Source organism: Verrucomicrobium sp. BvORR106, from assembly GCF_000739655.1.
GTDB lineage: Bacteria > Verrucomicrobiota > Verrucomicrobiia > Verrucomicrobiales > Verrucomicrobiaceae > Verrucomicrobium.
The window spans coordinates 115,344-172,395 of sequence record NZ_BATR01000162.1 but is presented as its reverse complement, the minus strand read 5'-3'; the positions used below and the strand labels follow the sequence as shown (position 1 = coordinate 172,395).

Annotated in this window: 50 protein-coding genes and 2 tRNA genes (1 of these 52 running past the window's edge); 19 read left to right on the top strand and 33 right to left on the bottom strand. The window is 60.5% G+C overall.

Features of this window, described 5'->3' with window-relative positions; all coding sequences use genetic code 11:
- Positions 1–291: 291 nt before the first annotated feature.
- Positions 292–2,199 (bottom strand): ATP-binding cassette domain-containing protein, encoded by a 1,908-nt coding sequence (locus BV106_RS28535; protein ID WP_038170439.1) that lies wholly within the window; start codon positions 2,197–2,199, stop codon positions 292–294.
- Between the two features lie 104 nt (positions 2,200–2,303).
- Between BV106_RS28535 and BV106_RS28530 the strand changes: the two genes are divergently transcribed.
- The gene (locus BV106_RS28530) at positions 2,304–3,113 is read left to right on the top strand and encodes a glycerophosphodiester phosphodiesterase (RefSeq protein ID WP_038170438.1); all 810 of its coding nucleotides are present in this window, start codon (positions 2,304–2,306) and stop codon (positions 3,111–3,113) included.
- Positions 3,114–3,262: 149 nt separating this feature from the next.
- Here the strand turns inward: BV106_RS28530 and BV106_RS28525 are convergent, their stop codons facing one another.
- The 4 genes from BV106_RS28525 to BV106_RS28510 all read right to left on the bottom strand — a co-directional run bounded on the left by BV106_RS28525 (position 3,263) and on the right by BV106_RS28510 (position 8,655).
- Complete coding sequence (locus BV106_RS28525) at positions 3,263–3,862, bottom strand: sterol desaturase family protein (protein ID WP_038170607.1); 600 nt, start codon at positions 3,860–3,862, stop codon at positions 3,263–3,265.
- Positions 3,863–3,993: 131 nt separating this feature from the next.
- Entirely contained in the window at positions 3,994–5,667 is a 1,674-nt protein-coding gene (locus tag BV106_RS28520) for a hypothetical protein (RefSeq protein WP_038170437.1), read from the bottom strand.
- 58 nt (positions 5,668–5,725) lie between these two features.
- Complete coding sequence (locus tag BV106_RS28515; protein ID WP_038170434.1) at positions 5,726–6,817, bottom strand: class I SAM-dependent methyltransferase; 1,092 nt, start codon at positions 6,815–6,817, stop codon at positions 5,726–5,728.
- An 80-nt stretch (positions 6,818–6,897) separates the two neighbouring features.
- The gene (locus tag BV106_RS28510) at positions 6,898–8,655 is read right to left on the bottom strand and encodes a hypothetical protein (RefSeq protein WP_265596170.1); all 1,758 of its coding nucleotides are present in this window, start codon (positions 8,653–8,655) and stop codon (positions 6,898–6,900) included.
- A gap of 186 nt (positions 8,656–8,841) precedes the next feature.
- Here BV106_RS28510 and BV106_RS38955 point away from each other — a divergent pair, with 186 nt between their 5' ends.
- Entirely contained in the window at positions 8,842–8,997 is a 156-nt protein-coding gene (locus tag BV106_RS38955) for a hypothetical protein (protein WP_265596169.1), read from the top strand.
- Positions 8,998–9,371: 374 nt separating this feature from the next.
- Here the strand turns inward: BV106_RS38955 and BV106_RS36385 are convergent, their stop codons facing one another.
- Both BV106_RS36385 and BV106_RS28500 read right to left on the bottom strand, forming a co-directional pair.
- Complete coding sequence (locus BV106_RS36385) at positions 9,372–9,899, bottom strand: hypothetical protein (RefSeq protein ID WP_051946443.1); 528 nt, start codon at positions 9,897–9,899, stop codon at positions 9,372–9,374.
- A gap of 136 nt (positions 9,900–10,035) precedes the next feature.
- Positions 10,036–10,488: a plastocyanin/azurin family copper-binding protein gene (locus BV106_RS28500; protein WP_038170430.1), complete on the bottom strand. Its 453-nt coding sequence runs from the start codon at positions 10,486–10,488 to the stop codon at positions 10,036–10,038.
- Positions 10,489–10,765: 277 nt separating this feature from the next.
- Here BV106_RS28500 and BV106_RS28495 point away from each other — a divergent pair, with 277 nt between their 5' ends.
- Entirely contained in the window at positions 10,766–12,109 is a 1,344-nt protein-coding gene (locus tag BV106_RS28495; RefSeq protein WP_038170429.1) for a DUF1552 domain-containing protein, read from the top strand.
- Between the two features lie 110 nt (positions 12,110–12,219).
- Here BV106_RS28495 and BV106_RS28490 read toward each other — a convergent pair whose 3' ends face one another.
- Together BV106_RS28490 and BV106_RS28485 are read right to left on the bottom strand one after the other, a co-directional pair.
- Positions 12,220–12,852, bottom strand: coding sequence for a LysE family translocator (locus BV106_RS28490; protein ID WP_038170428.1), 633 nt, complete (start codon positions 12,850–12,852; stop codon positions 12,220–12,222).
- Positions 12,853–13,021: 169 nt separating this feature from the next.
- Positions 13,022–13,705, bottom strand: a complete 684-nt coding sequence (locus tag BV106_RS28485) for a class I SAM-dependent methyltransferase (RefSeq protein ID WP_038170426.1) — start codon at positions 13,703–13,705, stop codon at positions 13,022–13,024.
- 158 nt (positions 13,706–13,863) lie between these two features.
- Between BV106_RS28485 and BV106_RS28480 the strand changes: the two genes are divergently transcribed.
- On the top strand, positions 13,864–14,193 hold the full coding sequence (locus BV106_RS28480; RefSeq protein ID WP_009963306.1) for an HU family DNA-binding protein: 330 nt from the start codon (positions 13,864–13,866) through the stop codon (positions 14,191–14,193).
- Between the two features lie 89 nt (positions 14,194–14,282).
- Here BV106_RS28480 and BV106_RS28475 read toward each other — a convergent pair whose 3' ends face one another.
- Together BV106_RS28475 and BV106_RS28470 are read right to left on the bottom strand one after the other, a co-directional pair.
- A complete protein-coding gene (locus BV106_RS28475) occupies positions 14,283–16,487 on the bottom strand; it encodes a sialidase (RefSeq protein ID WP_038170424.1) in 2,205 nt (734 codons plus the stop codon).
- A gap of 210 nt (positions 16,488–16,697) precedes the next feature.
- Positions 16,698–16,770: transfer RNA gene (locus BV106_RS28470), tRNA-Phe, on the bottom strand.
- Positions 16,771–16,875: 105 nt separating this feature from the next.
- On the opposite strand from BV106_RS28470, the gene BV106_RS28465 reads away from it, so the two are divergent.
- The 3 genes from BV106_RS28465 to BV106_RS36380 all read left to right on the top strand — a co-directional run bounded on the left by BV106_RS28465 (position 16,876) and on the right by BV106_RS36380 (position 19,902).
- Positions 16,876–17,604: a fibronectin type III domain-containing protein gene (locus BV106_RS28465; protein WP_081892383.1), complete on the top strand. Its 729-nt coding sequence runs from the start codon at positions 16,876–16,878 to the stop codon at positions 17,602–17,604.
- Between the two features lie 26 nt (positions 17,605–17,630).
- Positions 17,631–17,924: a hypothetical protein gene (locus BV106_RS28460; RefSeq protein WP_051946442.1), complete on the top strand. Its 294-nt coding sequence runs from the start codon at positions 17,631–17,633 to the stop codon at positions 17,922–17,924.
- 217 nt (positions 17,925–18,141) lie between these two features.
- Positions 18,142–19,902, top strand: a complete 1,761-nt coding sequence (locus BV106_RS36380; protein WP_265596168.1) for an endonuclease — start codon at positions 18,142–18,144, stop codon at positions 19,900–19,902.
- A 274-nt stretch (positions 19,903–20,176) separates the two neighbouring features.
- On the opposite strand, the gene BV106_RS28445 is transcribed toward BV106_RS36380, so the two are convergent.
- Positions 20,177–20,515, bottom strand: a complete 339-nt coding sequence (locus tag BV106_RS28445) for a hypothetical protein (protein ID WP_265596167.1) — start codon at positions 20,513–20,515, stop codon at positions 20,177–20,179.
- 183 nt (positions 20,516–20,698) lie between these two features.
- On the opposite strand from BV106_RS28445, the gene BV106_RS38950 reads away from it, so the two are divergent.
- From BV106_RS38950 to BV106_RS28395, 7 genes are all read left to right on the top strand, one after another.
- Positions 20,699–21,142: a hypothetical protein gene (locus tag BV106_RS38950; RefSeq protein ID WP_265596166.1), complete on the top strand. Its 444-nt coding sequence runs from the start codon at positions 20,699–20,701 to the stop codon at positions 21,140–21,142.
- Positions 21,143–21,949: 807 nt separating this feature from the next.
- Positions 21,950–22,147, top strand: coding sequence for a hypothetical protein (locus BV106_RS28425; protein WP_038170416.1), 198 nt, complete (start codon positions 21,950–21,952; stop codon positions 22,145–22,147).
- Between the two features lie 648 nt (positions 22,148–22,795).
- Positions 22,796–22,868 (top strand) — tRNA-Ile (locus BV106_RS28415).
- Positions 22,869–22,967: 99 nt separating this feature from the next.
- Positions 22,968–23,162 carry a hypothetical protein gene (locus BV106_RS28410; RefSeq protein WP_038170414.1) on the top strand — a complete coding sequence of 65 codons (195 nt, stop codon included), beginning with the start codon at positions 22,968–22,970 and terminating at the stop codon, positions 23,160–23,162.
- Between the two features lie 17 nt (positions 23,163–23,179).
- Positions 23,180–23,695 carry a hypothetical protein gene (locus BV106_RS28405; RefSeq protein ID WP_038170413.1) on the top strand — a complete coding sequence of 172 codons (516 nt, stop codon included), beginning with the start codon at positions 23,180–23,182 and terminating at the stop codon, positions 23,693–23,695.
- 155 nt (positions 23,696–23,850) lie between these two features.
- The gene (locus BV106_RS28400) at positions 23,851–25,383 is read left to right on the top strand and encodes a glycosyl hydrolase family 28 protein (RefSeq protein ID WP_081892381.1); all 1,533 of its coding nucleotides are present in this window, start codon (positions 23,851–23,853) and stop codon (positions 25,381–25,383) included.
- Between the two features lie 169 nt (positions 25,384–25,552).
- Positions 25,553–27,430: a lysophospholipid acyltransferase family protein gene (locus tag BV106_RS28395; RefSeq protein WP_038170411.1), complete on the top strand. Its 1,878-nt coding sequence runs from the start codon at positions 25,553–25,555 to the stop codon at positions 27,428–27,430.
- A gap of 397 nt (positions 27,431–27,827) precedes the next feature.
- On the opposite strand, the gene bioD is transcribed toward BV106_RS28395, so the two are convergent.
- The 7 genes from bioD to BV106_RS28365 form a co-directional block, all read right to left on the bottom strand.
- Entirely contained in the window at positions 27,828–28,475 is a 648-nt protein-coding gene (gene bioD / locus BV106_RS28390) for a dethiobiotin synthase (RefSeq protein ID WP_038170410.1), read from the bottom strand.
- 145 nt (positions 28,476–28,620) lie between these two features.
- Positions 28,621–31,842 carry an autotransporter-associated beta strand repeat-containing protein gene (locus BV106_RS28385; RefSeq protein WP_265596165.1) on the bottom strand — a complete coding sequence of 1,074 codons (3,222 nt, stop codon included), beginning with the start codon at positions 31,840–31,842 and terminating at the stop codon, positions 28,621–28,623.
- Between the two features lie 139 nt (positions 31,843–31,981).
- Positions 31,982–32,143, bottom strand: a complete 162-nt coding sequence (locus BV106_RS38945; RefSeq protein WP_265596164.1) for a hypothetical protein — start codon at positions 32,141–32,143, stop codon at positions 31,982–31,984.
- Positions 32,144–32,452: 309 nt separating this feature from the next.
- Positions 32,453–33,253, bottom strand: coding sequence for a succinate dehydrogenase/fumarate reductase iron-sulfur subunit (locus tag BV106_RS28380; RefSeq protein WP_038170408.1), 801 nt, complete (start codon positions 33,251–33,253; stop codon positions 32,453–32,455).
- Positions 33,254–33,316: 63 nt separating this feature from the next.
- Positions 33,317–35,335: a fumarate reductase/succinate dehydrogenase flavoprotein subunit gene (locus tag BV106_RS28375; protein ID WP_038170407.1), complete on the bottom strand. Its 2,019-nt coding sequence runs from the start codon at positions 35,333–35,335 to the stop codon at positions 33,317–33,319.
- Positions 35,336–35,408: 73 nt separating this feature from the next.
- Positions 35,409–36,104 carry a succinate dehydrogenase cytochrome b subunit gene (locus BV106_RS28370; protein ID WP_038170406.1) on the bottom strand — a complete coding sequence of 232 codons (696 nt, stop codon included), beginning with the start codon at positions 36,102–36,104 and terminating at the stop codon, positions 35,409–35,411.
- A 135-nt stretch (positions 36,105–36,239) separates the two neighbouring features.
- On the bottom strand, positions 36,240–37,481 hold the full coding sequence (locus BV106_RS28365; protein ID WP_038170405.1) for a Wadjet anti-phage system protein JetD domain-containing protein: 1,242 nt from the start codon (positions 37,479–37,481) through the stop codon (positions 36,240–36,242).
- A gap of 152 nt (positions 37,482–37,633) precedes the next feature.
- On the opposite strand from BV106_RS28365, the gene BV106_RS28360 reads away from it, so the two are divergent.
- Positions 37,634–38,179: a hypothetical protein gene (locus BV106_RS28360; protein WP_265596163.1), complete on the top strand. Its 546-nt coding sequence runs from the start codon at positions 37,634–37,636 to the stop codon at positions 38,177–38,179.
- A 22-nt stretch (positions 38,180–38,201) separates the two neighbouring features.
- Entirely contained in the window at positions 38,202–38,780 is a 579-nt protein-coding gene (locus BV106_RS28355; RefSeq protein WP_038170399.1) for a hypothetical protein, read from the top strand.
- An 8-nt stretch (positions 38,781–38,788) separates the two neighbouring features.
- Here BV106_RS28355 and BV106_RS28350 read toward each other — a convergent pair whose 3' ends face one another.
- The gene (locus BV106_RS28350) at positions 38,789–39,226 is read right to left on the bottom strand and encodes a hypothetical protein (RefSeq protein ID WP_265596162.1); all 438 of its coding nucleotides are present in this window, start codon (positions 39,224–39,226) and stop codon (positions 38,789–38,791) included.
- Between the two features lie 281 nt (positions 39,227–39,507).
- Between BV106_RS28350 and BV106_RS28345 the strand changes: the two genes are divergently transcribed.
- Positions 39,508–41,424: a hypothetical protein gene (locus BV106_RS28345; RefSeq protein ID WP_265596161.1), complete on the top strand. Its 1,917-nt coding sequence runs from the start codon at positions 39,508–39,510 to the stop codon at positions 41,422–41,424.
- Between the two features lie 97 nt (positions 41,425–41,521).
- The gene (locus tag BV106_RS28340) at positions 41,522–42,391 is read left to right on the top strand and encodes a tetratricopeptide repeat protein (protein WP_038170395.1); all 870 of its coding nucleotides are present in this window, start codon (positions 41,522–41,524) and stop codon (positions 42,389–42,391) included.
- Here the strand turns inward: BV106_RS28340 and BV106_RS37665 are convergent.
- The 8 genes from BV106_RS37665 to BV106_RS28300 all read right to left on the bottom strand — a co-directional run bounded on the left by BV106_RS37665 (position 42,299) and on the right by BV106_RS28300 (position 49,007).
- A complete protein-coding gene (locus BV106_RS37665; RefSeq protein WP_081892371.1) occupies positions 42,299–43,102 on the bottom strand; it encodes an XdhC/CoxI family protein in 804 nt (267 codons plus the stop codon). The two genes, BV106_RS28340 and BV106_RS37665, sit on opposite strands and share 93 nt — an antisense overlap.
- A gap of 20 nt (positions 43,103–43,122) precedes the next feature.
- Positions 43,123–43,962, bottom strand: coding sequence for a factor-independent urate hydroxylase (gene pucL, locus BV106_RS28330; RefSeq protein WP_038170391.1), 840 nt, complete (start codon positions 43,960–43,962; stop codon positions 43,123–43,125).
- On the bottom strand, positions 43,959–44,909 hold the full coding sequence (puuE, locus tag BV106_RS28325) for an allantoinase PuuE (RefSeq protein WP_038170390.1): 951 nt from the start codon (positions 44,907–44,909) through the stop codon (positions 43,959–43,961). The genes pucL and puuE overlap by 4 nt, the downstream gene beginning before the upstream one ends.
- Before the next feature lie 75 nt (positions 44,910–44,984).
- A complete protein-coding gene (gene uraH, locus BV106_RS28320) occupies positions 44,985–45,341 on the bottom strand; it encodes a hydroxyisourate hydrolase (RefSeq protein WP_038170388.1) in 357 nt (118 codons plus the stop codon).
- Positions 45,342–45,362: 21 nt separating this feature from the next.
- Positions 45,363–45,857, bottom strand: a complete 495-nt coding sequence (uraD, locus tag BV106_RS28315; RefSeq protein WP_038170383.1) for a 2-oxo-4-hydroxy-4-carboxy-5-ureidoimidazoline decarboxylase — start codon at positions 45,855–45,857, stop codon at positions 45,363–45,365.
- 25 nt (positions 45,858–45,882) lie between these two features.
- Positions 45,883–47,139, bottom strand: coding sequence for a PDDEXK nuclease domain-containing protein (locus BV106_RS28310; protein WP_265596160.1), 1,257 nt, complete (start codon positions 47,137–47,139; stop codon positions 45,883–45,885).
- Positions 47,140–47,168: 29 nt separating this feature from the next.
- Positions 47,169–48,146, bottom strand: a complete 978-nt coding sequence (locus BV106_RS36375; protein ID WP_051946439.1) for an antibiotic biosynthesis monooxygenase — start codon at positions 48,144–48,146, stop codon at positions 47,169–47,171.
- A 30-nt stretch (positions 48,147–48,176) separates the two neighbouring features.
- The gene (locus tag BV106_RS28300; RefSeq protein ID WP_038170593.1) at positions 48,177–49,007 is read right to left on the bottom strand and encodes an FAD binding domain-containing protein; all 831 of its coding nucleotides are present in this window, start codon (positions 49,005–49,007) and stop codon (positions 48,177–48,179) included.
- 70 nt (positions 49,008–49,077) lie between these two features.
- On the opposite strand from BV106_RS28300, the gene BV106_RS36370 reads away from it, so the two are divergent.
- Positions 49,078–49,707, top strand: a complete 630-nt coding sequence (locus tag BV106_RS36370) for a nucleotidyltransferase family protein (RefSeq protein WP_265596159.1) — start codon at positions 49,078–49,080, stop codon at positions 49,705–49,707.
- Between the two features lie 13 nt (positions 49,708–49,720).
- Here the strand turns inward: BV106_RS36370 and BV106_RS28290 are convergent, their stop codons facing one another.
- The 5 genes from BV106_RS28290 to BV106_RS28270 form a co-directional block, all read right to left on the bottom strand.
- Complete coding sequence (locus tag BV106_RS28290) at positions 49,721–51,109, bottom strand: 8-oxoguanine deaminase (protein WP_038170382.1); 1,389 nt, start codon at positions 51,107–51,109, stop codon at positions 49,721–49,723.
- 24 nt (positions 51,110–51,133) lie between these two features.
- A complete protein-coding gene (locus tag BV106_RS28285) occupies positions 51,134–52,570 on the bottom strand; it encodes an NCS2 family permease (RefSeq protein WP_038170381.1) in 1,437 nt (478 codons plus the stop codon).
- Positions 52,567–55,323 (bottom strand): molybdopterin-dependent oxidoreductase, encoded by a 2,757-nt coding sequence (locus BV106_RS28280; protein ID WP_038170379.1) that lies wholly within the window; start codon positions 55,321–55,323, stop codon positions 52,567–52,569. The genes BV106_RS28285 and BV106_RS28280 overlap by 4 nt, the downstream gene beginning before the upstream one ends.
- 128 nt (positions 55,324–55,451) lie before the next feature.
- Entirely contained in the window at positions 55,452–56,363 is a 912-nt protein-coding gene (locus BV106_RS28275; RefSeq protein ID WP_038170377.1) for an outer membrane protein OmpK, read from the bottom strand.
- 211 nt (positions 56,364–56,574) lie between these two features.
- Positions 56,575–57,052, bottom strand: partial view of a LysR family transcriptional regulator gene (locus BV106_RS28270; RefSeq protein WP_038170589.1) — the 3' portion only. 401 nt of this gene lie beyond the right edge of the window; only the last 478 of its 879 coding nucleotides appear in the window; the start codon falls outside the window, past its right edge — the gene reads right to left on this strand; its stop codon occupies positions 56,575–56,577.

The window sequence follows — 57,052 nt, the reverse complement described above, 5'->3', positions numbered from 1 at the left end:
ATGAGACGGCGACCGCGGGGTTTTTGTTCAACGCATGGTGCGGAAAGGCGATAAGTCGCGCAGATGGGCCATCCGCAAATCAGGTCGGACGCCCACAAGGAGCGGCGGTTTGTGCTTGCACAACCGCCGAGGGAAAGCGGAGCGCTCGATTGCCAAAACAACTACCACCTTAGGTGGTCTAGCCGCTGGCTTCTTTCTTTTAAGCACCCTTCCTCCGGTAACCGTCGGCGGTTGTGCAAGCACAAACCGCCGCTCCTTGGACCCTTTGGCGTGCGAGGCTCGCTCAGACCATCAAGCCAGGGCGGCTTGTTGGATTTGCTCCAGCTCTTCCCAGCGCGCGTAGAGGCGGGCGACCTCTGCACGGGCCTTTTCCAGGGCCTCGATTTTGGCAGGGGCCTCAAGCGAGCGGGTGACGAAGAACTCGGGATCGTTGAGCGTGCGGTCCAGTTCCTCGACCTTGCCTTCTGCTTCGAGGATGAGGGCTTCCATACCTTCCAGCTCCTTCTGCTCCTTGAAAGTGAGCTTGCGAGGCTTGGCGGCAGCGGGCGCAGTGGGCTTGCGGGCGGCCTTGCCCGGCTCTGCCCAGGAGGGGCGGGCGAGCAGGTCGCGTTCCTTTTTCTTTTCCAGGTAGTAGGAGTAGTTCCCGGGCTGGACAAACACACCTCCGTTTTCAAAGGCGACGATCTGGTCGCACACGCGGTCGAGGAAATAGCGGTCGTGGCTCACCACAAGTACGCTGCCTTCGAAGTCCACGAGGGCCTCTTCCAGCATGCGCAGGCTGGGCAGGTCAAGGTCGTTGGTGGGCTCATCCAGCACGACGATGTTGCCGCCGCGCTTCAGCACCTTGGCCAGCATGAGCCGGGCTCGCTCGCCTCCGGACATGAGGTCGATGCGCTCCCGCAGCCGGTCATCGTTGAAGAGGAAACGGCGCAGATAGGTGCGCACGCCCATCTTCTGCCCGCCGAAGGAGACGGTCTCATCCATGTCCGCAATTTCCTCGATCACCGTCTTGCTGCCGTCGAGCTGCATGCGGTTCTGGTCGATGTAGTTGAAGCTGACTTTTTTGCCGATGGTGACGGCACCCTCGTCCGGCTGGCGTTCGCCCAGGCAGAGACGCAGCAGGGTAGTCTTGCCCACGCCGTTGCGACCCACCACGCCGGTGCACTGGCCGGGCTTCAGGGACATGGTGAGCTGGCGGAAGAGCCAGCGGGCTTCGTCGCCCTCGCCCACGCGGGCGGAAGCATTGAGCAGGTCCACGCCGATATTTCCCATCTCTGGGGCAGGGGGGATGAGCACATCCATCTCGCGCTCTTCCACCGGGGCATCCTGACCGGCGATGGAGTAGTACTGATCCATGCGGTGGCGGGACTTGGTGCCGCGGGCTTTGACCCCGGAGCGTACCCAGGCCAGCTCCACCTTGAGGAAGCGCTGGCGACGGCGCTCGGTTTGCTCGGAGATCTCCTGCCGCAGGGCCTTGGACTCCAGATAGGCGGTGTAGTTTCCCGGATGCGAATAGGCCTTGCCGTCAAAGATCTCGATGATGCGGGTGGCGATGACATCGAGGAAATATCGGTCGTGCGTGACGAAGATGACTGCTCCGGCAAAGGTGCGCAGGTACTCCTCCAGCCAGCGGATGGACTCGGCATCCAGGTGGTTGGTGGGTTCATCCAGGAGCAGGAGGTCCGGCTGGGTGACCAGGGCCCGGCACAGGGCCACGCGACGTTTCTCCCCACCTGAGAGAGGGCCCACGGGAGCATCCAGCGGAGGGACGTCCAAAGCGGTGGCATCTGCCTTGATGCGGGCCTCCAGATTCCAGCCATCGGCCGCCTCAATGAGATGCTGCAGTTCTGCGAGCTCGGCCTCGCTGCCATCGCCAGCTTCATAGCGCCGGAGCCAGCCCATAAGATCGGCCACGCCGGACTCGATGTTTTCCCGGACGGTCTTGGTGCCATCGAGCACGAACTCCTGCGGCAGATAGCCCACGCGCAGGCCGCGGCGGCGGGAGATGATGCCGCTGTCGGCCTGGTGTGCCTCTGCCAGAATCTTGAGCAGGCTGGTCTTGCCGCAGCCGTTGCGGCCCACGAGGCCGACTTTCTCCCCGGGGGCCACGGCCAAGGTCACGCCCTCCAGCAGGTGCTGCTGTCCGTAGGACAGGAACAGATCGGTGGCGGAGATCAGGGCAGGGACGACGGCGCTCATGGGGCGGGCAATAGACCCCGCTCCGGGGCGGGTGTCCAGTGCGGACAGGATGTCACGCAATGTCTCTTGAAAGGATCGTGTGCCCGTGGCCCGTTTTGCTCGCTATGACGTTCACGTTGAATCGCCTGCTCCCCCTCCTGGCCGCCAGTATGGCTCTGCCCCTCTCCGCCACCGAGATCGTCGGTCACCGCGGGGCCTCCCATGACGCCCCGGAAAACTCCCTTTCTGCCATGAAGGAGGCCTGGAAACAGGGGGCCGATGGCGCCGAATTGGATCTCTGGCTCTCCAAGGATGGACGCCTCGTGGTCATGCATGACGGCACTACCAAGCGGATTGGCGGCGTGGACAAGAAGATTGTCGACCAGACCTGGGAAGAGCTTCAGAAGCTGGATGTGGGTGGCTGGAAGGATCCCAAGTTCGCCGGGGAGAAGATCCCCACCTTGGAATCCATCTTTGAAGCGACCCCGGCGGGGAAGAAGATGGTGCTGGAGATCAAATGCGGGCCCGAGATCCTGCCGGAACTGGCCAAGGTGATCAAGGCCTCCCCGCTGTACCCGAAGCAGTTGGTCATCATCTCCTTCAACTACGAGGTCATGAAGCAGTCCAAACCTCTGTTCCCGGAAGTGGAGCACTATCTCCTGGCTGGCTACAAGAAGGACAAGGAGACTGGCAAGCTGCCTGAGTTGTCCGAGTTCGTGGAAAAAGCCAAAGCCGCCAAGTTGGACGGTCTGGACCTGAACCATGGCTGGCCGATTGATGAATCCTTTGTGAAAGGTCTCAAGGACCAGGGGCTGAAGCTCATCACATGGACGGTGGATGATCCGGAGATCGCCAAGCGCCACGTGAAGGCGGGTGTGGATGCCATCACGACGGATCGTCCGGCTTACCTGCGGGAGAATGCGCTGGGGAAGTAGGTGGCCCTTTAGACAGGATTAACAAGATTTAGGGCAGATTAACAAGATGGATTCAGGTGGGGAGGGAGTGACTCTTTTCCCCAAAAACAAAAAGCCCGCTGGATCATTCCAGCGGGCTTTTTGTTTGAATTTGAGATGACGGGCAAGCTTTACGCTGCGGCCATGGTGCCGGAGGGCTGCTTGGGCTGCACGTCTGGGACGGAGGGGCCGCGGGCTTGGGCGAAATGGGTCTTCGCACGAAGCATGAGGGTGCCGAGGACGAGGTCAGCGAGGGGGAACACCACGTTGAAGTTCTTGTGCATGTAGCGGTGGTGCAGCAGATGGTGGCCGTTCAGGCGCTGGAAGATCCAGGGCTTCTCCACGCGGCGGTTCTTCGGGAGGTGCATGCACCAGTGAAGGTACTCATAGATGCCGTAGTAGGCACCCGCGGCGAGCACTCCGCCCAGGGCCAGAGGCCAGATGCCAAACACCAGGGCGCTGAGCGTGGTGGGCAGGGAGCAGAGCAGGATGAGGACGGGACCGTTCCACCATTCCATGGGGATCTTCTCCTTGTCCTTCTCATTCACCAAGTGGTAGGTGTGGTCCGCCTTGAAAATGTGGTGATGGACGACCGCGTGGGCCTCGAAGGCGTACCGGAACTTCCCTACCGGGCGGTGCATCACGTACTTGTGCAAGTACCATTCAAAAAACGAGGCAAAGGCGAAATTGGCGACAAAGCCAGCAAGGCACCAGAGAAGGATGACGGTCATAGGGAGGGGATGAGCCCCGGGGGGCAGGAGCCGCAGAGCCTCCATCCTCGCGTCAAATCCTCAAGCGGGATTTTGCAATTTTCTTGCGAAAGTGAGGAAGGGGGGGCGTCCAGCGGCTCCTGATGTCGCGATTATTCCTCCTTTGCCTGGCAGAAGCAGGTGGCTGACGGGGTGACGTCAGCATTTGCCCAAGCTTTGCGAAACCGGGCGTCCACGGCGTCGGACTCCTCCTTTTTGCCCTGCTTGGCCAGGGAATCGCGCAGGCCCATCAGCGACCAGCCGTTTTCCTTGTACTTGTCCAGGTCCTCGCGATACACCTGCTCTGCCTCTGCCGCGCGGCCGGCCCGGAGCAGCACTGCGCCCAGCGTGTGGCGTACGGGCTGGATCCAGTCTGGCGGTTCGTCATAGCGGAGCGAGTCTTCCTTGGCGGCGCCCTTCTTCAACAGGGCGATCGCCTCCTCGAACTTGTCCTCCTTCGCGGCCATCTCGCCGTCCAGGGTGAAGGCGGCCACTTCCAGAAGGTCGGCCCCGGAGTTGTTTCCAAAGAACCGGTCCGCAGGCAGGCTGGCCTTGGCCTTCAGAAAGAGCTCCCGCTCCTGTCGGGCTTCCTCCATCCGGCCCAGGCTGGTGAATGCCACCGCCCGGGTAAAGCGCCAGAGGGCGCGGGCGATCAGGAAGGGCGCAGCAGGCTCTGGCTCTTGAAGCATCTCCTCCCAGCGCCCGAAGCGCATGAGCACCTCGGAACGGAAGACCATGTAGCCATCCACCACGGGACCGAACTCGGTTTTGAAGTCCTCCGGAACATCGTGCACCATGGATTGCGCCAGCTTCCAGGACTCTTCGTTGCGTCCCTGCATCATGGCGGTGAAGGCCAGAAAGTGGGTGTTGTGAGCCATGTACATGGCATAGAACCCGGGACGGGGGTATGCCTTGCGGAAGAGCTTGTCTGCTTCTCCCGCGTGACGATTGGAATCGGCAGCCTCCTGCCACTTGCCGACCCGGGCATAGATATGGGAGGGCATGTGCACGAGGTGGCTGGCATCCGGGACCAGATTCAGCAGGCGGTCTGCGGCGGCGAGCGCCTTCTCCGGCTGGTTCGAGGCTTCAACGGCGTGGATGTACAGGTGCAGGGCGCCCGGGTGATCGGGGTTGAGCTGGATCGCCTGTTCCAGAGCGGTCACGATCTCTGGCGTCCAGGGCTGGGGGCCGGTCGCCGTCCACAGGTCCCAGGGGTGCAGGTCCATCAGCGCCTCGGCGCAGAGCGTGGCCACATCGGCGTTTGTGGGGTGCTTTTGCCAGAGTTCTTTCATTGCCCCGGCATAGGCCTGATCCAGTGGGGCGCGGTCCGCAGGATGGGGGCTGGCGTAGCGCTTGAGCTGGGCGGCAATGAGTTGCTGCTCCAGCGGGGTGGCCTTGGGGGCGAGAGAGGTCGCCTTCTTCAGTGCTTCCCAAGCCTCTACCGCGCGATCTTCCGGCACCATGGGGAAGTTGATGTGTGGCCCGTTCACCAGGGCGATGCCCCAGTAGGCCATGGCACACCTGGGATCCGCCCCGGCCGCAGCGCGAAACTCCTGCTCCGCCGCGTGGTGGCTGAAGGCATAGGCCAGGGTGAGACCGCGGTCGAAGGCCCGCTGGGCCTCCTTGGACTTCGTGGTCACGGGGAAGTGGTGCTTGCCCAGTTGTTTTAACTGGGAGGAAGCGGGTGCCGATGGCGGGACCTTGGCTTGAGCGGTGCAGCCACCCAGGGCGTGCAAGACGGTGAGGCCGAAGACTCCGAGGGCAACATAGGAGAGGCAGAGTTTCATGGGGTGGGGAAAGGGTTATGGGTTAAGAGTTAAGAGTTGTCTTGAGGTGGGGCGGGTTTCAGGCGGCCTTTTTTAGTTCATAGAACCGGAAGAACTCGTTGTGGATGGGGAGGACCTCGCAGGAGGCGAATCCGGCGTCCGATGCCAGCTTCTGAACGATGCCCGGCCGGATGGCGGTGCCGATAGCGGCGGAGGGCTGCTCTGACATGGAGACGGGCAGGCAGTGGCTGATGCTCCAGCCGTACATCATCCGCTCGATCTCGCCGCCTGGGGCGGCAAAGGTTTCCTCGACCCGCTCGTCCGCGATGACGATGGACCCCTGGGGGGCGAGGGCTGCGCCCAGAGCGGCCAGCACCTCCTGCGGGCGGGACATGTCATGCAGCGTCTCCAGGAGCAGCACCAGGTCGAAGGGGCCTTCGCCGGCCATCTGGGCGGCGTCGTGGGTGGAGAAGCGAACGTTGACTCCTTTGTCCGCAGCATTGCGTGCCGCATCATGGATGGACGCTTCGTCCAGATCATAACCCCGGACGTCCGCCTGCGGAAAGGCCTGGGCGAGGCCGATGGCGGCCCAACCACCGCCGCAGCCCACATCCGCAATGCGGAATCCGGGACTGGATTCCAATCGTGCCATCAGTCCCGGCACGGCTGGGAGCCAGTGGTGCGTGAGGTCATGCAAGAAAGCGGGCCGATTGATCCCTGACTGCCCGTAGCGGAAGTCCGGGCCATAGCGCTCGTAACTCACGCCACCTCCGGTGCGGTAGGCAGTGACCACTTCGGGCAGGGCGCCGGCGATCCCCACCACCATGTGGGCAAAGGGGGCTACGTGCGAGGCGTCGTCATCATTCACCAGCACTCCGGTGTATTCCAGAGGCAGGCGGTAGACCCGGTCCTCGGGTGTGCCGTCAGCGGGTTCTTGATCGACGGTGAGGAATCCAGCAACGGCTTGCTGCTCCAGCCACTCCCAGGCGTAGCGCTCAGCGATGCGGGCTGTGGCGGCGAGTTGCCGGGCGCTCAGCGGTCCATGGCGATGGAGCGCCTTATAGAGCCCGAGGGTGCGCCCCAGATACACGCCGAAAAGCTCCAGCGTCTGAATGGTGGCTTGAAACAGGCGTCCGGCGATGGCGTCCTGTGGAGGGATGATCTGGCACATGGGGTGGTTCCTTTCCTTGAATGGGGTTGGTGTTCACCCATCAGGCGTAAGGAACCGCCTCACATTGTAAGGTCAGGCCCTCACACAAACCATTTTGTGTCCTTTTCCGGAGTATAGCTGCAAAACACGCCGGTGCGTACCGCGTTGCTGAAGTGCCGGGAGAGCGCGGGGTGGACCGGCTCCAGCTTCTTGATGGCATGGCGGATGCGCCAGGTCACCGCGGAACGGGCGCGTTCGGCCGGATCGCCCATCTTCCGAGTGCGTCCGCCCAGGCCGGTGGCTTTCTTGATCTCCTCCACGAGGGCGTCCTTCTCCTCCTCCAGCTGGGTGGCGCGGGCGGAGTCGTGTGCGGCTTCCGCCTCGGTGAGCTCGGCATTGATCTCCTGAAGCCGGGCGTGATAGGCGCGCTTCGCCTGTTCATCCAGCATCTCGGTGCCGCGTCCCGCGTGGGTGTCCTGCGGCAGGCCTGCGAGAGTGAGACAGTGGATCTCACTGCCCGGGCAGGCGAGGAGCTGGACGAGATCGAGAAATCCGCGTGACTCGGCAAGCTGCACCACCTCGTGATCGAAGGACGCTGTCCAGAGCTCGCCTTCTTTGCGGAAGATGTTGGCGATGGGCCAGGCCAGCGGGGCAGAGCGGGGTGCCTGGGGAAGATTGCCGTCCAGTCCGGCCAAGCGCACGCCTTCCAGGAAGTGCTGGGTGTCTTCCTCGCGGCGGAAGGGGTTCACATGTCGCAGCCAGCTCAGCGCCTCACCGACCTCCGGCTCCCGACCATAGGTGATCCGCTGGGTGAACTCCTGCCGGAATTCGCGCAGGAAAAAGTCCGCCCGCTCTTTGCGCCCCAGATAAGCGTAGGCCGCCGCCTGGTAAGCCCCGGTGTCCACCAGTCCAGGGCCCTTGGCCGCCATGAGGGCCGCTTCTTCGTAGTGCTTCAGGATGAAGCGCGGGATGGCCGCAAAGGTGAAGTACCACCCAGGGCAGATGGGATTCAAGGCCATGGCCCGGTTGCTCAACTCCATGCCCAGCTCCGGATTGCCGTTGTAGGCAAAACAGGCGGCCAACTGGATGAGCGTGGAGGCATCGTTGGGGGCGAGTTGCAGTGCCCGCTCGAATCGTGTGGCGGCAGAGTCAAACTGTCGGCGGTATTGCTCAATGCGGCCCAGGATCACCTGCACCAGCTGGTCATTGGGGTCCAGGGCCTCTGCCTGCTTGGCGCAATCATAGGCACGCTGCTCTTTCTCCTCCCACTGGTTCCAGGCCTGGCAGCTCCATTCGTTGAAGTGAGAGAGAGACATGCCGCCCATGGCCCGGGCGTATCCGGGATCCAGGTCCAGGGCTTTGGTGAAAAACTGTCGCGCCTCGGCATCGCCTTCACAGGTGCCTTGCTGCACGGCTTCCATGCCGCGCAGCCAGCACTCATAAACGGCCAGAGAACTGGGGGGAACCTTCCGGCTCGCACTGAGGGCCGACTGATCGATGCGTACTGCGAGGGAGTTGGCAATCTTTGCCGCAATCTCATCCTGAAGCCGGAAGAGGTCCGCTCCGGGGACATCAAATTTTTCCGCCCAAAGATGCCGGCCGCTGGAGAGATCGATGAGTAAGACGCTGATGCGAATAATCTCGCCCGAGCGGCGAATGCTCCCGCGCAAGAGGTAGCTCACTCCCAATCGCTGGCCGATGGCGGTGTCATCCAGGTCCGTCGAGGCCGCGGCAAATGACGACTGGGAGGCGATGACGCCCAAGGAGGGGAAGCGGGCGATCTCCGTGATCAAGTCCTGGACAAACCCGGCAGCCAGCAGGGCCCCATCCGGGGTGCCAGACAGGTTTTCGAAAGGCATGAGGGCGATCTTGATGGAGCGCTCGGTCACGCCTGCTTACTACCTCAAAAGAGGCAAAATTCCAGCGAATACGGATGCGGGTGCCAGGGGAGGCCGAAGACTTGAGGCGATGCCCTTGGATATTGTCTGCACGCAAAAGTTTCCGGATGGCGATTCAGCTGCAACTCATCCACCAAACAGAAATCTATGAAGCTCAACACCAGCGTCGGCACCCTCCTTCTCGCCATCTATCTCATCCTCATCGGCGTCAGTGCCTTGTTTGGGCTGAGACTGGGGCAGGCGGAGATTGTGAAGCCTATTCTGGCATTGATTGCCGGGGTGTTGTTGCTGGTTGGGAAGTAGGTGAATTGTGCGCCTGTGGCGTAGTTCGACGGGAGTGGTTGCAGTCCATCGTTAGTTGTTTCCTAGGTTGTCCAGCCGAGGAACTTTGGAAGTGAAACCAGTCAGACCGCCACAACTCCTTCGGAGTAGAGATCTCTAACACCCCCATACCCAACGTAGACTCGCTGGAAGCTCGTCAACGTTGGGCTTGTAGCCCCATCCTCTTCGAGGAAGAGCTTCGACTGAGCTGAATCCTTGGCAGCCACCCCGAGTGCGGCGGTTGGTTTTATTCTCGCATGCTGCAAACACAAAAAAAGAGCCGCCCTCGCAGGCGGCTCTCGATGCATAAAAACTGTGGCGGTGCAGTTCAGTTCGCGAGGAACCTGCTTGCTTGCTTACTTCTTGAACGGGCTGGCCACGAGCTTCTTGAAGGACTCGGTGGCAGCAGCGGTCGCGGCTTTCGGGCCGGTCAGCTTGATGAAGACGGGGGCGTCTTTGCCCACGAGGATCGCGCCCAGCATGGTGTAGTCTGCACGCGGGGTCTTGGTGCCACCGAAGGGAGGGCCGTCGAGGTAGGTGCCGTGGATGGTCACGAGCGTCACCTTGGTGCCGCTGTAGTCCAGATCTTCCTTCTTCACTTCAGGCGTGCCCTCGAACTGACCGATCCAGCGCTTCACATTGGCGTCCACATCACCACCCTGGCCGGTGCCGAAGTGGTAAAACTTGGCTTCCAGCGCGGTGCCGCCTTCCACGGGGTGGGAGAGCACGGCCTTGGTCATCATGCCGGTGTTCTGGGCTTCGGTCCAGGGGGCGGCGACGGCAAAGCTGAAGTCACCGACGGCGACGGTCTTGTCTTCCGCCTGGACGGAGGCGGTGACGGCGGTGAAAAGGAGGGCGGCAGCGGCGAAGAGTGCGGTTTTCATAGGGTGATGACGGAGCTTCTTTAACGGAGGAAAGGGGACATCCGCAGGGGTTTTCCTGCTACTGGGCAGAAAAAAGGACAAGGGTGGAAGCAGAATCTGGCTGCTGACCCTTGTCCTGTACGGAGATCGGAGTGGCTTATTTCTCGACCTTCATGTTGCCCTGCATGAGCATCCAGTGGCCGGGGAATGTGCAAAGGTAGGGGTAGTCGCCAGCCTCTGCGGGGGCGGTGAACTCAAGGGACTCGGTCTGGCCGGGCTGGATGAGCTTCGTGTGGAAAAGGATGTCCGTGGACTCAGGGATGTAGTTCTTGGTCATCGCCTGGGGGTCGCTCAGCATGCCGTTGGCCAGGGCGCCGACTTTCATCAGGGTGCCGGGCTTCACCACGAGGAAGTTGTGCGGCTGGGGCACGGCGCTCTTGTTCTCAAAGGTCACCTTCACCTTCTGGCCGGCTTTCACCGTGAAGGTCTTGGTGTCGTACATGAGGGGGTTGGCGTTGTCCGGCTTGATGGTGACGGACACATCCTGGGCGCGGGCCACAGTGGAGAGCAGCGTCAATGCGCAGGCGGCGGTAAGCAGAGTACGGATCATTATTTCGGCAATGGTGGGTGTTGGTACCCCTTTTCCGCGGCAGGCACGGCAAAGGGGAGACAACAAACGGACTCACTGGGAGGCCTTTTGCAAACGAAAAGGCGGGAGAGCTGTCTCAAAAATTTGCCGCGTTCGCAACAATTTGTCCTAGGAAGCGCGGCATGGTGTCTGCTGAGATTCTTTTGCAGCAGCGCCAGGAAGAGCGAAAGTTTGCCACCCTGTCAGGCGTATCTTGAAGAGAACCAACCCTTTCAAATCCCCCTCCTAACTAGCGACCATGTCCACCTCTGCATCACAAGTTTCCCGCCGGGCGTTTCTTCGCAGCGCCAGCACTCTGCTGGCCCTGCCTGCCTTGGAATCTTTCGGATTCAGGGCATTCGCGGCAGAAAAGGCTCCTGAGGCCATCTCGCGGATGGCGTTCCTCTACATTCCCAACGGGGTGAACGTGCACAAGTGGAACGTGAAAGGCGAGGGGGCTGGCTACGAGCTCTCCCCGACGCTTCAGCCTCTGGCAGGCCTCCGAAATGATTTTTCTGTCATCTCCAACCTGGCCCATGACAAGGCGGAATCCAACGGGGACGGCGCAGGAGACCACGCCCGGGCCACGGCCACCTTCCTGACCGGCTGCCAGGCGAAGAAGACTGCTGGCAATGACATTCGCATCGGCCAGAGCGTGGACCAGATCGCGGCCACTCAGCTCGGCCATCTGACCCGTCTTTCCTCGCTGGAACTCAGCACCGACGGTGATCGCAGCTCCGGCAAGTGCGACTCCGGTTACAGCTGCGCTTATCAGTTCAACCTTTCCTGGAAGACGGAATCCATGCCGATGGCTCCGGAGATGGACCCGCGCCTCGTATTCGAGCGTCTCTTCGGTACCATTGCCGCTGGCGGGAACTCCGCTGAGGCCCAGCGCCGCATGAAGTACCAGAAGAGCATTCTGGACTTTGTGATGGCCGACGCCAAGAGCCTGCAGAAGCGGCTTTCCGGCAACGATAATCGCAAACTGGACGAGTACTTCTCCTCCGTGCGCGACATCGAGCAGCGCATCCAGAAGGCAGAGACCATGAAGGTCGAGCTGCCCTCTGGAGTGCAGGTGCCGGCTGGAGTGCCCTCCACGACGCAGGAGCACATCCGCCTCATGTTTGATCTTCTGCTGCTGGCCTTCCAGACGGATTCGACCCGTATTGCCACCTTCCTCATGGCGCATGATGGTAGCAACCGCAGCTTTCCGGAGATCGGCGTGCCGGACTCGCACCACAACATTTCCCACCACCAGAACAATCCGGAGAAGCTGGAAAAGATCGCGAAGATCGACCACTTCTACGTGCAGCAGTTTGCCTACTTCCTGGAGCGCATGAAGGCCTCCAAGGAAGGCGACAAGTCCCTGCTGGACACCTCCATGATTGTGTACGGCGGCGGCATCAGCGATGGCAACGCCCACGACCATGACCGTCTGCCTGTGCTGGTTGCCGGCCGCGCCAATGGCACGCTCAATCCTGGCCGTCATATCGCCCTCAAGGACAAGGTGCCGATGACCAACCTCTATCTCTCCATGCTCGACCGCATGGGCGTCAACGCAGAGCGCGTGGGCGACAGCACCGGCGTGCTGCAGGGGATTTGAGTCTCGGATTGGACCGGTCCCAGCGAATTTGAATCATCAAGAAGGAGCCTCTGCGGAGGCTCCTTTTCCTTTTTATGCCGGTGCCTTCGGGGTTGCTGCGGATCGGATGGTTATTTCCTTGATTCGAACGCCATGCGCACCGCCAGTCCGGCAAGAACGGTTCCCATGAACCACCTCTGCACCCTGGCCCAGAGGGGGCGGCGGGACAAGTGGACGGCGATGGCCCCGGCTGTGAAGACGATGAGAGTGTTCACGGTCACGCTGACTATGATTTGGGCGGTGCCAAGAGCCAGCGCTTGAGTGAGCACGCTGCCGCGTTGTACTTCGATAAACTGTGGGAGGAGGGAGAGGTACATCACCGCGATTTTTGGATTGAGCAGGTTCGTGATAAAGCCCATGGTAATCAGCTTCGCAGGGCCCTGCTTGGGCAAGTTCTGCACTTCAAACACGGACCTCGCTCCTGGTCTCACTGCCTGCCAGGCCAGATAGAGCAGATACACGGCTCCGCCAAAGCGCAGCGCATCGTAGGCGTACGGGACGGCCATCACCAGGGAGGTGATGCCCAACGCCGCGCACAGCATGTAGAACAGAAATCCCAGCGCCACGCCTATGAGCGAGATCAATCCTGCGGCTTGCCCCTGGCAGATCGTGCGTGAGACCAGGTAGATCATGTTGGGCCCTGGCGTCAGCACCATGCCCAGGGCGACAAGGCTGAACGCGATCAAGCTGGAGGTGGCAGGCATCAGAGGGGAGTGTTGCCGCAAAGGCGACCGTTGTCTATGAGGTGCGTGGGGTGGGGTGGGATCGACGAATCAATCTGATGCGCAACAATCTATAAGGCTGTGGACAATCAGAACTGGACGAGTCCATGCGGGCCAACGTCGGCTTTCTGCATAGAAGCCATCCGCCCGCTCACGCATACGCGACCCAGCCTCGAAAGGTGAATCCTGTGTAGAACAAGCTGACGTCTGTGAAGCCTGCCTCACGCAGCAAGTCTTCTTCCTCTGCGGGATCCAGGATGTCGAGCTGGGATTGAATGGCGGGCACCGCTTTCTCGGCCATGGCGGGCTCGACGCCGGAGGCCACGGCGAAGGCGACATATCGTGAGAACCAGAGTGAACGCTCTGGCTCAGCTTGTGGAAAGCTGAGATGCGCCACCACAAAGGGCGCACCGCTTTTGAGGCGCTGATGCACTTGCTGAAGGGTGGAGAGCCTGGCCTCCCGCGGCACAAAATGGAGAGTGAGCAGGCAGGAGGCGGAATCGAAGGGTCCCTGGGGTGCCGCATCGATATAGCCTTGGTGAAGCCGGACTCGAGATCTCAGGGGGCCCAAGGTCTCGCTGGCCAGCTTCAACATTTCCGCGGAGGGATCAACCCCGTCGAACTCCCACTCGGGATGCGCGTTGGCGAACTCTTTGAGCTCCAATCCGCCGCCCGCCCCCAGTACCAGGACCCGGCCTGTCGCGGGAGTCCGCTCTGCGAGCAGCAGGGTGGTCATGCGTTGCAGACCAGCCAAACCTGGAACAAGACGGGGAGGTTTGGCGGCATAGTCGGCTACGGCTTTGGCGTCAGAAAAGGGGCTGTCTGAGAGGTTCATAGTGGATAGCGTGCCGCTAGTTACGTCTCTCCCGGGGCTGGCTGATGCGGTGCCAAATGGAGAAATCTGCGCCCAAGACCGTGTTTTCCCGCAGAAATAGCGCATTACCCTCAAGTTGGAGCCTTGACTCTCCCGTAATTTTTGCACAATTTCTTCCCATGGCGAAAAAAGCAGCAACCATCAAAGACCGTTTCTCCAAAACTCAGATTCTGGAGCAAATCACGCAGGACACGGAACTCAGCCGCAAGCAGGTCTCCGCAGTCTTGGACAGCCTCACGGAGATCATCAGCTCCCACCTGAAGAAAAACTCCGTCGGTGAGTTCGTTCTTCCCGGCCTCTTGCAGATCAAGACCGTCCGCAAGCCGGCGGTCAAGGCTCGCAAGGGAATCAACCCATTCACCAAGGAGCCGACCGTCTTCAAGGCGAAGCCTGCTTCCACCGTGGTGAAAGTGCGCCCCTTGAAGAAGCTGAAGGACATGGTCGCCTAGACCTCGATTCCTTCGCACTGAAACGTGCATTCAGGGCCAGCCTCGGCGCTCACGCGTCAGGCTGGCCAACTTGCGTTAAAAGGGGGGCGTCACTTCTTCAGTTGGCCATAGGCAAAGCCGGCGCTGGTGAAGCCAACATACACCTGGCCGAAGATGTCCTTGTCTCCGTCAATCGCATCGATGGTATCAAAGATGCCCAGCGGGTATTCCACGATCCGGTCCCAGGTGAGCCCCTTGTCGGTGGAGCGGTGGATGCCGTGGACTCCTGAAACCGTGCCAACGAGGAAGAGGGTGGGGTAGCCGCCGGGTTGGGCGGGTTTTCCTAGGCCGATGTTGTGGGCGGCATTCACTCCAGCAATCTCCTGCCAGGTGACTCCACCGTCAGAGGTGTGCAGCAGGCCGGTGCCAGGGCCTGAAGCGAACCAGAGATCTCCGGCATGGCCGGGAGTGGATTTCAGGATCGCGTTCCAGCGGGTGGCCATGGGATTGCCGACCTTCGCGAAGTGTCCTCCGCCATCACTGGAGCGGAAGAGGCCTTCTTGAGGAGTGTAGAAATAGAACGTGTCCGGCGTCACCCGATCCGCACAGAGAGGCTTGAGAGACGTGTAGGGGGCATGTAGCCCCGTCTCGCGTGGTCCGCCAAAGTCTGAAGGCTGCCATGTGGTGCCGCGATCCTTGGTAAAGTAGGGGAGCTTGCCTGCGGTGGGGCACCAGACGATGTTGTCCGTTTGAGTCGCGGATACGGCAATGACTCCGTAGTCGAGCTCTTTTGGGAGGGTGGCTTTTTCCACCGAAGGGAAACGGGTCCAAGTTTTGCCGCCATCCGTTGAGAAGCCGCTGGACTTGGCATTCGGCACGAAGTCGAGGTGACTGCGGAAGACGGAGACGAGGAACTTGGGGTCGGCAGGGCACCAGTCGAGCGACCATGCGGACATGAACGTAGGCTGGGAGCGCTGGGCGTCATAGGCATCCACATTGCCGAAGTGAAAAACGCCAGCGTCCCACATGGCGGCTACTGGCTTCCCGCCGGGAGGGGAGATGACGTCATTGCCGCAGACTTCTTCTATGCCTTCGCTCGCGGCTTGCCAGGGGATCTGGGCGGGGGAGAGGTCACGCGTCCACCAGACGCCAAAACCTTCCGCATACCAGACCTTTCCCTTCTCATGAGGATCAAAAGCCAGCTCACCGGTACTAAGGAAATAATTCGTCTGTGTCCCGAGCCATCCAATGTTGGGGCTGTTCAAGGCGAAGTGATGCAGGCTCCAGGTCGCGCCCTGATCGTGAGAGACGAAGGTCTTGCCGCCATGGATCATGGCGACGACATGGCGGGCATCGAAGGGATCCACGGCGATGGCCCAGTAGGATTGGTTCTTCCCACCTTCCTGGCCGGGAGGGGTGAGCTCCGTCCACTTGCCTTCCGGGTTGCACTTCCACACGCCACCGGTGGCTCCTTTTTCATGATCATACACGACGTAGTAGGTGCCATCCGGACCCACGGTGGCATCTCGGGGCTTGCCGCCATCTCCGAGGCCGGAGTCAGAGATCTTGCGCCAGTTCTTGCCCGTATCGATGGTCTTGAAGATGCCGCCTTCCTCCACGCTGGCATAGATCACGTTCGTCTTTGAGGTGCCGTCTTGGCCCTTCGTGGTGCCGCCACTCGGGTCAAAGACAATGGTGGACACCCCGTGGGGAGCTTTGCCTGCTGGCACTGCATCCACCTTGAGCCATTTGCTTCCGCCGTTCTCCGTTGTCCACAAACCGTCGCCGATCGATCCAAAGTACACGACCTGACTATTCGCTGGATCCACGGCAAGACGTTCCCCTTCCTGTCGGCCTTCACCGTTGGCTTCCACCTTTACGCCGGTCGCTTTGAATTGGGTGGCGGTCCAGGTCTCCCCCCGATTCTCGCTGCGGTAGACCTGGCCGGCCGTCAGCGCATAGGGCTGACTGCCCAGCACCATGTAGGCGACATTGGCGTCGCCCGGCGCCCCCACAATGCTGTCCACCCCGAGATAGCGCCCATAGCCGACTGAATCTGGGGGCATGCTTGAAGAAGTGACCACCTGTTTCCAGACAGCCCTAGCGGGATCCCAGCGGTAGGCTCCTGACACATCCGTTCGGGCGTAGATCAGCCCCTTCTCTGCCGGGCTGGCGCTGAGTCCCACCACCCAGCCGCCTCCGCCGATCTTCATGGGGTTCCACTCATAACCTTTGCTGAGATCAGCAGCCTTTCCTTGAGGCAGCAAGAGCACGAGCGTTGCAGACAGGCTGGCGAGACGCAGGGTAAACATCATAGTGTGAGAGAAGAAGGGAACACTCTTCCCTCAGATATAGTGCGGCAGACGGACGAGCTGCAACCGCCAATGATGCGATGGAGACAACCTTTTGTGGTCCAGGTGCGCCGCATGGCGGGTGCATTCCTGAAACCAAGGCGAAGGATCTATTGATCGATCTGAGTAGGGCCAGCGTAGCTGCCAAAATCTCCCTAAAGGTAGGGAAGAAAGTGGCTCGGGACGGAATCGAACCGCCGACACGAGGATTTTCAATCCTCTGCTCTACCGACTGAGCTACCGAGCCTTTCGTTTGTGGGACCGCTAGTATGCCGAGCACGCGAAAGCGTGCAACTGGAAAGTGCTGTTTCTTGAGCTTGATCCTTATTTTTTTCTTCGCTAGCCTCTGAGGATGATGGGTATTGACCGATGGCGCTGGATGGTGGGCATGTGGTCGGCAATATGGACGCTGATCGCGCTGACGGGAGGACTGCGGGCAGTGGAAGTCATTCAGGGGCCGGACGCGGTGATCGATGCCTCGGGAACGAAAGCGACGCTGACGTGGCAGACGGACGCTGAATGTGGCACCCGCGTCCGCTACGGGCTGGCCCCGGACAAGCTGGAGTGGAAAGCTGGGGATGGAGTGGCCGTGCAGCACTCTGCGATCCTGGAGGGGCTGGCCCCCGGCACCACTTACTACTACACCGTGGGCACTGCCAAGGTCCGGCTCAAGTCGGGGCAGTTCACCCTCCCTGCGAAAGGGGCGACTCCTGAGGGGCCGGTCCTCAAGAAGAAGCCGCCGACCGAATCTGCTGCGGCTCCCCGGGCTCCGCCAGCCAGGGTGACGTGGGGTCACCTGCCCAGTCTGCGGGACCACTTTGAACGGCACGGTTCCGATTTCGCCGCGAAGAATGAGGAGGACTATGCGCGGCAGGCGTGGGAATTTTTGCAACGGGCGATGACCGAGGGGTTACCGGCCAAACAGGACGCTTCGGACGGCACCCTGCGCGTCTATGATCCGGCCAGCGGGGCATTCGCTGCCTACAATCGCGATGGCACCACGAAGACTTACTTCAAACCTGGCAGCTCCGGGTACTGGGACAGGCAGCCTGGCCGTCCGGTACGATTGAGAAAACCTTGACGCCTCCCCATCCCTTTCGACCTCCCATGAACACTTGTCCTGTCTGCGGCTATCCAGCGTTGCGCGAGCCGCCTCACGCGCCTTCCGGCGGCGGCTCCTATGAGATCTGCCCCTCTTGTGGTTTCCAATTCGGCGTGGACGATGATGACAAGGGCATCACCTACACGGAGGCCAGGGAACGCTGGGTGGCGGCCGGACATCCCTGGCGCAGCAAGGGGACAACCGCTCCGGCGGGCTGGCAGGGAAGGGAACAGTTACAACGCCACTTGAAGGCGGTCTCTGCCAGTCCCACAGGGCAGCAGGGAAAGCGTCGTCCCTAGGTTGAGAAAAGCCTGTTGGGGGATTTATGAAATAAAATCAGACCGGGCGACCTGGCCTGTTCAGGTCTCTGGTTGGCGCAAGATGCAGTCCTGCCAATCTCGCCAGCGGCCCTGGCTGGATGTGTGGAATGGGTGAAGAAAGCGTTTCACTGTTCTGCTTTCTCACCGGAGTGCTTGTGCATTGTTTGTGTTCATGGAGAAAAATATTCTATCAATCTTGGCCATCTTGGCCATCTTGGCGGTGGCTGGCGGTCTTGGGGCGGAGGAGATCTTGCCGGGCAAGTCGGGCGCAGCGCTGGTGCAGGGGCTCCGTTCCCAGTATCAACCGACGCGTTCTCTGAGCTACCGGGAAGCCCGGCAGAACATGTTTGGCCAGATCGACAACTATGGCGGCCGGGTGGTGCTGATGTATACCGGTGAAAGCTACTCCACGAACACCATCCCGCCGGAGCGCGAGGTGAACACCGAGCACACCTGGCCGCAATCGCGGTTTGAGGATTCGGTGGGACGTGGGCGAATGAAGTCGGATCTTCATCACTTGTTCCCCACCTCGAACAGTGTGAACAGCCGTCGCGGCAACAATGCTTTCGGCGATATTCCTGACGAGCGCACGCAGTTCTGGTATCGGTCCCCATTGGCACAGCAGCAGATCCCCAATGATGATCGCGACAGCTATTCGGAAGCCACTGATGGCGAGTTCGAGCCCCGCGAGGATCACAAGGGCAACATTGCCCGGGCGCTCTTGTACTTCTACACTGTCTACGGTGATCAGAACATTGAGGTGGAGTGGTTCAAGCCCCAAGTGCCCACACTCCTGAAATGGCATGAGCTGGATGCAGCAGATGCCCGGGAGATCGAGCGTACCCAGCGCATCGCAGCCGTGCAGGGGAATCGCAATCCTTACGTGTTGGATGCGACGCTTGCGAAGCGTGCCTTTGGCGGTCAGGTGCCTGTCGTGGCCTCACACGAGGACTCTGCGATGGTGTTGCGGAGAACGTCGGCAGCGGAGGTCACCCCAGCCGAACCAATCGAGCCCCGTGAAGTGCGCCCTGCCGATGAAGCCGTGCTTCTGGCGGGGAACAAGCTGCGGATTGGAGCATGGAACATAGAGAACCTCGGCACCCGATCTGCGGACAGCAATGCGGATGACCAGGAACCCGAAGCTCTGGCCGAGTACATTCATTCATCCCAAGTCTCCCTCCTGGCATTGGAGGAGATTCATGATGATGAGCAAGACAGCTCTGAAACTCCGGGGCGTGCTCCTTGGAAAAACAAGATCCTGGATCGCACCATGGCGGAGCTGGAGGAGCGTTCCGGCCATCGCTGGAAGTATGTGCTCACGGCTCCTGGTCCGGCCAACATCCGCCAGCAGTTGACGGGTGTGGCTTGGGACACGGAGGTGGTGGAGCTCATTGGCCGCGAGCCAGTCTCCGTGCCTGGCGGCGAAGTGGATGGCGCTGACGTGTGGAATCGTCGTCCCGAGGCATTCCATTTCTCCACGGGCGAGGGGCAGACGGACATTGCCATCATCCCCCTGCACATGAAGAGCAACAACACGGTGAATGGTCGGAATGTCGGGTTGGCCACCCGGGTCCAGGAGGCGCAGCAGCTCAAAGCCCAGTTGCAAAGCCTTACGGAAGCGCTCCAGGGCGAGAAAGACATCGTGCTCCTGGGGGATACGAACATGCTCCACGGTGAAACCACCGCCGCTGTGCAGTGGGGAGGCAAGTTCCGTGACCTGAATACGCGTGAGCTCTACACCTACATCAAACCATTTAGGAATCAGCAGTTCCCGCCGTTCGACCGCATTTTCGTTCCACTGGGGCAGCCCGAGTTTAATGGGGCGGCGCAGACCGTGCATGGCCCGTATGGTGCCGACCGTGAAGCGCGGAAACAATGGCGCGAGAACCACCTCGAGACGCGCTCCGATCACCTGTTGATCTGGGCAGACATCTCCATCACGGCGGATGACGATTAACGGAGCGACAAGCTCCACCGCGGCCAGTTCGTTACCCGCATGTACCGGGGATGGACTGGCCGTTCTTTTTCAACTGGCTGGAAACCGGCTCCCGCTCAGTATCAGGCCGAGGAATTCATGTGGAGATGCTCCAGCAAGACATCTCAGATGTCTATGCCGCTGCTGGCGGCGTGCAAAATGTCGGCAGGATCAATCCCGTCCCAGTGTCAAAAAAGGACCCGCCAAGTCGCATATGCTCGGGAAGGCGCTCGCCGCAGTCCCTGATCACGCTCTTCTAGTACAATGCATCCCACCAGCATTCGGAATATCCTTCGAGCGCACCCTCAAGAAACGTGTTATCCCGCAACCAGGAATAGGGCATTGCATAGCGCTGAATCATTTCCGGCGATCTTCTGCTGTCGGCGTAAGGCTTAGCAGTCAAAAATTCCAAAGGAGGAACGCTGAATACGTAGAGGATCGGCAGGATGGGAAGCAACAATAGCCAAAAAGAGCCTCGTGCTTTTTGTTCTGCCTTGTTGATCATGTGGGCAGCATATCGTAAACTGCCAAGGATCTGCAAAGCGAAAATGGCACTGCCCAACCATTTGAATGACGGAACAATTGTCGGAACCATTTTTGCAGATTTTGCGAGCTGCTGGGATTTCGGACGCCGCTCTCAAGAGCTCAACTCTACGTTCTCGTCTCTATCACGATTTGGGGATGTATGGAGACATCGCACAGTGGTTTGTTGAGGACCTCTCCAAGCAAGTTGATATGACAGGGTTTGAATTCGACCGTTATTTTCCTCCGGAGTTCTATGGCAGCCATAGTTTGGAGCGTCTCTTCTTTTGGCTTTGCCCGTTTGCCGCGGCTATACGACGCAGGAAAATATTTTACACTTCAATCACCCTGGGGATTATTGCAGAGGCCTTGGAAACAAGAAAGTGGACGCAGGTCGAGCGTCGATAGTAGTGGCTGGCAAGACATTCAGACGGCGGAAAGGTTCATCCACACCATGAAGAAATGCGAACCGAATAGTGCTAACATCGCGATGTGGGCATCGTTGATTGTGGCATTGCCTGTGATTTACGTGTTGACTGCGCCTGCGCTGTACGTTGTGGCGGACAAGATAGGAGTGCCGGAAAAGCCGTTGGACGTATGCTGCGCTCCTTACGATTTGATCGGCGATATCGATCTCGTCGCAAAGCCATTGGGAGACTACTGGTTCTTTTGGATGCGCGTCGGATATGGGAATTACTAAACACTTGGTCTCCGGAAGCCGCCTGTTAGAGTGACTTATCACAATGTCATCTAGATGCCGCCCTCCCCTCGGCAGTGTCGATAGTTATGGCGAAAGCTCAGGAGTGCTCCAGTTCTAAGGTGGCATATGGAAGCTGCGATGGCTAAGCTGGCAGGCAGCGGAGGCGCTACGGGGTACTCCTGTTAGAAAAGACAGCTCCGCACAAGAAAAGGCAGGCGCGGAGGAGGACTCGTGCCTCCAGCCAGCATCATGCTCTCGTGATTCAAGCTTCAGATCGGGCCCCTGTTGCCTCACGTTGCCGGTAATCACGCACATCCAACGCTCTGGCCAGCAAGCCGCTTAGCGGCAAGGACACTACAAGGAATTCAAAACCGGCTAGAGCGCCCAAAATCGTCAGCAAAAGCGCAAGGGCCGCGAACTTTACTGCTCGCTTGGCGTTCAAAGGCGCTTCGAAGAAGAGGGCGCGTACATACATGAGCACATTAAAACACGAAACGGGGGAAATTCTTGAAGTATCGAGCAATAAATCTCCCCCAAGTCTTCAACCCCGCAGCGCCAATCTCGAGGATCAGGAAAGCTAAAAAACGGCCAAAATAGACTGTCCAGGTCGGCAATGCACAGGCGGCGGCTGCCATCAGTTAGCAGGAGCACGGTTGCTGGCATCAGAGTATGTGCTAGGGTAGGGCTCCTCTCCATGACTGGATGACACATGAAGAGTTTCGAATGTCCCTTGCAGGCCATTGTGATTCATAGCGGCGGCCAGTCCTTTTTCCTTGAGAAGGGTGTCAGCAGATCGATATTACGCGCATGCGTGAAAGCTGCTACCTTTTAAGAATTGGCGGCGGCTTGCTGGGTGCCTTGTTTGTGACCTGCGTCGTCATTGCGTTCGGCGGCGGCTTGCGATCTTGGGTTCTGGGTGTAGTGGGCTCCTTTGGGCTTATGCTCCTAGCGATGGCCATTTTTGCGCCAAGCAAGAAACTGGAGAAATGGTTTGGCGGGCTTTGATGCCAGCGTTTGCATGGCTCTGTGCTTTGCGGCAGGCGGCAATCAGCCTGGTCCGGTGGGAAAATGGCGGACGATGCTGAAAGGAAATGCGGAGCCCGCAATTCGGGCTCAAGGGAGTGGTATGAAGACGGAGAGGAGCCGCGGTCGGGCGGCTACGATGTGCCATTTAAGAGAATCAGGACGCCGAACCCCGCGCCGCCAATCGCCATCGCGTCGGCGTTGCATCATCATCAGCGACGCGATGAGTTTCGCCCTTGGAACGAGCTGAAGTCGGTGCCCGCTATGATGGTTTTAGTGGATGACCTGCGGACGTGGTGGGATCTTGGTGAGGATGCCGTTCTCAACCGCCGTTATCCCGACGAGTGCGGCCTAAAAGTGACCTGAAGAGATTTGAGCTGTCGTAGAGTGGTAGCTGATGGGGGCTGAGATTTTTGAAGTTCGGACAACATGCGGGGTGCTCTCCCACGAGATGTGGGATGTGTCGGGATGCTGCAAGGTGACGGCGGCTGACTTCCACTGGTTTGTCCTGGGGGTTGTCGTCCGTGCGGGCGCTATTTTACGATGAGGAAACTTCTGTAAGAAATTAGGAGACGAATACAAATCCCGGGTAAATTGTGTCCTTTCGTCGGATGGAGATTTCTCCTTCACGTGCCTGTAGCTCAGCGGTTAGAGCAGGGGACTCATAATCCCTTGGTCCAGGGTTCGAATCCCTGCGGGCGCACTTAACTTTTCCAGGATTTGGAAGGGGGCGGCGATAGCCTCTCCACGCTGCTCCCGATCTGATACGATCTCCTCGCGCCACGCCACCCCATGCCCAGCCATGAATCAAGACATTGTGAAGCTCCCGGCGGTCAAAGTCTCGACCCTCGCCGAGTCCTTGAGAGCCTACGCAGCGGTGCCGGTGGAGGAATCCCTGGAGGCGCTGAAATCACAGCACGGAGTGAGTCCGGCCACGCCCGATCCCGCAGCGGCGGCGCTGGCGATCTTGAATTCCTCGAACCGAGAGCCTTCCTGAACCGCATCGTCCCGCTGATGAGGGCTGCAGGAGCGGAGCACGAGGTGCGGTTTGATCTGGCCGCAGGCCGGGTGGTCAAGTTCACCCTGCAGCCAATGGAGGTCATTGATCGCTCCGAAATCGAACTCTACCTGGAACGACTGGCGCTCACCAATGAGGTCTTTGGTGACGATTACAAGCTGGCGGGCTGGATCGAGTTTCCGGGGGAGCAGGGGGTGCGGTTGGTGGTGACGCAGCCCTGGTATCGCACACGCAATGGCGCTGCGGTACATCCCAATGACAGGCAGATCTGGGCCTACATGACCATTCTGGGGTTTCTGCGCGTGGGCGAGGGGATGTATCACCATCCCCTGCTTCGGCTGGCTGTCTCGGACGCGGTGGGGAAGAACTTCGTCCTGGATCTGGACGGGGCTGTGAAGCCGGTGGACCTGCAGGTCATGCGATCCGAAGGAGACATGCTGGAGACGCTTGAACGTCTGGCGAAGACTCAACCTGCGGTCCGCGTGGCCGAATCGGCGGATTCGACGCTCTGATCGAATCGTGACGCTTACGATTTGTCGGGCCTGGCCCCACTTTTTCGCAACGCCGCGCAGGCAGGAACTGTCTCAAGAACGGATAGGGTGAACAGGCTGCCCGGGCCTGTCCGCCGTGGGGTGCTTGCCACCTGTGATCAGTCACCCACCTTGCCATGAAGCCGCCAATCTCCGGATTCCCGGTGCGGACCGGTGGGAGAGCTGTTTTTCCAGCTCGGGCGCTACTCCTGGTCTTTGGGGTCTTTTTTGTGATGGCTGGAGGGGAGCTGCTCGCTCGTGAGGCAGGGAATCGACCTCCGGTAATCAATGTGTGGGTGAATGACAAGCAGGTGCCGGTGATCGAGCACTGGGTGGAAGGCCGGCTAAACTGCACTTACGCGCCCCTGACGCTACCAGGCTCTGCTGAGGTGGAGGTGGAGGTGCCTGGTGGGGTGCGGCACTGGGCGATGAGCCCTGAGAAGTGTGATGTGCCCACTCGGATGGAGCGTGGCCGTCTGAAATTCACCATGCTCACCTCCCACTACATGGTGGTGACGGTGAACGGGCTGCGACTCCTCCTGCTGGCGGATCCACCCGAGGATGAACTTCCAGAGCGCCAGAAAATTCTGGATGTATCATCTGCGCCCTACAATCTGGATCGGTCCGGGGCCAAAGACAGCACCGCGATGCTTCAAAAGGCCTGCGATGACGCAGGGGCGCTGGCGAATGAGGCGGTGGTCATGTTGCCTCCCGGCCTCTACACCACCACGGGTATCCACCTGCGAAGCCGGACCCAGCTTTACCTGGCTCCTGGGGCGGTGCTGCAGGGCAGCGATGATGCGGAAAGCTACCCGGAATATCCCACAACTCCGGGAAAGACGGGGACCACCGCCCTGATAAAAGTGAATGGTGCGGAGCACGTGCGGATCTTCGGGCGGGGCACTCTGGATGCCCGTGGCCAAGCTCTGGCAGGGGAGGCCAACAACCGGGAGGGGAGGAGATTGCTGGCCAGCTGCGTTTCCGTAGAACGATCACGCTGTGTGACTCTGGAAGGAGTGATCTGCAAGGAGGCGACTGCGGTGGCGCTGCCAGTGACGCATTGCGAGGATGTGGCCATGCGGAGGGTAAAGGTGATCAATGACCTGAGCAGTAACGACCGGGTGGATGGCATCCGGCTCGCTGGCACCCAGCGTGCCCTGGTGGAGGACTGCCTGGTGTACACCACGGAGGACGCCTTTGCCGTGACTTCCCCAGAGGATGCGGTGAGTGAGCAGGTCGTGTTCCGCAGACTGATGGCGCTTACGAGCGGGCGGGCCCTCCGCTGCGGACCGCAGGCCCATTCTCCGCTCCAACGCATTCGGTTTGAGGATGTTGACATTATTCACTGCCGGGATGCCATGAATGTGATGCACGGGGAGGGGAAAGCGGACTGGGACGAGATCGTTTTCAAAGACATCCGGGTGGAGAACTGCGGCCGGAACGGCATCGTGATTCAGCTGCTGGACGGGGGAAGGGTGAATGGGGTGCGGTTTGAGGACGTGAGCTTCAAACAGCGTCGCCCGGGCTTTCTGCGGGGTTTGGGACCGGACAGCTGCATCCGGGGGGTGACCTTCGCAGGGATGGAAATGGCAGGGCTTCCGGTGGTCTCAGCAGAGGGTGCGGGGATCAAAATGGGCGAGTTCGTTGAGGATGTGCGCTTTGACGATTGAAGGGGGAAGACGTCATCCGACCGGTCGGACTGCCTCAGGATGAAGGACCTTTCATTCATAGAAAGGTGACAGCCTTGTTCCTTGACTCTTTCGGCACGCCCCGCACCGTTCCCCGTGTTAAGGCCGCACTTTCAAACCCCGATTCATCTACCTGGCTGACGCACATCGCATGGTTATCGACCTTTCCTCTCGTTTGCAGGGACCTCTTAAGCGGAATCTCTACAAACTCGCAGCCCCTGTCGTAGAGCGTGGCCTCGGCATCCGTTCGTTCAATCATCTGTATGAACGCACTCGTGATCGCTACGTGAAGCACCCGGACTATCCGTCAGCCCGGGCCTGGTTTTCATCGGGTCTTCAAGAGATCGGCACGAAGTATGAGGTGGATCTGCCTCAGAACTTCACCTTCCCGTCGGAAGGACCGCTCGTCATCGTGTCGAACCATCCCTTCGGCATTCTGGATCCGGTGATTCTGGGGGATCTGATTTCCCAGTATCGGCCCTACGTCCGCTTCATGACCAACTTCCTCCTGGGGGAGATGGAGGAAATGCGCCCCTGGATCATTCCGGTGGATCCTTTCAACGGGGAAAACAGTGCCCAACGCAATCTCGGCCCGATGAAGGAGGCGCTGCGTTTCCTCAAGCAGGGGGGCGCGCTGGCCATCTTCCCGAGCGGTGAGGTGGCCCATTTCAAGATGGGACGCGGTGTGGAGGAGAGCCCGTGGAGCTCCCATGTGGGGGCTCTGGTCCGTCGTACAAAGGCCACCGTCCTGCCGGTCTATTTTGAGGGGCAGAACAGCGTGTTGTTTCATGGAGCCGGTCTGGTGCATCCCATGCTGCGCACCGGCCTGCTCTTCCGGGAGTTGTTTCATAATGACCAGGGCGTGGTGTCGGTGAAGGTGGGGCAGCCCATCCCCTTCAACCGTCTGCGCAAGTTTGAGGACGATGAAAGTCTGACCCGCTACTTGCGTCTTCACACCTTCATCTTGAGCCAGCGACCCAAGGCTCCCCTCAAAGGGCTCGGTGGAGGCTCCGGTTCCACAGCGGCACCTGCGGCTTCTGCGCCGGGAATCGCTGCCGCTCCAGTGGTGCCGCTGGCTCCTGACAGCCCGCAGTTGCAGCAGGCGTTCGAAGCCGAGATCGCCGCGCTCAGGCAGACAGGCGGACCCATCGCGCAGCAGGGCAACTTCAGTGTCTTCATCGCCTCTGCTCCAGAGATCCCCAATCTCCTCCGGGAAATTGGGCGCCTGCGGGAGGTGAGTTTCCGGTTGGTGGGCGAGGGCACCGGTGAGGAAGTGGACCTGGACAAGTTCGATGACTACTACCTCCATGTCTTCCTGTGGGACGACAAAGAGCGCCGCGTTGCAGGGGCGTATCGTCTCGGCCGTGCTGACATGATCATGCGTCGCTACGGGGCCAAGGGGCTCTACACCAGTACGCTGTTCAAGTTCCAGAAACCCTTCCTGAAACATCTGGAACAGGCACTGGAGATGGGGCGCAGTTTTGTGGCTCCAAACTATCAGAGGAGCGTCACGGCGCTGCCGCTCTTGTGGAAGGGGGTGCTCACTTGGGTGTGCCAGAATCCCCACTACACCAAGCTCTATGGTCCGGTCAGCATCAGTCAGGCCTACCAAGGGCTTTCACGCAAGCTCATGGTGGAGTTCCTCCGGGAGAACAACTTCCACCCTGATCTGGCTACGCTGGTAAAGCCGCGCAAGCCCTTCCGCTATGGGAAGAATCGCAAAATCCTGCGGGAGTTTATTTCCGCGGACCTGGGCAACGTGGATGACTTCTCCGCCTTGATTTCCAGCTTGGAGGAGGACGGCAAGGGTATTCCGGTTTTGCTTAAACACTACCTGCGCCTCAACGGCACGCTCTTGAGCTTCAACGTGGACAAGGACTTCGGCTCCTGCCTGGACGGACTCATCCTCGTGGATGTGACGGAAACCGATCCGAAGCTGCTTGCGAAGTACATGGGAGAAGAAGCCTGCGCCAAGTATCTCAAGCACCACGGTGTGGAGGTGGCGAAGGAGACGGAGGTTAAGGGTTAGGTGGGGAGGCGTTAAGTGTTAGGGGTTATGAGTTAGATGACGAATGATGTGGGGTGCACAGGGCGTGCACTCTGAGGACGGGGCTGAGGGTTCGGAGCAGATTTCAGGTTGCTCAGGCAACTTCCGCCATTGTGCTTCGTTACCATTTTGTGCCGATTGCCAATCTGCGCTGCTGGTCAAATGCCTGCGTTCACGTGCTCTGGTTCGAGGTCTACACAGGACTCCCGAAAGCGGCGATTCTCGCCGCACTCCACAGATGCTTCGCATCCAGACGCTGGGCATGACGTGATGACTTGGAATTGCAAGAGCCTCCGACATCGCAAACCCTTGCGGTACCCAAACCATCCCGCCTTCGATGTCGCATCGAAGTTGCCCGGTGGCAGCCAGTCAGGCGCTCTTACATCCACTCCTGCAATGCATCCAGCAACTCCCGACCATCGGTCTCGCCGTGCATGATGTCTGCCACCACGGGGGCGAGGTCCATGGATTCCAGCACCATGCGGTTTGAGATGCTCGCGGCATCACGCTCTTCGTGGGCGTAGTTCAGCACCAAGCCAGCACACTTGAGGCCCCGGGCCTGGATGTTCTTCACTGTCAGGATCGTGTGGTTGAGGGCTCCGAGACGGTTGTTGACCACCACCAGCACGGGCCAGCCAATCTCCTGGGCGTAGTCGGCCAGGGTGTAACCCGGAGCGAGGGGGACTTCCCAGCCACCCGCACCCTCTATGAGCACGTGATCGACCCGGGAAGTGAGGTTATCGAGGCTTCTTCGCAGTCCGGCAAAGTCCAGCTTTCGGTTCTCGATCAGTGCGGCGGTGAAGGGCGAGGCGGGTGTCTTGAGCCAGATGGGGTTGATCTCATCTAAGGTAAACCCGGGGCCTTCGGCGCTCCCTTGGTGCAGCAAAATAGAATCCTGCCGCCCGCCACAACAAAAGGGTTTGAAGCCTGCGGCCTGAATGCCGCTCTGCTTCAGGGCATCCAGCAACAGTCGGGTCACATACGTCTTGCCTGCGTCAGTGTCGGTGCCGGTGATGAACAAGTTCAAGGGGGAGTAGAGCGGGAAGTTGAGGCGCTGCGCTGGTTGAGGTGGCCCGCAAGCGGGCCCTTGAGGCGCTACGCTGGTTTAGGCGCTACGCTTGGGGCAGGCAAGGGGCAATCTTTGATAGGTGGGGTGCCCCGGCAGTGCTTCATCAACCCTTGGCGCGTTTCCTCCGCAACACCAAGGCTGCAAATCCCATGAAGAAGAGGATCATCCGTGATGGCTCGGGCACGGCGATAGCGATGATGCCATCGGAGGCGAAGCGGGTGGTGTCCCACTGATAGCCTGGTGCCAGACTTGGCAGCACGAGATCGCCCAAGCTGTCGGGGTTGAAGCCGTTGAGGGCGATGGAGCTCGCATCGATGATGTCGAAGACTTCCGAACCAGTGGGGGTGAAGGTGCCAAGATTGACGTTGATGATGGTGTTGGCATCCAGGCTCAACAGCCCGCCCACGCTCAGCTTGTCGAAGACGGTGCTTGAGGCGAGGTCGAAGTTGATGGTGCCGGAGACGGTGAGGCTGGAGTCAAAGGTCAAGGTGCCGATGCCAAAATCTGTGCCTACTGCGGCGGTGTCTGCGCCCATGATGAGTCTCCCACCCACGCTGACGACCGTGCTGCCCGCGATGCGGCCGGTGCCACCCAGACTGCCACCGCTGGCTACTGAAACCGCCCCCGTGCCCGTGCCGGAGCCGGCGAGATTGGTCACCAGCAGGGTGCCTTGAGTGACCATGGTCGGTCCATCATAGGTGTTGGCATTGCTCAGGGTGAGGATGCCAGTGCCGGTTTTGTTGAGACTGTTGGAGACTTGCGTGCGCAGCAGCGTGCCGGAGCCATCGTCCTGGAGTTTGAGGTAATCACTCGCATTGAAGGAGACGACCGGGGTCCCACCCGCCATCGGGTTGTAACCGAAGCCGAAGGTCGAGGTCCATCCCGAACCCACCACGGGGCCGGCCCCGCCCCCACCATTGCCAAAGCGGATCTCAATCGTGTGCCAGCCGTCGCCATTGGTCCCCATGCCGAAATCGGAGGTGATGTTGCCCGCGGGAGCGCCGTTGGCCGTGGTCGAGTTGGTGGTGGTGACGACGTTGTAGGTGGAGTTCGTCAAGACGACTTTGCCGTCAACGATGATCTGTACGGAGTCGTCGATGTTCTCGGCAAATGCAAACTTGCCATCGGCATCAAAAAACTGGCCTGTGTAAACCCATGTCTCCTGATCGGCCCATTTTCCAGCGGTTGTCTTGTCTGCGGAGTACCCTGCGATGGCTGAGAGCACCTGTGCCCCACCGGGGTTGACTGTGGTGGTGTTGAACGAAGATCCAGCTGTGACGCGTCCTTCCTTCAGACCTGCCACATAGCCCGTCTGGCCTGAGACGACGCCGCTGATGATGGTGTTGCCCGCTCCCGTGACGGTGAGGGCGTAGTCGGCCTTCACATTCCCGGCTAATGTAAGCGTCTGGCCGGCCGTGGCGGAATTCACCGTCGCGGCAGAACCGAGCGTCACGGGACCGCTCACTGAGTTATTTCCTCCAGAGCTTTTGAGGGCTCCGGCACTCGCCACGCCGGTGCCATTGATGATGATCTCCTCTGGTGTGGTGATGTTGTTCTGCAACTCAAGCGTGGCGCCCGCGACCACGCCGGTGCCAAAGGAGATCCCCGTAGTACCCGTGCCCAACGCATTGTTGTGGCGGGCTACGAGGGTGGTATTCGTGCTCACCTGGGTGTAGCCGCGGTAGGTGTTGTTTCCTCCCAGCACCACCGTGCCCGTACCGGTACTGCTGGTGTACACGGAGGAGTCACCATCGAAGTTATTGTTGGAGTTCCCACTGATGATGCCATTGAACACCACGGTGCTTGTGCCTTCGGCTCGCAAGTTGAGCTGCTGGCTGTTGCCACTGTTGTTGTTGGTAATGTTCCCGTTGAAGGTGGTAGTGCCAGTGGCGGCCTGCGTGCCCAGCGTGGTGATGCCGCCCGAGGCGTTGACCTGAACGCCCCGGCTGATGGTGTAGCTGCCGCTGGTGATGAGACTGGCCGAGGCCACCTGGATGGCGGCCGTGCTGCTACCCAGATGCCCGGAGGACGCGCCGCTGGCGATGTCTTGGTCCAGCCGGAGGGTGCCCCCGGCTACCACAGTGGTGCCGGTGTAGGTGTTGGCTGCAGTCAGGACCAATATGCCAGAGTCCGCCTTGATCAGGTTGCCGGTGCCGGTGACGACGCCGTTGACGGTGAGGGTCAACCCGGAGTTCACGTCCAGGGTGCCATGAGCCGACCCCAGGGTGATACCCCGGTTGACGTTCAGTGCGATGCTGGTGCTGATTTCAAGCCCACCTCCGTTCAGAGTGAGCTGGTCTGCCGCGGCGTCGGGCGTTGGGGCCGCCCCCAGCGCGGCCTCGGCTGCAATACTGAGCAGGCCTCCGGTGACGCTCGTCTTGCCGCCGTAGCTGTTGGCTGCGGTGAGGGTGAGCCGCCCGTTGCCGGTTTTTATGAGGTTGCGAGCGGTGCCGTCATTGGTGATGGCCCCCAAGCTGACAGTGGTGTTGCCACCGCTTGCCGTCGAGTTCACGATGTTGAAGGTCGCGTCAGCAGAGAAGGTGGTGGCCCCGAAGGTGAGGGTGGTCGCGGCGTTGTTTGTCACATTCAGCGTCGTGCTATCGGCGTTCACGGTGAGAATGGCGCTGCCCATGGCCAGGGTACCCATGGCGAAGGTCTGCCCACCGTTGCCCGCAGTGAGGCGCCCTAGGGTCACGGTTGTAGCGGTCGAGACGGTGGTGTTGCGGTTGAAGGCCAGCGGGGTGGTCGAGTCATTAGCGAGCCAGAGCGTTCCACCATTGAGATTCACGGTGGCTGCCCCGGTGCCCAATGCGCTGGCGCTGGTGGTGGCACGGAGAATGCCTGCGCCTGTCGTCATGGTGCCCGTGAAGGTGTTGCTGCCACTTAGTATCAGGGTGCCACCGCCCGACTTGGTCAAGATGCCTGAGCCGCTCACCACGGAACTGATGCTGCTGGTGCCCGTTGCCACCGAGACGACATCCCCACCCAGATCCAGCGTGCCACCTGAGAGATTCACCGCGCCCTCTTCCACGGTAATCCCCAACGGATTGATCGTGCCGGAGACGGTGATGGTCTGAATGCCGGTGCCATCTGTGCCTGCGCTGAAGACGGCGATGTTTCCATCAGCCCACAGACCTGGCGCCGCAACTCCAGTGGAGTCAGTGCTCCAGTTGGAGAGTGTCGTGTCCCAAGTGCTGGTGCTGGTAGCACCCGTGCCGGTGGTGGTACCATTGGCATCCCAATACAAAGACTGGGCCTGGATCTGCGAAGCAGACATCAGAGCGAAGCCCGCTGTCGCCGCCAGAGCGTTCAGGATGAGAGTCATCCCGCGACGAAGCAGGCGGACATCTCCCATTGAAGGGGATGAAGTTGGAAAGCGCATTTGGGGGTTTGATTTTTCGGGCTGAAATTTATCAAACCCGAGCGGCAAAACCTAGAAGAATTGCACTCTCTAAAGAAGTTGCTTAGTACATACAGGAAGTTGAGACGCTGCGCTGGTTGAGGCGCTGCCGCTGGTTGAGGCGCTGCCGCTGGTTGAGGCGCTGCCGCTGGTTGAGGCGCTGCCGCTGGTTGAGGCGCTGCCGCTGGTTGAGGCGCTGCCGCTGGTTGCTTTTGCGTCCATCCATGGCTCCCGGCCAGGTGTGGACGTGGTAGCCGCTTAGTCGGAGCGTGGAAGACCGCCGCAACTCCTTCGGAGTAGGTTTCGTCTTCTTGTCACCCTAACGTAGACTCGCTGGAAGCTCGTCAACGTTGGGCTTTTAGCCGCATCCTCTTCGACGAAGAGCTGTGAATGAGGTGAGGCGGAACGGCGGCGCAACCTCACCAGCCGTCCAAGCGATATTCACTGACGCACTGACCACTGCCCACTGATTTACTTGGCCCGGAGGCCAAGCTCACCCAACAGGATCAAACGTCCCTTAAACTATCTTCCTCAACTAACCGCCGCCATCACCCTTGCCTTTGCCTACGGGGGCGAGGAGGGCTTCGTGGGTCACAGCCATGGCGTAGTCGCGATTGAGCTTGGTGATCCAGCGGACGCTGATTTCTTTGGGGCAGGCGGCTTCGCACTCGTACTGGTTCGTGCAATTGCCGAAACCGGCTTCGTCCATGGTCTTGACCATGCCGAGCACACGGCGGTGTTTTTCTGGCTGCCCCTGAGGAAGGCTGTTGAGCTGGCCGGCCTTGGCGGAGACGAAGAGCATGGCGCTCGCGTTCTTACAAGAGGCCACGCAGGCACCGCAGCCGATGCACTCGGCGGCATCCATGGCGGCGTCAGCTGCTTCCTTGGAAATGGGCAGCGCGTTGGCGTCCTGAGCGGAGCCGGTGCGGACACTGATGAACCCGCCTGCCGTCATGATGCGGTCGAAGGCGCTGCGATCCACCGCGAGGTCCTTGATGACCGGGAAGGCTTTGGCGCGGAAGGGCTCGATCCAGATGGTGTCGCCATCATGGAACTTGCGCATGTGAAGCTGGCAGGTGGTGGTGGCGCGCTCAGGGCCATGGGGGATCCCATTGATCACCATGGAGCATGCGCCGCAGATGCCTTCGCGGCAGTCGTGGTCGAACGCGATGGGATCGCCACCCGACTCGATGATGCGCTGATTCACGATGTCCAGCATCTCCAGAAACGAGGCCGTCTCAGGGATGTTGTTTGCCTCGATCTCCTGGAAGCTTCCTTTGGCATTGGTGCTGGATTGACGCCAGACCTTGATGTGGAGATTAAGAATGCGGGCCATGGGTGGAGCAGTGAAAAAGTTGCGGAACGGAGTCGAAAACGAAAATGCGGAGGTGACGGGAAACTACACGTAGCTGCGGACGGCGAGGTGCACCTCTTCGTAGTTGAGCGGCTCACGGTGCAGCACGGGGGCGGAAACGTTGCCGGAGTACTCCCAGGCACCCACGTAGGCGAACTTGTCGTCATTGCGGAGCGCTTCACCAGCCTGCCCACGTTTGGCGGCCTCGTCCTCCTTGGTGTACTGGTACTCCACACGGAAGTGACCGCCGCAGCTCTCTTCACGATGCTGGGCGTCGCGGCACATCAGCTCGCCGAACTCCAGGAAGTCGGCCACGCGGCCGGCTTTCTCAAGCTCCTGGTTGAACTGCTCGCCGGAACCGGGGACCACGACGTTGTTCCAGAACTCATCGCGGAGCAGGGGAATCTTGTCGATGGCGCGCTGCAAGCCTTCGCGGCTGCGGGCCATGCCACACTCTGACCAGAGCAGGAGACCCAGCTCACGGTGGAAGCTGTCCACGCTGCGCTTGCCTTTGCTGTCCAGGAACTTCTTCGTGCGGACGCTGACAGCTTCTTCCGCCTCCTTGAAGGCGGTGTGGCTGGTGGTGACTGCGCCGGGCTTCTGGCTAGCCAGGTAGTTGGCGATGGTGTAGGGGACGACGAAATAACCATCCGCCAGACCCTGCATGAGGGCACTGGCACCCAGGCGGTTCGCGCCGTGGTCGGAGAAGTTGGCCTCACCCAGCACGTGCAGGCCGGGGATGGTGCTCATGAGGTTGTAGTCCACCCAGAGGCCGCCCATGGTGTAGTGCACGGCGGGGTAGATGCGCATCGGCTGGTTGTAGGCATTTTCCCCCGTGATCTTCTCATACATCTCGAAGAGGTTGCCGTACTTCTCTGCCACCACGGCCTTGCCCATCTCGATGAGCTTTTCCTTCGGCATCTCCTTGCCACCGGCCTTGTCATTGCCGTAGCGCAGGATGGCATCGGCGAAGTCCAGATAGACGCCCAGGCCGCCGGGACCAACGCCGCGACCTTCATCGCAGGCTTCCTTGGCGGAGCGGCTGGAAATATCACGTGGGGCGAGGTTCCCGTAGCTCGGGTACTTGCGCTCCAGATAGTAGTCGCGATCATCTTCCGCGATCTCGTGCGGAGGTTTGCCGCAGTCTTCCTTGCGCTTGGGCACCCAGACGCGGCCGTCGTTGCGGAGCGACTCGGACATGAGCGTCAGCTTGCTCTGGTAGTCGCCGCTGACGGGAATACAGGTGGGGTGAATCTGCGTGTAGCAGGGGTTCGCAAAGAAGGCCCCCTTCTTGTGAGCGCGCCAGTTGGCCGTCACGTTGCAGCCCATGGCGTTCGTGGAAAGGTAGAAGGCCGTGCCGTAGCCACCGGTGGCGAGGATGACGGCATCTGCCGAGTGGCTGCTCACCTTGCCAGTGACGAGGTCGCGCACCACGATGCCCTTGGCGTGACCGTCCACGACGACCAGCTCCAGCATCTCCGTGCGGGCGTACATCTGCACGTTACCGCGGGCGATCTCTTTATTAAGCGCGGAGTACGCGCCCAGCAGAAGCTGTTGTCCCGTCTGGCCACGGGCATAGAACGTACGACTCACCTGAGCACCACCGAAGGAGCGGTTCGCCAGCAGACCGCCGTATTCACGCGCCAGGGGCACGCCTTGAGCCACGCACTGGTCGATGATGTTCGCGCTCACCTCAGCGAGGCGGTACACGTTGGCCTCCCGGGCGCGGAAGTCGCCACCTTTGATGGTATCGTAGAAGAGGCGGTGAATGGAGTCGCCGTCGTTCTGGTAGTTCTTCGCGGCATTGATGCCACCTTGGGCGGCAATGCTGTGCGCACGACGGGGGCTGTCCTGGAAGCAGAAGGACTTCACCTTGTAGCCCATCTCAGACAGAGACGCCGCTGCGGAGGAGCCCGCCAGCCCTGTGCCCACCACAATGACCGTGTACTTGCGCTTGTTCGCCGGGTTGATGAGCTTCGAGTCCTGCTTGTGCTTGGACCACTTCTGAGCCAGCGGGCCGGAGGGAATCTTGGCGTTCAGAGCAGGATCGGGTTCGATGGTCATGGCAGGCAACGGAGAAAGGTCGAGGTCAGAAAAAGGGGATCGGAGCGGAAAGGGAAGGTGGGTTGGCTCTCTCTTACTTCACCCAGCCCAACATGACGGCGAGGGGGATGGAGCAGTTTCCGATGAAGATGAACGCGGCATAGGCCAGGCCGAGGGCCTTGAACACCGGCCAGCTGCGGGCGGTGGCGAGACCCAGCGTCTGGAACATGCTGGAAACACCGTGGCTCAGGTGGGAGCAGAGCAGCCCCATCGCGAAGATGTAGAAAATAGAAGCGGGCTTCCAGGAGAAGCCGTGAATCACCATGGTGTACACATCATGCACAGTCTCTCCGTGGAGGTTGGTGTGAAGCTCTCCGTAGTTATTCCCCACGTGCAGGGTGAAGTGCAGGATGTGGTAAACGATGAAGGCCAGGACCGTGAGACCGCTGAAGATCATGTAGCGGGAGGACTTGGAGGCCTGGATGGTCGCCTGGTAGCCGTACCGGCTTGTGCGGGCCACACGGTTTTCACGCGTGAGCTTGATCGTAAAGATGATGTGGATCGCCACCGTGACCAGCAACCCGATGCGGGCCACCCACAGCAGGGCTCCCATGCTTTGCAGCTTGTGCCCGTAGGCATTCAGCGCATCCGGACCCAGAAAGATCAGGAGGTTCCCGACCATGTGGCCAAGAATGAAGATGACCAGAGCTGCCCCGGTGAGGGCTACAAGAAATTTCTTGCCAATGGATGAACAAATAAACGCGGAAAGGGACTTAGTCAGGGCGCTCATAGGCAGATATTCCAAGATGGCGATACGCCGCCGTTTGGCAAGAAGAGGCAAAAGAAAGTCTCAATTGTCTTGTGATAATCGGCCACGGCGGTTGGGGTTGTTTGGTTGTGGTATGGGTTAAAACTGTCGCTGTCTTCAGCGTTTCGACGCATTTGCGAAGTGGAAAAATGGCCATCCAGCGCTGGGTTGACCCAGATTCTCCTGCTCGAATCGTCCTTTTCGGTTGGCGGATCGCATTGCTGCCAGCTCTGGTTTCACATCGGCTAGCTGGGGGCTTGCCAGCAAGCGGTCGAGCAGCCGAATCTCCTGTGGTGAGAGATGAGGAGAATCTTCGTCTTCGCGAAAATTCATGTGCAGCGGCTGGATGGGCCGGGCGAGGCGGGTTCTCAGGTCACGAAGGATGTCAAAACCAGCGGGATCGGTATCGCCAAAATGCCAGTATTCCAAGTCAGCAGGGAGTCGCTCGAACAACTGCAACACGCCAGAACCGGGGTAGCTCGTGTGAATGAGCAGCACGCCACTCTGCAGCCGCACCAGTTGGTGAAAGGTGGTTTCATTCTCCACACTGAGGCAGCGGGTGGCGGTAGTGGTCAGAGCGAGAGCGTTCTCAATGTCCGCAGCAGAGATGCGGGAAGCATCCTTCAACAACTCAAGATTCACGATGCCTGATTCCGTGTGAATCTGCAGAGGACCGTGAAGCAGGACGGATCGTGGGGTTTCCGTCAGCCCCGCGCCTTCAAGACTCGTGATCAGCCCTTCGGAGAGCTGATTCAAAGCTTGGCTCAGGCGAGGGGCCATTCGTTCCAGTTGCTTGGAATCACCGCAGAGCGCGCAGCTCGCAACCCGAAGGAGCGTTGGGCCCTGCCATTTGAGAACGCCTTTCAATACCCTTTGAAATTCGGGGGCGGCATCCTTGTCGGTGAAGGAGAAGGGGGCGATCGACTGTCCTTGATCGGCCGCATTCGCCAGGCCAGTGCACCATCGGGACCAACGATCTAGCCAGGGTTCAGACAGGCCGGACAGGTCTGCCGCAGCGGCGTGGAAGAAGGCAGCCCATTGAGCCCGAAGTTCGGCGGGAGTCGGTTTTCCTAACGTGTCAAAGAGCCACGCTTCACCACCGTCCGCCTGCAAGCGAACCTTCCAGATGATGGAGGGATCGCGTGGATGGCGCTCCAGGACCAGCTTGCTGTCTGGCAGGTTGGAAGCGGCGGTCAGCTCTCTTTCTGCTTGGGCACGGGAATCTCCATCGGTACAGCCAGCCAGTTTCAGCAGGTCCGGATAGTCCACCTGGAAGTCGCGCACTCCTGTCCCGGTGCGCCCCTGCTTGGAGGCGTGATAGCGCCTCGCAAGTGCTTCGAGAACGGGAAAGGAGGGCATGGAAATGGGGCTCAAGTTAGAAGAGGGACGGAGGCGGGTCGAGCGGGGATTTGGAATAAAGGTTGTTTCCTGCATGCGAGGTCGGCCGGTCTGGCCAGCGAATGGGCCGTTTGTCTCGACGTTGGGGATACGGCAGGGTAAAATGGGCCGCGATGAAAACCCTCCTCCTGTCATTGTCGATCTTCCTGGCCATGGTGTGTTCCCGGGTGCAGGCGACCACGCTTGGCCTTGGAACCGTCAAGCTGCCCGTGTACCTCCATGGCTCGGACAGCGACACTTACCTCACGATCATCGATGTGCCTTTTGTCGCCGGAGGGGCTTCGCCGGAGTGGTGGGTCCATGCGCTGGGGCTTCCCTTTGTATCGCCTTCAGACCAGTTTTGGCGGGAGAAGGGCGATGTGAACATGGTCTCTCGATATGGCCTCTCCATCACCTGCCTGGTGGGCAGCTTCGATGAGGATTTCTTGGTCACCATCGATGCCACCAAGGCGAAAGTTCCGGAGGGGTATCCCTTCACGATTGAGCAAGTCGTCGATTCCGCAGCCACCTGCGTGAGGCTCATGTACCCTGACCGGCCTAAAGGCGAGGGACGGCTGGCTATCAAAATCATCCCGGCACCCAGTGCTCCGGCTGACGCCGAGAAAAAGGCAGCTCCCACATCGCCCGAAGCCAAGCCAAAGGCCGGGGTATCGAACTGATTGATGACGGCCCCACTCAGCCATGAGATCCATCATGCACGTCTCCCGCTCTCTCGCCGTTGCCTTGCTTCTGACTTGCCTGCCTGAAGGCCGTCTCAGAGCGGAGGGACATGAGGCCCCGGTGGCGGATCCCAAGATCTTGCTCAAGGTGATCGATGCTCTGGAGAGCTCCGGACTGGATGACCTGACTTCACGCGACCACAGGGAAGGTGGTGTCCGCGCTACCTATCATCTCAAATCCGCGGACTATCTGGGGACATTGACGTGGCAGGGCGAAACGGTCGTGCTCGCGACGGCCTTTTACATCCGGTCACGTCTGGCTGATCGCGATACTCCTCCGGCGAGAGGGCATTTTTTCCTGGTTTGCCTGGATGCTAAGGCCAGCAAGGTGGTCGCCCATACTCGGCAGGACGTCGTTCCCTACCATCTCGATGGCGAAGTCCTGAAGCGTGGGAACTTGGCAATCATTGACTTCGGGAACCATGACGACCTTACACGCTACCGCGGTTATCTGGTCGACGGAGCCCTGTTGCCCTACCCGTTCAAAGATCGGATCACAGAGGCAGATTGGGAGTCCGGCGCATTCAAGAAACAGCCGTAGCCAGACGATCAAGGCAGCTCCAGCGCGACTTGCTTGCCATTGACGGTGATGACGGCGGTGCCAGGAGGCAGGCCGGTGAGATCGACTTCCACCGTGCGCTCAAAGGGGATGATGGCCAGGGTGGCCATGGCATCGCGGGGCCTGGAGGTGATCACGGTGATAAAGACGCCCCCCGAGATCTTCTGCTGCTTGATCTCATGGAGGCTGGTGGCTCCATCGTTCAGCAGGCCGGAAATGGTCACCGTCGCCTGGCGGGTCTGGCCAGGTAAGAGGGTGACGGCTACGGACTCTACGTCGGCCATCTTATAGATGAACCGGGCATCCGTGGGGGTGGCGGGCGCAGGGGTTGAGGCTGGCGGAGAGGTTTTAGTTTGATCCCCCTCCTTTTTCCGAGCCAGATTCTGGCAGGAAAGCAGGGCGGTGGTGGCGAGGAGGAGGCCAGCCATGGGGAGGGCCGACAGAAAACGGGAAGGGCTGGGGGCTCCGTTCATGGCTGGGTGCGGATATCCATTCAATACCAATACGGAACGAGCATTGTCCAACCTTTGCTCGCTTTTGTGTGAAGCGTGGCGTTTCCGGGGAGAATTTTTCGTAACATGGTGCTTGCGGACTCGAATGTGCGTGGCAGTAGGCCTGCGAGATGGTACATTAGGTGCCTCGAAATTCAGGAAATCACAAGCAGCACCCCCGGCGTAAACGCGGATCAGGAAGGGGATCGTGACCGGTCATGCGGCAAATTGGAAGTTTCAATCACTACGAACTGGCGATGAGCGCGGGGGAGGCCCCCATGCCTTTGTTCAGGGCGTCTTGCGAGGACGTGTACCTGGCGGTGGACCGGCGGCACCGGCAGTTGGTGGAGGTTCATCTGGTCGCGGAAACGGCTCCTGAGTTCCAGATTTCCCTTCCTCCCGGGAGTGATCAGGGTGGCGAACCCGTTCTGGATTCTGGCGAGGTTCAAGGCACTGCTTTCTATGTCACCGCCTTCCGTGACGGCGAGTTGCTGGAGCATTACATTGCCCGTCGCGGTGCCCTCATTGCGCCCACCGCCTTCAGTCTCGTCCTGCATCTTTTGGACGAGCTCATGGAGCTGCAAAGGGTGCGTGGGGATCTCCAGGGGGTGAGTCTGGAGAGGGTGCTGGTCTGCCTGGAGGATGACAGTTTGTTAAGGCTGCGCATTCTGGACTATGGGCGTTGTCGTTCTGCCGCGGGCAGCGCTCCGGATGAGATGGCCCGCCAGGTGCGTGAAGTGTCTCTGGTGTTGAGTCGTCTGCTTACCGGGCCGTTGCGGGCCGGGATCCATCCCGACCGGGTGGCGGTGCTCAATACTCTGCCGGGCCGTTTGCGCAGTGGCCTGCGGGCCTGCCTGGGAGTCGCGGGGGAGGTGCCCGCCTCCCTGGAGGCGCTTCGTGCGCAGGTTCAGGAGGCCTTCCTGGCTCAAAGTCGTGACCTCCACGGCAAGGACACCCGCCGCCACGTCGTGGCGCTGGAGAGCATGGTGCCTCACTCCTCGCTACGGGATTTATTGTTTCCTAATCCCCCCAACATGGAGGTGCTGGCCCGGCGTTATCAGCTGGAGGACGTGGGCGGGGAGCGGCATCCTTTTTCCCTGCCGGTGACGGAGGCCCCTTCCGGGCGGAAACTCACGGTGCAGCTGCTGCCGCCGCCCGGGGTGATGAATGTGCTCAATCCTTCCTGCCTCGCTCCGCAGTTGGGAGATCTGCAAACGGACGCGCATCCCAACATCATGCGATGTGCCGGTGCCTGGGAGGGGGGGAGTCTTGCCTTTCTGCTGGAAGAGCGCGCTCATGACCTGCCGCTCTTGCACGTGCTGCGGGAACGGGGATGCTTGAAGCCGGTGGAAGTCCGCCTCTTGCTTGCCCAGGTGAAACAGGCGGTCGAGCAGGCCCAGTCGATCGCGTTGCAGGGACTGGATCTGCGCCCTGGGAACTTGGTTTTGAGAGTGACGGCGCGGGTTTCGGATCGGGAGGTGGAGAAGCTCGCTTACCGCCATCTCGATGCCTGGCCCAGCTTCCTGGTCCTGGCCCGGCCCCACGCCACTCTGCGCTGCCTCATGGAGCCCCCATTGGAGCGTCAGCCCTCAGAGGCGGGCGAGGGTGGAGACTACGTCCGTGAATTCGCCGCCCTCGCGGTTGCTTTGTTTGGTGGCGCTCGCAGTGTCTCCAAGCAGGCCGTCAAAGAAAATGACTCGTGGTCTGCCGAGCTGAAGGCCCTGGTTTGTCGTTTGCAGCAGGCGCTTACGGACTTGGACTCGGGCTCCCTGCCGGTTCCGGCTGATATCTTGAATCAAGTGGAGAGTCTCGTGCCCCTGCCTGTCTATGCTGAAGGCGAAGATGATTACGGTGGCGATGCCGGCGGGGCCATGAATCGTGCTGACCCCCGGGAGGCGCTCCGGCAGCGTCTGCGTGGCCAGCATCCGGTGGATGAACCCATGGAAAGCATGGGCTCCGTCTCTGACTTCGATGAAGACTTCGACGTGGCTGGTGATAAGCCGGAGACGTCTGATGACGATGCCCGCGAACCTGAGCGGGGTTCAGGGAAATCCTCCTTCATGGACTTTGGCAAGAAGTCTTTCCTGAAGGGACTGTGGACCCTGGCCGTCTTTGTTGGCGTGTGCTGGTGGTAAGCTGCGGTTGCCACTGTCAGAGATCGGTGGAAGGATGCGGTTCTTTCCCCCAGTGGGAGTTCAGCTTCCCGCCCCCCCAAGCCCCGACAGTTTAGCATTGCACCCTGAGAGCCCAGAGTTTGAGCAGGAGTTCGCCTTCCAGAACGAACTGGTGGAGGAGCTGCGCCCCAAGGCTTACCGCGACCCTTCGCGCATGGGTCAGTTGATGGTGGAGGTGCATGTGCTGGCGGAGCTGTGGTTGTGCAAAGGGGCATTCCATCAAGCGGAAGCGCTGTACCGTCGCATCCTCTATCGCTTGCTGGATGCTCCGGTGATGGATGGCGAACTGATCCTGGGGATCAGCTCACTCCTGGCAGAATTGCAGGTGAGGTGGGGTGAGCCCCAAGGGGGCAGAGAGCTGTATGAGAAAGCGGCTGAACTGGCGGCTCGGTTGGGGATTTCGTCCTCGCCCACACTTTCACTGCTGATGAACAACCTCGGCCACATCTGCAAGGGCCAGGGGGACTTTGAAAAGGCGGCACATTGGTACGAGGAGGCTCTGGCAGGGTATGTCACCCACCATGGTGCCGTCTCTGCGGAAGTGGCGGATGTCTCGGACAATATAGGTGCTCTAAACTACCGCATGATGCGGCTGGAGGAGGCTCTGGAAATGCACCAGAAGGCTCATGCCGTTCGCATGGAGCTCGGCCAGTCGAGCGATGAGTCGGCGGCTGCCTATGCCCGTACCTGTCGGCTGCTGGTGCTGAGCCATCGCGCGCTGGGCCAGTTTCAGGAAGCAGGAACTCTGGCCTCGACGGCCGCCGAGATCGTTGCGGCGCTGGGGCCGCTCCCGCCGCCGTCACGCGGGCTTCACGCTGCGCTTGCCGTGGATGATTCAGTGCAAACTGTTCCGCAGACTGTTCCCAGTCCGTTGCCGCATGACAGCCATGATCTCCGCAAGGATGCTGACGGCGATCTCCATGGGTGAATCAGCCTGGATGTCCAGGCCCACCGGGGCGTGGACGGTGGCGAGTGTTTCCGGGGCAACCCCCTGAGCTTGCAGTTCCTCCAGGACTGAGCGCACTTTTTTTCTGCTGCCCATCATGCCCAGATAGCCCGCGCCGGGATGCAACAGCAGCGCCGCCAGGGCGTCCCGGTCCAGATGGAAATTCCGCGCAACCAGGACGGCCGCATCGTTTTTCCGCCAGACTCGCGAGGCGATGTATTCAGAGGCTGGTCCTTCATGCAGCACGTGAGCGGCACCTCCCTGCAGGATGTCCGGCCGGTCATCCACCAGAGTCACATGCCATCCGCAGTCCATGGCCAGCCTGGCGAGGGCGAGTCCACAATGTCCGCCGCCAAAGACGTGCAGGCATTCCCCCAGGGCCTGGGGTTCTAGGAAGACGGTCGCCTCACCCCCGCAGATGGCACCAAAGGAGTCTGGACTGGCTTCGTGCAGCGGGTAAGTCTTTAGTACGGGGCGGCCATCCGTCAGGGTATCTAGGGCATCGGCAATGACGAGGGCTTCCATCTTGCCTCCGCCTATGGAACCGAGGATGCGACCATCTTCAAAGATCAGCGCCTTGGCTCCGCTGTCGCGCGGCACGGAGCCCCGGACGGCGGCCACTGTGGCCAGCACACAGGGCTCACGCCTTGCGCGGGCAGCGAGGAGTTCGCGGAGTAGACCGTCTGTCGTCATGGATGAGGCTCGCTCAGGCGTCAGTTGCGGGAGAGGGTGGCCTCGATCTGGCCGTGAGGTTCCTCAGAGGGAAGCAGGAGGACATTGGTGTTTTCGATGCCAAACGCCCGCAGGTTCTGGGAGAAGTAGTGAAGATTGGGGAGCGTGAGGGTGATTTCCTGAATCTCTGGGCAGGCCTCGAACGCGGATTCTGCCATCTGCCAAAGGGTGGCCTGGACGGAGGGGCTGTGGTTTCCGGCAAATGGCACCACCAGGGCTTTTAGCAATGTGTCGGTCGTGGCCTGATAGCTGGCTGGCACGGTGTTCCAGGTCCAGCGGGCCTTGAGCGTGGTCGCGAGCAGGCGGTCCTCTGTGGGGGCCAGGGTGGTGTGCTCACAGGTGGCGAAGCCGCTGAAGCTGGATCCGGTGGTCTTCAGCAGGGTGAAGTCCTGGACGCCGGATTCGAGTGACTGGGAGGTCCGGCTCTGGATGAGCTTCACCAGCGGTGTGGCCCGCTGGGTCTGGGCGAAACTGTGAGGGTGGGGGACGCCGTCCACCTCCAGGCGGCTCCAGGCGCGTTCCTCAAGCTCCACCGTCACCTGAGTGACCTGCGTGTAGCGGTTCAGGAAATGTTCTCCCACCACGAGGGCGAAGGGCTCGTTGTCCGCTCCCAGATGATGAAAGGCCAGAACATTGATCGCATTCTTCATCGTATCCGTTGGGACGATGCAGGAGTTGTCCCCCGACTGGTAGCCTGAGGTGAACTCGCCCTCCAGGGCGATGCGTACGGTGAGCTCCTTGACGGAGTGCACGGGGCCATCCCGGAGCACCTTGCAGAGTCGAACCCGGGCTTTGCCGTAGTTTTGAGAGACGAGCTTCATGATGGAGCGCCTGATGTCGTGCTGGAGAAGGGGTGCTGCTGGTGCCAGTGACGGGCAATATCGACACGGCGCGTGATCCACACCCGATCGTGTTTGGCCAGGTGATCAAGAAACCGCTGCAAGGCAACAAACCGACCGGGTCTGCCCAAGAGGCGGCAGTGCATGCCGATGGACATCATCTTGGGGAGCTCCGCCCCCTCTTCATAGAGGACATCGAAAGTGTCCCGAAGGTAGGTGAAGAAGTGGTCGGCGGTGTTGAAGCCCTGCGCCGTGGCGAAGCGCATGTCATTGGCATCAAGCGTGTACGGCACGATCAGGTGCGGCTTGCTTGCACCGGAGGCGGTTTCCACGGTGGTCCAGAAGGGCAGGTCATCGCCGTAGTAGTCGGAGTCGTAGAGGAATCCGCCATGCTCCACTACGAGCCTGCGAGTGTTGGGGCTGTCCCGTCCAGTGTACCATCCCAGAGGCCGGCGGCCGGTGATTTCCTCGATGATCGCAGTCGCCTGCTCCAGATGGCTGCGTTCTGTTTCCTCATCCACTTGCTGGTAACTGATCCAGCGGAGGCCGTGGCTGGCGATCTCGTGCTTTTGTTCCGCCATGGCGCGGGCCACCTCAGGGTGGCGCTGCAGGGCCATGGCGACAGCAAAAACCGTGAGGGGCAGGTCGCGCTTTTCAAACTCTCTCAAGATACGCCAGACCCCGCTCCGGCTGCCATATTCATAGATCGACTCCATGCTGAGGTGACGGCCCGGGTAGCTCGGAGCCCCGATTATTTCAGAGAGAAAAGTCTCGGAGCCCGGATCTCCATGCAGCACATTGTTTTCCCCGCCTTCTTCATAGTTGAGCACGAATTGAACGGCGATGCGGGCCTTGCCCGGCCACGCGGCGTGGACGGGCTCTCGTCCATAGCCAATCAGGTCGCGCGGGTAGGTGGAGTCTGAATTCATGGCACCCGCGATTGTGCCCCGGCGGGCGTCAAAGGGCAAGCCGTTGGTTGCGATGTGTCTCGCAAGAAGTGCGGATCAGCTCCCCCGGTAGGTGCTGTAGGACCAGGGGCCTACCAGCAGGGGAACGTGATAGGCGGCGTGAGGGCTCTCCACCCCAAAGCGGATGGGAATCAGGTCCAGGAAGGGAGGGTGGCCCACTGGCACGCCGGAGTCTTTGAAATAATCTCCCGTGTGAAAGAGCAGCTCATACACCCCGGTGGTGATTTCCTCGGCATCCACCATGCTCTCGTCCAGCCTCCCATCGACGTTCGTCTTGGCGGTGAACAAAGGCTCCCGATACTCCCCGGTCAGGCGATGGAGTTCCACCAGCATGCCCGCAGCTGGCCTGCCGTGGTAAGTGTCCAGAACGTGGGTGGAGATGCGGCCTGACATGGAGTGTTATGGAGCCTTGATCTAGAATACTCGCTCCAGCCGCAGTCTGGCAATCTTTTCGATCTCGGCCAGGGCGGTGGCGATTTCGGTGTCGCGATCATGAGGCAGGCGGTTCTCGAAGGCGGAGAGCATGCTCGCGGCATCGTTGAGCCGGGCGCAGAGGATGAAGGGGAAGCCGAAGCGTGCTTTGTAGGCGGCATTGAGGGAGTGAAACCGGGCTTGCTCCGCAGCCGTGAGTTGGTTGAGTCCAGCGGCCGCCTGCTCGGAGGCAGATTCCGGGGTCAGTGTGGCAAGCCGGTCACCCAAGTCTGGGTGGGCGCAAATCAGGGTGAGCTTCTCTTCCTCTGTTGCTTCGTGCATGACGGTGCACATCGTCTCATGCAACGCCTCCACACTGGCGAAAGGACGCAGTGCCCAAGTCCGAGCGGCCACCCAGTCCGAGTGCTCGAAGAGCCCGGCCAATGCGGCTGTGAAGGCGTCTTGAGGAAGCGTGTTGAGTTCAGGCAAGGAGGGCATGGCTAAAGTGGGAAGACGGAGGCGTTCATGCCTTGTGGTTTTCCTCCTTCTGAGTCCACTCGATGAGTTTCTGGCGGAGTAGCTCTTTGGTGGGCAGGTAAAGTTTGTATTCTCGGGCGTGAATATTGGCGTCGGGTGGGAGAGTGAGCTCCACGATGGCGTCTTTCTTGCGCTTGCAGAGGAGTATTCCAATCGTTGGGTTTTCCTCTGGTAGTTTCACTTTGCGGTCAAACCAGTTCACGTACATCTGCATCTGCCCCAGATCCTGGTGCGTGAGCTTGTCCAGCTTAAGGTCGATTAGAACGTAACAGCGCAGGAGCCGATTGTAGAAGACAAGGTCGACGAAGTAGTGATCTTCGTCAAAAGTGAAGCGGCGTTGACGGGATTCAAAGAGAAAGCCTTTTCCAAGTTCGAGGAGAAATTGCTCAATGCGGTCAATGATTGCTTGTTCCAGGTCTGACTCCGTGTAGCCAGTTTTCTCGTCCAGACCTAGAAACTCAAGAACATACGGCTCCTTCAAGACGTCTTCTGGGCGAGTGACAGTCTGTCCTTGGAGGGCGAGGCGACGCACATCCTTTTTCTTCCGGCTTAGCGCCAGCCGTTCGTAGAGGCTGGAAGCCACTTGACGTTTTAGCTCAGCCAATGACCAATTTTCTTGGATGGCTTCGACTTCGTAGAAGCTGCGCTCGTCTGCGTCCTTGATGGTGAGGAACAGGACATAGTGAGACCAACTTAAGGCGAAGGGAGATTTCCCAGACTCTATCTGGGAAATTGCTGGTGCGCGGTCTCTCCAAAGAAGAAAGAACTTTCGCATATACTCCAAGTTGGCGCGAGAAAACCCCTTCCCAAACTCTCTGGTGAGTCGGGAGGATAGCTCTTTCAGCACTGCAGCGCCATATTCGGCCCTTGTGGCTCCTTTCTGCTCATGCTCAACGATGCGTCGACCAATTTCGAAATTCGTGAGCACATGCAAGGTGTTGATTGCCGAGGAAGCAGCGTGCCGAGAGGATTGGACAAGGCGGCGGATTTCCGCAACCAAGGAAACAAGGCTGTTTATCTTCACCTGATTCTCGTCGGAAAAGGAGGCCTTTTGGCGATGCGCTCCTGATCGGGACTGTTTGCCAACCGTTTCGGGATTGGTAGGTTCTTTTTTCTTCCCCTTCATTGTCGCATGAGGGCTTCTATGGTCACGGAATAGGAGGGAGGCGAGGGGAATCGTCGTATAGGCATCAAAATCAAAGATGAAGAACGGGAGGGGTGCAAGCGTTTTGATCGAAGACATAGTGATCAAAGTCTCCCGAACTGGAAACTTTACGCATGAATGACCCAAAAGATTCCGGCTTCTGCAATCAGAATACCCATGATGATTCCCAGGCCGCGCCAGGTCGTATTTGTGATCGATTTCCTCGGGTCGCCTTCGATCTTGCCGGGCATCAACCACCACCCGAATCTTGCCACCAGGATCGGCATGGTGATGTAGGTGGTGGCGGCGACCGTCAGGATGTTGAGGATCAGCGTGACCAGAGTGATGTCCAGACTCGCAAACAGCGGCCGGACATAGCGAAGATTGATCATCACCAGGGGATAGAGGCCGACGAGGACGAGCAGGCCAGTCTTCCAGCGGGGTGGAGCGGCTCCGGTCTTGGGATCCACTGGGGTCCAGCCGGGGAAGGGTGACTTGAGGCGGGTGGCCTCGGTCTTCTGAATGACCTCCCGAGCTTCCTCCAGGAGGGCGGAGCGCTCCGGCGAATGACGCCAGCGATCCAGATTGGTCTCTGAGTCGAAACGCAGAAGGGTGGTCCATTCAAATGAGCCGTCACCGGGTGTGGGAGCAATGATATGGACACCGCGAAATCCCTCGAAACGTGCCTGGGTCTCCTGGGTGCGTCGCGTCCAGAGACGGTAGGCTTCCTCCATGCCGGGGCGGATTTGGGAGCGGATGATCTCGGTCACGCCGCCTGGATGCGAGGTTTCCTCTTTGTCGGGAAGACTTTCAGAAAAGACCGCCCCGTCTGCCAGCAACTCTTCCGCCTCGGCAATGAGCCAGCCGCGCTCGGCAGAGAGCATCCACTGCTCCAGTTGAGCGGGAGACCGGAAGCGCACGATGAGCTTCCAATCCCGGCTGCCGGCGTGGGGCGGAGGGAGGAGGTCCGCGCTCATGAACCCCTCAAACCGGATGACCTTGGTGTGGAAGCGAATTTGCCAGGCAGAGACGGCCCGGTGGATGCCGGTGCCGGAGCGGGCCGGAAGGGTGCAGATGAGAGTGGCGTGGGCTTGCGGGTCACTCATGGGGAAGCGGGACTGAACGACTAGCGAAAGTCAGGCCAGTTCCTCAATGATCTGCGGCGCAAAGTAGTGCACGAGATGCCGCCGGTGGTCGGCTGTGCCATGGGGATCGTTGAAATAATCTGACGATTTCACCGACTCCTGAAGGCGATTGGAGAGCTCAGATACGGTAGGAAGGGAGGGGAATCGCAGCTGGATGGGGCGGACGGTGGCGGCTGTGATGGTGAGCAAGACCTCGCCCGTCTCCGGACAACGGGTGCCAATGAGCAGCGCTGTCGAGCGCCCTTCCTGAGTCTGGGAGAAGCGACGCCAGGCGGGTTGTTTCTTCAGAGCCCAGTGCGGCAGATGGATGCTGCGGAGCAGGTCTCCGGGACCAAGCGTCGTCTGCTGAATACCCGTGACGAACTCGCTGGCCAGAATGGATTGTGGAGCGCCGCTGCGACGCCAGACAATGCAGATGCCTTCCAACGCCGCAGCCAGTGAGATGAGACCGCCGGCGGGCAGGCCCAGGCACAGGTTGCCTCCCACGGTGGCTTCATTCCAAATTTTGAAAGAGGACTGGAGCGCCTCGCAGCAGGTCTGGATGAGCGGAGTCGCCCGCCAGGACTCGGGCAGAGAGGCGCTGCCGCCAAACTCATGGAGCTGGGCAATGGTGCAGGTCGCGGCGATCTCCAGGCCGGTCCCCTCATCGGCTTGCAGAGCTGACCAGTTGAACTTCCCCATGTCCAACAGGGTGTTGAGTCCCGGTTGGGGTTCAGAGAAGAGCCAGGTTCCACCCGCCAGCCAGGCAAACCCCGGCTCCCACGCCTGGACTTCGTCCGGGGAGAGGGGAGAGCGTTGCGAAGTGATGTGGTGGAGATCCATGTTCGGGGCCACCATCTTGGCGGCGTCAGATTTGGGGATGAGGAATGGCCGGAATGATCTACGCTAGATCGTGAAAAATTGCAGCCATCGTTTTGGGGTTCTCGTGCTGGCCGCCGGTGCTTCCAGGAGGATGGGGCGTCCCAAAGCGTTGCTACCATGGGGAGAGGGCACGGTGCTGGCCCATCATCAGAGGGTGTGGAACTTGGCCGGTGCCCGGCAGATTGCGGTCGTAGTGGATCCTGCAAATGCCGCTGTCCTGGACGAGCTGAAGCGATTGAACTGGGTGGATGTGATCGTGAACGATCACCCGGAGGACGGCATGATGTCGTCCTTGCGCGCGGCCTCTGCCTGGCCGCAATGGGACGAGGACCTCCAGAGTGTGGCGGTGGTCTTGGTGGATCAACCGCAGTTCCCGATGGAGGTGGTGAAGCTGCTCGTGGATCTGGCGGCAACTTATGCCGATGAAATCTGCCAGCCCCAGTGTGAGGGACGCCGTGGGCACCCGGTGGTGTTGCCGATAGAGGTCTTCGCGGGTCTGGCATCGACCGCGGACGCAACGATGCGGGACTATCTAGGTAGACTGCCGATCCCGAGGCGGGGGCTGGAAGTGGAAACCAGTTGGTGGCTGGATGACATGAATGTGCCCGGGGCGTATGAGCGGATCTTGGAACTCAGTGCGGAAAGCGGGGGCCTGGCTTGAGTTCCTTAGCGAACTACACCGCACTGGCCAGTCTCAAGGCATGGAGGTTGTGCTCCTCGATCACCTGCGGCATGTCCACCGTCATGACCTGCCCGTCTTTCACCACGGCGCGACCTTGAACGAGGGTGTGGCGCACTCGTTGCGCAGCGCAGAACACCACGGCGGCAACGGGATCATGAAGCGCTCCCGCGTAGTTTAGGGTGTGCAGGTCCAGGGTGAAAAAGTCTGCGCACTTGCCGGGTTCGAGGGAACCAATGTCCTGGCGGCCCAGAACCTTTGCCCCACCCAAGGTGGCCAGTTCCAGGGCTTCCCGCGCGGTCATCCAATCCTGCGGTGCGGGAGGCGGAAGATCGGCCGGACGCAGCCCAAGGGCCAGCCGGGCCAGTAGCATGGTTTGGCGCACCTCCAGCAGCATGTTTGATGCATCATTGCTGGCGGAACCGTCCACTCCCAGGCCCACCTTCACGCCAGCGGCAAGGTACTTCTTGATGGGGGCGATGCCGGAGGCCAGTCGCATGTTGGAGCAGGGGCAATGAGCGGCCCCCACACCCGTTTGGGCAAAGCGCTGGATTTCCTCGTCGCTGACGTGCACGGCATGGGCAAACCAAACGTCCTCACCCAGCCAGCCGAGCGTCTCCATCCACTCCACTGGGCGCATGGCAAAGCGTTGCAGCGTGTAGCGTTCTTCGTCCAACGTCTCGCAGAGGTGGGTGTGGAGTTTCACCCCGTGCTGGCGGGCCAGGGCCGCGGAATCTCTCAAGAGCCCCGTGCTCACGGAAAACGGGGAGCAGGGCGCCAGAACGACCTGGGTCATGGAGCCCGCCTTGGCATCATGATGAGTGCGGATGACCCTTTCGCTGTCGGCAAGGATGAAGGCCTCGTCCTCTACGCAGTCATCGGGGGGGAGGCCGCCTTGGGATTGACCAAGCGACATGGAACCGCGACTGGCATGAAACCGCACGCCCAGTTGCCGGGCCGCTTCGATCTGGCAATCCACGTTGTTGCCGCTCTGATAGAGATAGGTGTGGTCAAACACCGTGGTGCAGCCGGACAATGCAAGCTCCGCCAGGCCGACGAGCGTGCTGGTGCGGGATGCGGCCTCCGTGGTTCCGGCCCAGATACGGTATTGGGCCTGGAGCCAGGGAAAGAGGTTGTTATCCTGCGCTGCCGGCAGACAGCGGGTGAGCGTCTGATTGAGGTGGTGGTGCGTGTTGATGAATCCAGGCAGCACGATCTGCCCGCTCAGATCCAGCACTTCGTCTGCTGTGGTGGGCAATGAGGCGCTGGGGCCCACCTGTTGGATGATACCATCCACCGCATAGAGGCCGGCATTCCTTAGTTCACGACGCTGCCCGTCCATGGTGACGAGCACGTCGGCGTTGCGGGCCAGGAGCGTGGGCATGGAGGAAGGAAGGGAGGTGAGCGACTATTTCTCCATCACCTTGAACAGCCACTTCTCGAAGAAGTGCAGGAGGAAGATGATGGCCAGCGCATAGGTGAAGGGCGTCAGATCGCGGGGGCGGGCGGGCGGATCTTCCTCGAACTCCCGATGAAGTTCAGTCACTGCGGAGGCTTTGCCCTTGCGGTTCGTGGTGCCCAGGGAGATGACGGTGAGCGCGATAAGGCCAATGCCAATGCCTGTGCTGATGCTGAAGGTCATGGGCATGGCCATGAGCGTGAGGATGGCAGGGGCGGAAACCTCGAACCGGGTGAGGTCGATCTCGCTCACGCTCTCAAACATGAGGATCCCGACAACCACCAGCGCAGGGGCCACGGCTACGCCGGGGATCATGAGGATGAGCGGGGTGAGGAACAGCGCCAGGAGGAAAAGAATGGCCACGACCACAGAGGTGAGGCCGGTGCGACCGCCTGCCTGCACGCCGGTGGCGCTTTCGATGTAGCTGACCACGGTAGAGGTTCCCAGCAGGGAGCTGAGGATGGCGGCCAGGGAGTCCGCCGTGAGTGCCCGGGGCAGGCCAGGGACGTGACCGTTCTTGTCCATGAGTCCGGCGCGCTTGGTGACCCCGATGAGCGTGCCGATGTTGTCGAAGAGGTCCACGAGCAGCAGCGTCATGATGACAGGCAGGGCCTTGGCGGGTTCCTTAAGGAGGAAGGTGAAGTCCAGCTTCAGGAAGGTCGGTTCGATGGACGCAGGCAGGGACAGAATGCTGGTCGGCATCTGGGTGATGTTCCCCCCTTTGCCATCCGGCAGGAAGAAGCCGATGAGGGTGATGACCGCCATGGAAATGATGATGGCTGCCGGCGTGCCCCTGGCCACTAGCACACAGGTGAGCAGCACACCCACGCCAAAGAGCGCCACCGAGGGGTTCGAGATGTCTCCCAATGTCACAAATGTGTGGGGGTGGCCTACCACCAGACCGCCGTTTTTCAGGCCGATGAAGCCTATAAATAGCCCGACCCCGGCACAGACTGCCGCCTTGAGCGAGTTGGGCAGGGCGTTGACGATGCGTTCTCGCATCCCCGTCACGGAAAGGAGCAGGAAGATGCACCCGTTCACGAACACCAGCGCCAGCGCACTCTGCCACGGGACGCCCATGGTCAGACACACCGTGTAGGCGAAGAAGGCATTGATCCCCATGCCCGGAGCGAGAGCGAGAGGGAAGTTGGCCAGGAAGGCCATCAACAGACTGGCTCCGGCGGCGGCCAGGGCCGTGGCTGTGACCACGGCGGGCTGGGGCATGCCCGCGTCTTTGAGGATCTGCGGATTCACCACCAGGATGTAAGCCATGGCAGCAAAGGTGGTGCAGCCGGCGATGACCTCACGATTCACCGACGTGCCATGGCGCGAGAGCTGGAAGCGGCGTTCGAGGAAACCAGAGGAGGCGGGACGGGGAGGCGTCATGAGTGAGCGATGTCGTGTGCGAGTAAAGGGGAAAGCTGGGCAAGCGCAGGGTACAGACGCGGTGCGGTGAGCGGGAGATCGGTGAACCGGATGCCTGTGGCATGGGCAATGGCATTCGCCAAGGCTGGAGCCACGGGATTGACCGGGCTTTCGCTCATGGGCTTGGCCCCCATGGGGCCGATGCGGTCATGCGTCTGCGCAAAGTGGACTTCTGTCTCCGGCAGGTCTGCCATGGCCGGGATGCGGAAATGTCGCAGGGTGGGATTGGCCACCCGGCCCTCCGGGGTGAGCTGCATGTCCTCCGTGAGCACCCAGCCGATGCCCTGGGCCACGCCGCCCTCCACCTGCCCGCGGCATTGCATGGGATTGAGCACCTGCCCGGCATCTGCTGCATGCACGCTTTGCAAAATGCGGACTTGGCCAGTGATGCGGTGCACGGCCACGCGGAAGCCATGGACATTGAATGCCACGGATCGGGGTGCGGCGTAAGCGCGACGGACCGCGCTGAGGCGATGCCCCTCCTTCTCGGCCCGTATGAGGAGGTCGCTCAAAGGAAGGGGATGGTTCGCGCAATCAACAGAGGCGCTCTTGAGCTGGCAGGAATCCAGCGACTGACCTGAGTAGCGGCTGGCGAGCCGGAGGAGTTGTTCCTTCAGCACCTTGGCCGCGGCGAGCACGGCTCCGCCTCCCACCAGCGTGCCAGTGCTGGCAAAGGTGCCGGTGTCGTAAGGCGTCTTGTCCGTGTCCGAGGTGACCATTTTGACTGATTCGACCGGACACCCCAAAACAGTTGCCGCAATCTGTCGCTGCACCGTGAGCGTGCCGCTGCCGAATTCTGCTGAGCCGATGGACACTTGATAGGTGCCGTCAGCGAGGAGATCGATGCGGGCTTCTGAGCGATGCTCAGTGGGCGGACCACAGTCCAGCATCGCGAGGGCCAGCCCCTGACCGGTGGACCACTCCGGGCCTTGCGGTGCGGGCTCGCCGCGCCCGCTGCTGAGAGCCTGCTCCACCAGATCCAGGCACTCGGCCAAGCCATAGCTGCCAATCTCCAGATCGCCAGGGTGGGGCCAGATGCTCAGGAGCGTGTCCCCGGGCTGGATCATGTTCCTCCGGCGGAGCGTGGCAGGCTCCATCTCCAAAGCACCAGCCAGTTCATCCATGGCGCACTCCATGGCATAGGCGGTCTGAGTGAGACCGTATCCGCGGAAGGCTCCTGCGGGGATACAGTTCGTGTAAACAGCGTAGCCATCCGCCTGCTTGTTGGGGCAGCGATACACGGCAAAGGCCTCATTGAGCGAATGGCCCAGCACCTCGCCGCCGTGGTTGCCGTAGGCGCCTGTGTTGCTCACCACCCGCATGCTCATGGCGGTGAGGGTGCCATCGCGTCGTGCGCCAAGCTTCACCTTTACACGGAAGGGGTGCCGCGTGGTGGTGGCGGTGAATTCCTCCTCACGGGTGAACTCCCATCGCGCCGGTCGACCGGTCTTGAGTGTGACCAGCACGCAGAGGTCTTCGGTAAGCACCTCCTGCTTGCTGCCAAAGCCGCCACCCACCCGCTCGGTGTACACATGAAGATTCTCGGGATAGAGGTCGAACAGGTACACCAGCTTCACCTTCGTGAGGAAGGGGGTTTGGCTGCTGGTGCGTACATGCAGCCGCCCATCCGGAGAGAGGTAGCTGAGGCTGTTGTGTGTCTCCAGGGTGACGTGGGGCTGCCGGTGCGTGGCATAGGTGTTCTCCACGATGACGTCCGCTTCCTCGAACCCGGCAACCACGTTGCCGTTCTCGCCATGGATCTCTCGCAGCACATTGCGCTCCGGGTGGGAGATGCGTGAAGCGGCATCTTTGCCATGATGCAGGATCGGGGCGTCGGGGCGCATTGCCTCTTCGGGATCAAACACGGCGGGCAGGATCTCGTAGTCCACCTCGATCTTGTCGCAGGCGAGCGCGGCGGCCTGCTCAGACTCCGCTGCCACCACGACGACGCGTTGCCCGACGAAGCGCATCACCCGGTCCAGCATGAGGGTGTCATCCGGATCCACGTGATAGTCATCGTGCGTGGCGCTGGTGAAGGGGCGGTGCAGCGGCACATCTTCCCAGGTGAAGATGCTGTGCACCCCCGGCAGCTGGAGGGCAACGTCTTTCCGGATGGTCAGCACCCGGGCATGGGCGTGGGGGGAACGCACGACCTTGAGATACAGCAGGCCCGGGAGCGGGGGCTCGTCAGCGGTGAAGCGGGCCCGCCCTGTGACCAGAGCTGGACCCAACGGGCTGCCGAGGCTGCGGCCCACACTGGCTCCAGGCAGGTCTTCCTGCACGTGCCGACGTCCTTCGATCGCGTCCCGGATGGCGCGATACCCGGTACACCGGCAGAGATTGCCTTTCATGACCCGCTCGATGGGGGCGCTGCTGGGGCAACTCTTCGCGGCGGGTGTCATGATGGCGCCTGCGGTGCAGAAACCACATTGGAACCCCTGCGCCGCAAGGAACTGCTCCTGCATGGGATGAAGCGCATCACCGTGGGATGCCAGGCCCTCGATGGTCGTGACCTGCCGTTCCTCTGCGCGGAAGGCCGGGTAGAGACAACTGTGCACGGGGATGTCATCCACCCATACCGTACAGGCACCGCAGTCACCCGCATCGCACCCTTTTTTCACCCCATACCAGCCTTGCTCTCTGAGGAGCGTGCGCAGGCACTGTCCCGGTCGCGGGGCCACCTCGGCGGGAGTGCCATTGATGGTCAATTGCATGGGCCGACGGTGGGAAAAGGCTGCTGAGGGAAGGGGGCGACAGTAGGGGAGTCTTGGCACAATAGAACAGCACTCTGTGGGGGATGTCGCGCAGATTTTGCGCGACTCACGAGCCTGCTGGGGAATCGTTAGAACTCGAACTCCAGCACGGCCTGCGGCACCACGTCGTGTTGCCCCTTCACTCCGTATTCATTCACCCAGATGTCCACCTCCGTGCCGATCCAGAGTTTGGACTTCTTGCCAAATAGCTTGGCCCCCAGGTCCATCATGAGCTGGGGACTGGTGTGGAAGGACTCTGCGAGTTCCCCTTCGGCACCGTTGTAGTCGGCAAAGCCCCGGAACATGAAGTCACAACCCGCCAGGCGGAAGGGGATGCCCCATACATAGGTGATCTGCCAGGTGCTGCCGCTGATGTCGAAGTCATCCCGCCAGAAGAAGTTGATGCTTGAGTAAGCGAAACCCGGAAGGTCGAGCTCCAAGGCCATGCCGTGGAGCTGGCGCAGCTGGGTCTTGTCGAGATGAGTGCCGAAGGCCCGGTTGATGTTGGCCAGGGAGTCGGAGGTGCCGAACTCCAGCATGCCCGAGTAGAAGTAGATGTCCTTCACCGGCCCAAAGCGGTACTCCTTGCCGGTGAGCTTGCCCAGGCTGAGCCGAGGGTTCACTTCGCCGTAGAGATCAAACCCTGTCTCAGGGTGACCTCGTCCCTCCGTCGTGAGGTTGGTGAAGTCGGTGAAGAAGAAGAGATCCCCCCAGGCGTTGTCTTGAAAGTGTTCCAGCGTGATCAGGTCCCGCTCGTGGCTGGAGGCAAAGGGCTTGTCCCAGTTGAATCCATACAGGTACCAGAGGCTGGTGGTGGAAAAGTTGATGAACTTGTCCGAGTTGGGGGCCTGAACCGGGCTCGTAGCTACAGCCTTCTCCGAAGTGGGAGTGGGCTCACCTGCCTGAGCATCGGCTGGAGTCAGGCTGGCAAGCGCCAGGGCACTGGCGAAGGAAAGTGAGGTGAGAGGCTGACGGATGTTGGAGAGGGAACAAGACTTCAAAACAGGGAGTGCTGACGGTGTGAGGTGATCGGCAATTTTGAGAAAGCGAAAAACGGCCGGGAGTAAACCGATCAATTTAAGGAAAGTAGTGGAGAAAATAGAAAGTCGCAGCAGTGAACATGCCCGCCCGCAGTCCACATGCTTGAGATGCGTACTCCCTTGGTGGTATTTCGATGTGCTGGCTATGGCAGATCAACTGCGATGCATCGAACTAGGGATCGATGGGGTGAGCCTTTACCAGATTGACCAGGGCTTTGGCCGCGTGGGAGAGATAGAAATCCCGGCACCATGCGATTGCGATATTCCACTGAATGTCGGGCTCTTCGAGGTGGATCACCGCGACGGCGTTGGTCCCTCGCACCACGGACATGGGGAGCAGGGCGATGCCGAGTCCGCTGTCAATCAATCCCGCGATGAGCGAGAAGTGACTGCTGCTGGCGGCGATCTCTGGAGTGAATCCGGCGGCGGCGCAGGCGTTCCTCACGGTGTCGTTGAGCGCGAAGTCTTCGGGGAAGATGATGAAGGGCTCGTCTTTGAGCTCTCTTAATTTCACGCTCTCCCGCTTGGCCCAATGGGAATGGAGCGGAGCTGCCAGTGCGAGGCGGTCATGAAAGAAGGGGACGGAATCGTACAGGGCGGAGTCCAGCGGCAGAATCAGTGTGCCAAGCTGCATGTCTGCACTGAGCAGG

Coding starts and splice junctions, on each gene's coding strand:
- BV106_RS28535 (WP_038170439.1), bottom strand. CDS start 2,199: ATGAGCGCCGTCGTCCCTGCCCTGATCTCCGCCACCGATCTGTTCCTG.
- BV106_RS28530 (WP_038170438.1), top strand. CDS start 2,304: ATGACGTTCACGTTGAATCGCCTGCTCCCCCTCCTGGCCGCCAGTATG.
- BV106_RS28525 (WP_038170607.1), bottom strand. CDS start 3,862: ATGACCGTCATCCTTCTCTGGTGCCTTGCTGGCTTTGTCGCCAATTTC.
- BV106_RS28520 (WP_038170437.1), bottom strand. CDS start 5,667: ATGAAACTCTGCCTCTCCTATGTTGCCCTCGGAGTCTTCGGCCTCACC.
- BV106_RS28515 (WP_038170434.1), bottom strand. CDS start 6,817: ATGTGCCAGATCATCCCTCCACAGGACGCCATCGCCGGACGCCTGTTT.
- BV106_RS28510 (WP_265596170.1), bottom strand. CDS start 8,655: ATGCCTTTCGAAAACCTGTCTGGCACCCCGGATGGGGCCCTGCTGGCT.
- BV106_RS38955 (WP_265596169.1), top strand. CDS start 8,842: ATGAAGCTCAACACCAGCGTCGGCACCCTCCTTCTCGCCATCTATCTC.
- BV106_RS36385 (WP_051946443.1), bottom strand. CDS start 9,899: ATGAAAACCGCACTCTTCGCCGCTGCCGCCCTCCTTTTCACCGCCGTC.
- BV106_RS28500 (WP_038170430.1), bottom strand. CDS start 10,488: ATGATCCGTACTCTGCTTACCGCCGCCTGCGCATTGACGCTGCTCTCC.
- BV106_RS28495 (WP_038170429.1), top strand. CDS start 10,766: ATGTCCACCTCTGCATCACAAGTTTCCCGCCGGGCGTTTCTTCGCAGC.
- BV106_RS28490 (WP_038170428.1), bottom strand. CDS start 12,852: ATGCCTGCCACCTCCAGCTTGATCGCGTTCAGCCTTGTCGCCCTGGGC.
- BV106_RS28485 (WP_038170426.1), bottom strand. CDS start 13,705: ATGAACCTCTCAGACAGCCCCTTTTCTGACGCCAAAGCCGTAGCCGAC.
- BV106_RS28480 (WP_009963306.1), top strand. CDS start 13,864: ATGGCGAAAAAAGCAGCAACCATCAAAGACCGTTTCTCCAAAACTCAG.
- BV106_RS28475 (WP_038170424.1), bottom strand. CDS start 16,487: ATGATGTTTACCCTGCGTCTCGCCAGCCTGTCTGCAACGCTCGTGCTC.
- BV106_RS28465 (WP_081892383.1), top strand. CDS start 16,876: ATGATGGGTATTGACCGATGGCGCTGGATGGTGGGCATGTGGTCGGCA.
- BV106_RS28460 (WP_051946442.1), top strand. CDS start 17,631: ATGAACACTTGTCCTGTCTGCGGCTATCCAGCGTTGCGCGAGCCGCCT.
- BV106_RS28445 (WP_265596167.1), bottom strand. CDS start 20,515: ATGGTTCCGACAATTGTTCCGTCATTCAAATGGTTGGGCAGTGCCATT.
- BV106_RS38950 (WP_265596166.1), top strand. CDS start 20,699: ATGGCAGCCATAGTTTGGAGCGTCTCTTCTTTTGGCTTTGCCCGTTTG.
- BV106_RS28425 (WP_038170416.1), top strand. CDS start 21,950: ATGCGTGAAAGCTGCTACCTTTTAAGAATTGGCGGCGGCTTGCTGGGT.
- BV106_RS28410 (WP_038170414.1), top strand. CDS start 22,968: ATGAATCAAGACATTGTGAAGCTCCCGGCGGTCAAAGTCTCGACCCTC.
- BV106_RS28405 (WP_038170413.1), top strand. CDS start 23,180: ATGAGGGCTGCAGGAGCGGAGCACGAGGTGCGGTTTGATCTGGCCGCA.
- BV106_RS28400 (WP_081892381.1), top strand. CDS start 23,851: ATGAAGCCGCCAATCTCCGGATTCCCGGTGCGGACCGGTGGGAGAGCT.
- BV106_RS28395 (WP_038170411.1), top strand. CDS start 25,553: ATGGTTATCGACCTTTCCTCTCGTTTGCAGGGACCTCTTAAGCGGAAT.
- BV106_RS28385 (WP_265596165.1), bottom strand. CDS start 31,842: ATGACTCTCATCCTGAACGCTCTGGCGGCGACAGCGGGCTTCGCTCTG.
- BV106_RS38945 (WP_265596164.1), bottom strand. CDS start 32,143: ATGGATGGACGCAAAAGCAACCAGCGGCAGCGCCTCAACCAGCGGCAG.
- BV106_RS28380 (WP_038170408.1), bottom strand. CDS start 33,253: ATGGCCCGCATTCTTAATCTCCACATCAAGGTCTGGCGTCAATCCAGC.
- BV106_RS28375 (WP_038170407.1), bottom strand. CDS start 35,335: ATGACCATCGAACCCGATCCTGCTCTGAACGCCAAGATTCCCTCCGGC.
- BV106_RS28370 (WP_038170406.1), bottom strand. CDS start 36,104: ATGAGCGCCCTGACTAAGTCCCTTTCCGCGTTTATTTGTTCATCCATT.
- BV106_RS28365 (WP_038170405.1), bottom strand. CDS start 37,481: ATGCCCTCCTTTCCCGTTCTCGAAGCACTTGCGAGGCGCTATCACGCC.
- BV106_RS28360 (WP_265596163.1), top strand. CDS start 37,634: ATGAAAACCCTCCTCCTGTCATTGTCGATCTTCCTGGCCATGGTGTGT.
- BV106_RS28355 (WP_038170399.1), top strand. CDS start 38,202: ATGAGATCCATCATGCACGTCTCCCGCTCTCTCGCCGTTGCCTTGCTT.
- BV106_RS28350 (WP_265596162.1), bottom strand. CDS start 39,226: ATGGCTGGCCTCCTCCTCGCCACCACCGCCCTGCTTTCCTGCCAGAAT.
- BV106_RS28345 (WP_265596161.1), top strand. CDS start 39,508: ATGCGGCAAATTGGAAGTTTCAATCACTACGAACTGGCGATGAGCGCG.
- BV106_RS37665 (WP_081892371.1), bottom strand. CDS start 43,102: ATGACGACAGACGGTCTACTCCGCGAACTCCTCGCTGCCCGCGCAAGG.
- pucL (WP_038170391.1), bottom strand. CDS start 43,962: ATGAAGCTCGTCTCTCAAAACTACGGCAAAGCCCGGGTTCGACTCTGC.
- puuE (WP_038170390.1), bottom strand. CDS start 44,909: ATGAATTCAGACTCCACCTACCCGCGCGACCTGATTGGCTATGGACGA.
- uraH (WP_038170388.1), bottom strand. CDS start 45,341: ATGTCAGGCCGCATCTCCACCCACGTTCTGGACACTTACCACGGCAGG.
- uraD (WP_038170383.1), bottom strand. CDS start 45,857: ATGCCCTCCTTGCCTGAACTCAACACGCTTCCTCAAGACGCCTTCACA.
- BV106_RS28310 (WP_265596160.1), bottom strand. CDS start 47,139: ATGTCTTCGATCAAAACGCTTGCACCCCTCCCGTTCTTCATCTTTGAT.
- BV106_RS36375 (WP_051946439.1), bottom strand. CDS start 48,146: ATGAGTGACCCGCAAGCCCACGCCACTCTCATCTGCACCCTTCCGGCC.
- BV106_RS28300 (WP_038170593.1), bottom strand. CDS start 49,007: ATGGATCTCCACCACATCACTTCGCAACGCTCTCCCCTCTCCCCGGAC.
- BV106_RS28290 (WP_038170382.1), bottom strand. CDS start 51,109: ATGCCCACGCTCCTGGCCCGCAACGCCGACGTGCTCGTCACCATGGAC.
- BV106_RS28285 (WP_038170381.1), bottom strand. CDS start 52,570: ATGACGCCTCCCCGTCCCGCCTCCTCTGGTTTCCTCGAACGCCGCTTC.
- BV106_RS28280 (WP_038170379.1), bottom strand. CDS start 55,323: ATGCAATTGACCATCAATGGCACTCCCGCCGAGGTGGCCCCGCGACCG.